Source organism: Halovivax ruber XH-70, from assembly GCF_000328525.1.
GTDB classification, from domain to species: Archaea; Halobacteriota; Halobacteria; order Halobacteriales; family Natrialbaceae; genus Halovivax; species Halovivax ruber.
Window position 1 is genome coordinate 910,634 of the sequence record NC_019964.1, and the last position, 55,084, is coordinate 965,717.

At 63.8% G+C, this 55,084-nt stretch carries 61 protein-coding genes, 1 tRNA gene and 3 pseudogenes (2 of these 65 cut by a window edge); 37 read left to right on the forward strand and 28 right to left on the reverse strand.

Annotated elements, in window-relative coordinates; genetic code table 11:
* Positions 1-228: the 3' portion of an ABC transporter substrate-binding protein gene (locus tag HALRU_RS04210; RefSeq protein WP_015300160.1), read on the forward strand. The gene continues 1,512 nt to the left of window position 1, outside the view; only the last 228 of its 1,740 coding nucleotides appear in the window; the start codon falls outside the window, past its left edge; its stop codon occupies positions 226-228.
* A 196-nt stretch (positions 229-424) separates the two neighbouring features.
* On the opposite strand, the gene HALRU_RS15855 is transcribed toward HALRU_RS04210, so the two are convergent.
* Together HALRU_RS15855 and HALRU_RS04220 are read right to left on the reverse strand one after the other, a co-directional pair.
* Positions 425-784, reverse strand: coding sequence for a hypothetical protein (locus tag HALRU_RS15855; RefSeq protein WP_015300161.1), 360 nt, complete (start codon positions 782-784; stop codon positions 425-427).
* Between the two features lie 73 nt (positions 785-857).
* Positions 858-1,622: a DUF2797 domain-containing protein gene (locus tag HALRU_RS04220; protein ID WP_015300162.1), complete on the reverse strand. Its 765-nt coding sequence runs from the start codon at positions 1,620-1,622 to the stop codon at positions 858-860.
* 237 nt (positions 1,623-1,859) lie between these two features.
* On the opposite strand from HALRU_RS04220, the gene HALRU_RS04225 reads away from it, so the two are divergent.
* From HALRU_RS04225 to HALRU_RS04255, 7 genes are all read left to right on the forward strand, one after another.
* Positions 1,860-2,192 carry a BsuPI-related putative proteinase inhibitor gene (locus HALRU_RS04225; RefSeq protein ID WP_015300163.1) on the forward strand — a complete coding sequence of 111 codons (333 nt, stop codon included), beginning with the start codon at positions 1,860-1,862 and terminating at the stop codon, positions 2,190-2,192.
* A gap of 102 nt (positions 2,193-2,294) precedes the next feature.
* Complete coding sequence (locus HALRU_RS04230; protein WP_148680431.1) at positions 2,295-2,495, forward strand: hypothetical protein; 201 nt, start codon at positions 2,295-2,297, stop codon at positions 2,493-2,495.
* Between the two features lie 172 nt (positions 2,496-2,667).
* Positions 2,668-3,003 (forward strand): hypothetical protein, encoded by a 336-nt coding sequence (locus tag HALRU_RS04235; protein ID WP_015300164.1) that lies wholly within the window; start codon positions 2,668-2,670, stop codon positions 3,001-3,003.
* On the forward strand, positions 3,000-4,469 hold the full coding sequence (locus tag HALRU_RS04240; RefSeq protein ID WP_015300165.1) for a sodium:solute symporter family protein: 1,470 nt from the start codon (positions 3,000-3,002) through the stop codon (positions 4,467-4,469). The genes HALRU_RS04235 and HALRU_RS04240 overlap by 4 nt, the downstream gene beginning before the upstream one ends.
* 203 nt (positions 4,470-4,672) lie before the next feature.
* Complete coding sequence (locus HALRU_RS04245; RefSeq protein ID WP_015300166.1) at positions 4,673-5,560, forward strand: sulfurtransferase; 888 nt, start codon at positions 4,673-4,675, stop codon at positions 5,558-5,560.
* Positions 5,561-5,694: 134 nt separating this feature from the next.
* The gene (locus tag HALRU_RS04250; protein WP_015300167.1) at positions 5,695-6,429 is read left to right on the forward strand and encodes a TetR/AcrR family transcriptional regulator; all 735 of its coding nucleotides are present in this window, start codon (positions 5,695-5,697) and stop codon (positions 6,427-6,429) included.
* A complete protein-coding gene (locus HALRU_RS04255; RefSeq protein ID WP_015300168.1) occupies positions 6,426-7,904 on the forward strand; it encodes an MATE family efflux transporter in 1,479 nt (492 codons plus the stop codon). The genes HALRU_RS04250 and HALRU_RS04255 overlap by 4 nt, the downstream gene beginning before the upstream one ends.
* 26 nt (positions 7,905-7,930) lie before the next feature.
* Here the strand turns inward: HALRU_RS04255 and HALRU_RS04260 are convergent, their stop codons facing one another.
* A complete protein-coding gene (locus HALRU_RS04260) occupies positions 7,931-9,208 on the reverse strand; it encodes an MFS transporter (protein WP_015300169.1) in 1,278 nt (425 codons plus the stop codon).
* 354 nt (positions 9,209-9,562) lie between these two features.
* Here HALRU_RS04260 and HALRU_RS15580 point away from each other — a divergent pair, with 354 nt between their 5' ends.
* Positions 9,563-9,712 (forward strand): hypothetical protein, encoded by a 150-nt coding sequence (locus HALRU_RS15580; protein WP_015300170.1) that lies wholly within the window; start codon positions 9,563-9,565, stop codon positions 9,710-9,712.
* Positions 9,713-9,725: 13 nt separating this feature from the next.
* Here the strand turns inward: HALRU_RS15580 and HALRU_RS15585 are convergent, their stop codons facing one another.
* The gene (locus HALRU_RS15585; RefSeq protein ID WP_015300171.1) at positions 9,726-11,090 is read right to left on the reverse strand and encodes a GNAT family N-acetyltransferase; all 1,365 of its coding nucleotides are present in this window, start codon (positions 11,088-11,090) and stop codon (positions 9,726-9,728) included.
* A gap of 258 nt (positions 11,091-11,348) precedes the next feature.
* On the opposite strand from HALRU_RS15585, the gene HALRU_RS04270 reads away from it, so the two are divergent.
* The gene (locus HALRU_RS04270) at positions 11,349-12,683 is read left to right on the forward strand and encodes an APC family permease (protein WP_015300172.1); all 1,335 of its coding nucleotides are present in this window, start codon (positions 11,349-11,351) and stop codon (positions 12,681-12,683) included.
* 92 nt (positions 12,684-12,775) lie between these two features.
* Entirely contained in the window at positions 12,776-13,840 is a 1,065-nt protein-coding gene (locus tag HALRU_RS04275) for a 3-hydroxyacyl-CoA dehydrogenase (protein ID WP_216086548.1), read from the forward strand.
* 84 nt (positions 13,841-13,924) lie between these two features.
* Here HALRU_RS04275 and HALRU_RS04280 read toward each other — a convergent pair whose 3' ends face one another.
* The 6 genes from HALRU_RS04280 to HALRU_RS04305 form a co-directional block, all read right to left on the reverse strand.
* A complete protein-coding gene (locus HALRU_RS04280) occupies positions 13,925-14,110 on the reverse strand; it encodes a hypothetical protein (RefSeq protein WP_015300174.1) in 186 nt (61 codons plus the stop codon).
* Positions 14,111-14,288: 178 nt separating this feature from the next.
* A complete protein-coding gene (locus HALRU_RS04285) occupies positions 14,289-15,959 on the reverse strand; it encodes a thiamine pyrophosphate-binding protein (RefSeq protein ID WP_015300175.1) in 1,671 nt (556 codons plus the stop codon).
* A 165-nt stretch (positions 15,960-16,124) separates the two neighbouring features.
* A complete protein-coding gene (locus HALRU_RS04290; protein ID WP_015300176.1) occupies positions 16,125-18,107 on the reverse strand; it encodes a S9 family peptidase in 1,983 nt (660 codons plus the stop codon).
* Between the two features lie 263 nt (positions 18,108-18,370).
* Complete coding sequence (locus HALRU_RS04295) at positions 18,371-19,093, reverse strand: ZIP family metal transporter (protein WP_015300177.1); 723 nt, start codon at positions 19,091-19,093, stop codon at positions 18,371-18,373.
* Positions 19,090-19,326: a cation-transporting P-type ATPase gene (locus tag HALRU_RS16235; protein WP_148680433.1), complete on the reverse strand. Its 237-nt coding sequence runs from the start codon at positions 19,324-19,326 to the stop codon at positions 19,090-19,092. The genes HALRU_RS04295 and HALRU_RS16235 overlap by 4 nt, the downstream gene beginning before the upstream one ends.
* A gap of 47 nt (positions 19,327-19,373) precedes the next feature.
* Positions 19,374-19,835 carry a DUF2267 domain-containing protein gene (locus HALRU_RS04305; protein ID WP_015300178.1) on the reverse strand — a complete coding sequence of 154 codons (462 nt, stop codon included), beginning with the start codon at positions 19,833-19,835 and terminating at the stop codon, positions 19,374-19,376.
* A gap of 497 nt (positions 19,836-20,332) precedes the next feature.
* On the opposite strand from HALRU_RS04305, the gene HALRU_RS04310 reads away from it, so the two are divergent.
* Positions 20,333-21,547 (forward strand): CBS domain-containing protein, encoded by a 1,215-nt coding sequence (locus HALRU_RS04310; protein ID WP_015300179.1) that lies wholly within the window; start codon positions 20,333-20,335, stop codon positions 21,545-21,547.
* Positions 21,548-21,565: 18 nt separating this feature from the next.
* Here the strand turns inward: HALRU_RS04310 and HALRU_RS15590 are convergent, their stop codons facing one another.
* Entirely contained in the window at positions 21,566-21,715 is a 150-nt protein-coding gene (locus HALRU_RS15590) for a DUF7557 family protein (protein WP_015300180.1), read from the reverse strand.
* A 143-nt stretch (positions 21,716-21,858) separates the two neighbouring features.
* Entirely contained in the window at positions 21,859-22,629 is a 771-nt protein-coding gene (locus HALRU_RS04315) for a flavodoxin domain-containing protein (protein WP_015300181.1), read from the reverse strand.
* Between the two features lie 120 nt (positions 22,630-22,749).
* Here HALRU_RS04315 and HALRU_RS04320 point away from each other — a divergent pair, with 120 nt between their 5' ends.
* Positions 22,750-23,238, forward strand: coding sequence for a universal stress protein (locus HALRU_RS04320; RefSeq protein ID WP_015300182.1), 489 nt, complete (start codon positions 22,750-22,752; stop codon positions 23,236-23,238).
* Between the two features lie 21 nt (positions 23,239-23,259).
* Here HALRU_RS04320 and HALRU_RS04325 read toward each other — a convergent pair whose 3' ends face one another.
* The 3 genes from HALRU_RS04325 to HALRU_RS15595 are packed head-to-tail and all read right to left on the reverse strand — an operon-like array spanning position 23,260 to position 25,665.
* Positions 23,260-24,963: a hypothetical protein gene (locus HALRU_RS04325; RefSeq protein ID WP_015300183.1), complete on the reverse strand. Its 1,704-nt coding sequence runs from the start codon at positions 24,961-24,963 to the stop codon at positions 23,260-23,262.
* A gap of 59 nt (positions 24,964-25,022) precedes the next feature.
* Entirely contained in the window at positions 25,023-25,520 is a 498-nt protein-coding gene (locus HALRU_RS04330; RefSeq protein ID WP_015300184.1) for a YbhB/YbcL family Raf kinase inhibitor-like protein, read from the reverse strand.
* 1 nt (position 25,521) lies between these two features.
* Entirely contained in the window at positions 25,522-25,665 is a 144-nt protein-coding gene (locus HALRU_RS15595) for a DUF7557 family protein (RefSeq protein WP_015300185.1), read from the reverse strand.
* Positions 25,666-25,696: 31 nt separating this feature from the next.
* Here HALRU_RS15595 and HALRU_RS16240 point away from each other — a divergent pair.
* Positions 25,697-25,852: pseudogene (locus HALRU_RS16240) on the forward strand (site-specific integrase); the annotation flags it as partial.
* A 270-nt stretch (positions 25,853-26,122) separates the two neighbouring features.
* On the opposite strand, the gene HALRU_RS04340 reads toward HALRU_RS16240, so the two are convergent.
* Entirely contained in the window at positions 26,123-26,365 is a 243-nt protein-coding gene (locus HALRU_RS04340) for a hypothetical protein (RefSeq protein ID WP_015300186.1), read from the reverse strand.
* A gap of 232 nt (positions 26,366-26,597) precedes the next feature.
* Between HALRU_RS04340 and HALRU_RS04345 the strand changes: the two are divergent.
* Positions 26,598-27,250 (forward strand): annotated as a pseudogene (locus HALRU_RS04345) (IS6 family transposase).
* A gap of 118 nt (positions 27,251-27,368) precedes the next feature.
* Here the strand turns inward: HALRU_RS04345 and HALRU_RS04350 are convergent.
* Positions 27,369-28,298, reverse strand: a complete 930-nt coding sequence (locus HALRU_RS04350) for a hypothetical protein (RefSeq protein ID WP_015300187.1) — start codon at positions 28,296-28,298, stop codon at positions 27,369-27,371.
* 276 nt (positions 28,299-28,574) lie between these two features.
* On the opposite strand from HALRU_RS04350, the pseudogene HALRU_RS15945 reads away from it, so the two are divergent.
* A pseudogene (locus HALRU_RS15945) lies at positions 28,575-29,005 on the forward strand (IS6 family transposase); the annotation flags it as partial.
* Between the two features lie 431 nt (positions 29,006-29,436).
* Positions 29,437-29,664 (forward strand): hypothetical protein, encoded by a 228-nt coding sequence (locus HALRU_RS04365; protein WP_015300189.1) that lies wholly within the window; start codon positions 29,437-29,439, stop codon positions 29,662-29,664.
* Between the two features lie 264 nt (positions 29,665-29,928).
* Here the strand turns inward: HALRU_RS04365 and HALRU_RS04370 are convergent, their stop codons facing one another.
* Positions 29,929-30,969: a PD-(D/E)XK nuclease domain-containing protein gene (locus HALRU_RS04370; protein WP_015300190.1), complete on the reverse strand. Its 1,041-nt coding sequence runs from the start codon at positions 30,967-30,969 to the stop codon at positions 29,929-29,931.
* A gap of 431 nt (positions 30,970-31,400) precedes the next feature.
* On the opposite strand from HALRU_RS04370, the gene HALRU_RS15950 reads away from it, so the two are divergent.
* The 4 genes from HALRU_RS15950 (at position 31,401) to HALRU_RS04390 (ending at position 34,701) form a co-directional block, all read left to right on the forward strand.
* The gene (locus HALRU_RS15950; RefSeq protein WP_015300191.1) at positions 31,401-32,171 is read left to right on the forward strand and encodes a hypothetical protein; all 771 of its coding nucleotides are present in this window, start codon (positions 31,401-31,403) and stop codon (positions 32,169-32,171) included.
* Positions 32,168-32,602, forward strand: coding sequence for a hypothetical protein (locus HALRU_RS04380; RefSeq protein ID WP_015300192.1), 435 nt, complete (start codon positions 32,168-32,170; stop codon positions 32,600-32,602). Before HALRU_RS15950 ends, HALRU_RS04380 begins: the two co-directional genes overlap by 4 nt.
* A gap of 157 nt (positions 32,603-32,759) precedes the next feature.
* The gene (locus tag HALRU_RS04385; protein WP_015300193.1) at positions 32,760-33,419 is read left to right on the forward strand and encodes a dienelactone hydrolase family protein; all 660 of its coding nucleotides are present in this window, start codon (positions 32,760-32,762) and stop codon (positions 33,417-33,419) included.
* A gap of 7 nt (positions 33,420-33,426) precedes the next feature.
* A complete protein-coding gene (locus HALRU_RS04390; protein ID WP_015300194.1) occupies positions 33,427-34,701 on the forward strand; it encodes a sulfite exporter TauE/SafE family protein in 1,275 nt (424 codons plus the stop codon).
* A gap of 56 nt (positions 34,702-34,757) precedes the next feature.
* Here the strand turns inward: HALRU_RS04390 and HALRU_RS04395 are convergent, their stop codons facing one another.
* On the reverse strand, positions 34,758-35,348 hold the full coding sequence (locus HALRU_RS04395) for an HdeD family acid-resistance protein (RefSeq protein ID WP_015300195.1): 591 nt from the start codon (positions 35,346-35,348) through the stop codon (positions 34,758-34,760).
* 137 nt (positions 35,349-35,485) lie between these two features.
* Positions 35,486-36,667 (reverse strand): thiolase family protein, encoded by a 1,182-nt coding sequence (locus tag HALRU_RS04400; protein ID WP_015300196.1) that lies wholly within the window; start codon positions 36,665-36,667, stop codon positions 35,486-35,488.
* A gap of 222 nt (positions 36,668-36,889) precedes the next feature.
* On the opposite strand from HALRU_RS04400, the gene HALRU_RS04405 reads away from it, so the two are divergent.
* From HALRU_RS04405 to HALRU_RS04420, 4 genes are all read left to right on the forward strand, one after another.
* Positions 36,890-37,252: a DUF7344 domain-containing protein gene (locus tag HALRU_RS04405; protein ID WP_015300197.1), complete on the forward strand. Its 363-nt coding sequence runs from the start codon at positions 36,890-36,892 to the stop codon at positions 37,250-37,252.
* 6 nt (positions 37,253-37,258) lie between these two features.
* On the forward strand, positions 37,259-37,987 hold the full coding sequence (locus HALRU_RS04410; protein ID WP_015300198.1) for a hypothetical protein: 729 nt from the start codon (positions 37,259-37,261) through the stop codon (positions 37,985-37,987).
* A gap of 176 nt (positions 37,988-38,163) precedes the next feature.
* Positions 38,164-38,829 (forward strand): SOUL family heme-binding protein, encoded by a 666-nt coding sequence (locus tag HALRU_RS04415; protein ID WP_015300199.1) that lies wholly within the window; start codon positions 38,164-38,166, stop codon positions 38,827-38,829.
* A gap of 263 nt (positions 38,830-39,092) precedes the next feature.
* Positions 39,093-39,536: a hypothetical protein gene (locus HALRU_RS04420; protein WP_015300200.1), complete on the forward strand. Its 444-nt coding sequence runs from the start codon at positions 39,093-39,095 to the stop codon at positions 39,534-39,536.
* A gap of 321 nt (positions 39,537-39,857) precedes the next feature.
* Here the strand turns inward: HALRU_RS04420 and HALRU_RS04425 are convergent, their stop codons facing one another.
* On the reverse strand, positions 39,858-40,031 hold the full coding sequence (locus HALRU_RS04425; protein ID WP_015300201.1) for a DUF1059 domain-containing protein: 174 nt from the start codon (positions 40,029-40,031) through the stop codon (positions 39,858-39,860).
* Positions 40,032-40,094: 63 nt separating this feature from the next.
* A complete protein-coding gene (locus HALRU_RS04430) occupies positions 40,095-40,505 on the reverse strand; it encodes a carboxymuconolactone decarboxylase family protein (protein WP_015300202.1) in 411 nt (136 codons plus the stop codon).
* Between the two features lie 390 nt (positions 40,506-40,895).
* On the opposite strand from HALRU_RS04430, the gene HALRU_RS04435 reads away from it, so the two are divergent.
* From HALRU_RS04435 to HALRU_RS04460, 6 genes are all read left to right on the forward strand, one after another.
* A complete protein-coding gene (locus HALRU_RS04435; protein WP_148680436.1) occupies positions 40,896-41,132 on the forward strand; it encodes a hypothetical protein in 237 nt (78 codons plus the stop codon).
* A gap of 264 nt (positions 41,133-41,396) precedes the next feature.
* Positions 41,397-41,864 (forward strand): SPW repeat domain-containing protein, encoded by a 468-nt coding sequence (locus tag HALRU_RS04440; protein WP_015300204.1) that lies wholly within the window; start codon positions 41,397-41,399, stop codon positions 41,862-41,864.
* A gap of 270 nt (positions 41,865-42,134) precedes the next feature.
* Complete coding sequence (locus HALRU_RS04445; RefSeq protein WP_015300205.1) at positions 42,135-43,076, forward strand: DUF7551 domain-containing protein; 942 nt, start codon at positions 42,135-42,137, stop codon at positions 43,074-43,076.
* A 184-nt stretch (positions 43,077-43,260) separates the two neighbouring features.
* Positions 43,261-44,376 carry a FecCD family ABC transporter permease gene (locus HALRU_RS04450; protein ID WP_015300206.1) on the forward strand — a complete coding sequence of 372 codons (1,116 nt, stop codon included), beginning with the start codon at positions 43,261-43,263 and terminating at the stop codon, positions 44,374-44,376.
* On the forward strand, positions 44,376-45,242 hold the full coding sequence (locus tag HALRU_RS04455) for an ABC transporter ATP-binding protein (protein ID WP_015300207.1): 867 nt from the start codon (positions 44,376-44,378) through the stop codon (positions 45,240-45,242). Before HALRU_RS04450 ends, HALRU_RS04455 begins: the two co-directional genes overlap by 1 nt.
* 102 nt (positions 45,243-45,344) lie before the next feature.
* Positions 45,345-46,475, forward strand: coding sequence for an ABC transporter substrate-binding protein (locus tag HALRU_RS04460; protein ID WP_015300208.1), 1,131 nt, complete (start codon positions 45,345-45,347; stop codon positions 46,473-46,475).
* Between the two features lie 124 nt (positions 46,476-46,599).
* On the opposite strand, the gene HALRU_RS04465 is transcribed toward HALRU_RS04460, so the two are convergent.
* Together HALRU_RS04465 and HALRU_RS04470 are read right to left on the reverse strand one after the other, a co-directional pair.
* Positions 46,600-47,256, reverse strand: a complete 657-nt coding sequence (locus tag HALRU_RS04465; RefSeq protein WP_015300209.1) for a hypothetical protein — start codon at positions 47,254-47,256, stop codon at positions 46,600-46,602.
* On the reverse strand, positions 47,253-47,828 hold the full coding sequence (locus HALRU_RS04470; RefSeq protein ID WP_245547788.1) for a hypothetical protein: 576 nt from the start codon (positions 47,826-47,828) through the stop codon (positions 47,253-47,255). Before HALRU_RS04470 ends, HALRU_RS04465 begins: the two co-directional genes overlap by 4 nt.
* Before the next feature lie 310 nt (positions 47,829-48,138).
* Here HALRU_RS04470 and HALRU_RS04475 point away from each other — a divergent pair, with 310 nt between their 5' ends.
* A complete protein-coding gene (locus tag HALRU_RS04475; protein WP_015300211.1) occupies positions 48,139-48,624 on the forward strand; it encodes an HNH endonuclease in 486 nt (161 codons plus the stop codon).
* 52 nt (positions 48,625-48,676) lie between these two features.
* Here the strand turns inward: HALRU_RS04475 and HALRU_RS04480 are convergent, their stop codons facing one another.
* The 3 genes from HALRU_RS04480 to HALRU_RS04490 all read right to left on the reverse strand — a co-directional run bounded on the left by HALRU_RS04480 (position 48,677) and on the right by HALRU_RS04490 (position 50,689).
* Complete coding sequence (locus HALRU_RS04480; protein ID WP_015300212.1) at positions 48,677-49,426, reverse strand: pirin family protein; 750 nt, start codon at positions 49,424-49,426, stop codon at positions 48,677-48,679.
* 111 nt (positions 49,427-49,537) lie between these two features.
* Positions 49,538-50,377 (reverse strand): hypothetical protein, encoded by an 840-nt coding sequence (locus HALRU_RS04485; protein WP_015300213.1) that lies wholly within the window; start codon positions 50,375-50,377, stop codon positions 49,538-49,540.
* A gap of 237 nt (positions 50,378-50,614) precedes the next feature.
* Positions 50,615-50,689 (reverse strand) — tRNA-Arg (locus HALRU_RS04490).
* Between the two features lie 218 nt (positions 50,690-50,907).
* Between HALRU_RS04490 and HALRU_RS04495 the strand changes: the two genes are divergently transcribed.
* The 5 genes from HALRU_RS04495 to HALRU_RS04515 all read left to right on the forward strand — a co-directional run bounded on the left by HALRU_RS04495 (position 50,908) and on the right by HALRU_RS04515 (position 54,601).
* Complete coding sequence (locus HALRU_RS04495) at positions 50,908-51,804, forward strand: universal stress protein (RefSeq protein WP_015300214.1); 897 nt, start codon at positions 50,908-50,910, stop codon at positions 51,802-51,804.
* A gap of 179 nt (positions 51,805-51,983) precedes the next feature.
* Positions 51,984-52,166 (forward strand): DUF7511 domain-containing protein, encoded by a 183-nt coding sequence (locus tag HALRU_RS04500; protein ID WP_007698141.1) that lies wholly within the window; start codon positions 51,984-51,986, stop codon positions 52,164-52,166.
* Between the two features lie 108 nt (positions 52,167-52,274).
* Positions 52,275-53,129 carry a geranylgeranylglycerol-phosphate geranylgeranyltransferase gene (locus HALRU_RS04505; protein WP_015300215.1) on the forward strand — a complete coding sequence of 285 codons (855 nt, stop codon included), beginning with the start codon at positions 52,275-52,277 and terminating at the stop codon, positions 53,127-53,129.
* 310 nt (positions 53,130-53,439) lie between these two features.
* Complete coding sequence (locus tag HALRU_RS04510) at positions 53,440-54,063, forward strand: RAD55 family ATPase (RefSeq protein WP_015300216.1); 624 nt, start codon at positions 53,440-53,442, stop codon at positions 54,061-54,063.
* A gap of 127 nt (positions 54,064-54,190) precedes the next feature.
* Positions 54,191-54,601, forward strand: a complete 411-nt coding sequence (locus tag HALRU_RS04515) for a CoA-binding protein (protein ID WP_015300217.1) — start codon at positions 54,191-54,193, stop codon at positions 54,599-54,601.
* A 30-nt stretch (positions 54,602-54,631) separates the two neighbouring features.
* On the opposite strand, the gene HALRU_RS04520 is transcribed toward HALRU_RS04515, so the two are convergent.
* Positions 54,632-55,084, reverse strand: the 3' portion of a protein-coding gene (locus tag HALRU_RS04520; RefSeq protein WP_015300218.1) for a hypothetical protein. Its footprint extends 231 nt past the window's final position; 453 of the gene's 684 nt are visible here — the last part of the coding sequence; its start codon lies beyond the right edge, outside the window; its stop codon occupies positions 54,632-54,634.

Consider the following 55,084-nt stretch of genomic DNA (forward strand, 5'->3'; position numbering starts at 1 on the left):
CTCGACAAGGCATCGATCGCCGAGTCGATTTTCGCCGGTGCGGCCACGCCGGTGGCCTCGCCGCTCGGCAATCCATGGCAACCTGCCTCGCTCGAGTGGGACGGGGCCGACCCGGTGACGCCGTTCCTCGGCGAAGACGGCGAACTCGATGTGGACGCCGTACGCAGCGAGTTCAGGTCGATCGGCCACCGGTACGACGACGACGGAAACCTGCTCGTCCGCTCGTAGCCATTGTGGCGGCTAGAATCCGTCAGTTACCGGTTTTCGATCGTCGCGAGAACGTGCTTGGAGCCGATCAGTACACGGCATCGGTCCCACACGTCGTTCGACGACGAGAGTACACAGCAGTCGCTCACTCGTCGTTCGACGGCGAGCACTGGCGATTCAGGATCGACTGGAAAATCTCGAAACGGCAGCGAGCGCGTCAGTCGTCTTCGAGGGCGTCAGCGATCCGCTGGAGCTGTCGCGTCGCGTCGCGAACCTCGTCGCGGAGCTGGCGGACTTCGCGGGTGAGTTCCTCGTTGCCGGCCTCGCCGCCTGGGCCACCGCCGCCCGGGCCGCCTCCCATCATGCCGCCCATCATCTGTGCGAAGGGATTGCCACCACCCATGCCACCGCCGCCCATTCCGCCACCGCCGCCGAACGGACTCTCGGGGGCGTCGTCGCCGCCTTCCTGTTCGCGCTTCTCTCGGATCTCCTCGACGCGCTCGCGGAACGACTTTTCTTCGCCGTCGTCCTCGCCCGTTCCCTCGTCCGTCGCATCCTCGGTAGGATCGTCCGACATGCCCGCGAATTCACCTGCGGGTCGGAAAAACGTTGTCATGGCTATGGAGTGGGTCGGTGGACGCGGGTCGAACTCAGTCACCGGCAAAGGCGCCGAGTGACGACTGTCGGTCGGCCGTCGCATCGTCCGCGTCGAGTTCGTGTCCGACCAGTTCCCGGAGGTCGACCGCGTAGGTCGTTCCACGCCGTTCGAGGACGAGCAGGCGCCCCTTCAGGCCGACGACGGTACCCGTTCCCACGAGTTCGGTGACCGGCCGTGTCGCAAGCGAGAGGCCGTAGTCGAACGAGAAGCGCTCGATCGGGTCGAACGTCGCGAGCACGGATTCCCAGGCGTCGTCGTCGACGTCGGCGGCGAGTCCTTCGATCTTGCGCTCGATCCGGACCCGGTCGGTGAGATCGGTCGCGATCTCGGCCTCGAGCTCCCGGGCGATCCGGCCGTTGGTGACCGTGTGGATGTGGGCTGCCCGATCTGCGCCCTGTTCTCTGAGACGGGTTTCGAGCCGTTCCAGCTGGGTGACGCCGACCTTGAACGTGGTCGGTGCGAACGCGGCGAGATAGACGGCGTGGTCCGTGTAACAGTCCATCTCGTCTTTGAGACAGGTCCCGGTGCAGCGCGCACAGACCCACGTCGACGTGTGCGCGTCGCAGTACGGCGCCGCGTCGCGATCGCACGGGACGTGTTCGCCGGTTTCGTAATCGATGGCCCCCGCGCAGTGGCGATCCCCGAGCCCGAACGCGATGGTCTCGTCGCGGCTGAGCGGTGTGAGAGAGAGGTCGCCGTCGTCACTCACCAACAGCGAAGATCCTCGTCCCGACCGCTCGTAGCCGACGATCTGCACACCATCGACTACGCGATGGCTTCCTATAGGCGTGACGTTACCTCGGACCCGTCGGTCGATACCCTGCCAGGCCGGTCGTAACTTCGGACCGCCGATCCGTACCCGGACCCGCCGATCACGTGACCCGCCTGTCCCGGCGCTCACCGTCGCCACCAACTACCGAGTCCGGTCCCGATCGCTGACGGTTCGGCCCCACTGTGGCAAAGATTTACGATCGCTCATCGGAAATCCACCGGTATGTCACTCGAAGGGACCCTCGACGCGACGTCGGCCGATGGGACCGTCCAGTTCACACTCTCCGTCGAAAACACGGGCGACGATCCCGTCACGGCACAGTTTAGTAACGGGTGCCGGGCAGATGTGGCCGTCGTGGACGACGGGACGGAGATCTGGCGCTACACCGACGGGCGAATGTTCACACAGGTGCTCGGCAGCGAGGAGTTCGACCCGGGCGAGACCCGAACGTTCGACGTCGAGTGGGACGATCCCACGCCAGGGTCGTACACCGCCGTCGGTGAACTCACGGCGGCAAACTGTTCGTGCGAGGCGGAGACGACGCTCTCGATCTGAGGGACGTCGGTCCTGTCCTGCCGAGAGCCTGCTGCGTGGCGCCTGCCCACCCGCGACTTCGAAGAGAAAGCATATGGGCCAGGCGTTCCTGGAACTGGTGAAATGGCGAATGGACGGACGGTTGGTGAGGTGCTAGAACGGGTTCGCGACCGACGACGGTCGCAGCGCTGCCCGACGTGTGATTCGACCGTGACGATTCGGGGCTATCACGGCGAGTACCGGTGGTCCTGTCTCGACTGTGACGCCGTGGGCTTCGGCTATCGGTCGCGATCGGAAGCCATCGACGGGGCTCGATCGCGATGATCGGCTAACGCTGGTCGGGATGACCAGCCGGGTCCGATCGCAGTGATCGTCGTGGTCCGCCGCAGTCCTCCCCAGGATACCCTTTCTGCCGGCCGAAGCACGGTCGAGCGGTCGCTTCGTGTATCGCCGCCGGTGGAAACACCTTTCTCGGCTGGCCCGCGAGACACGCTCGATGCGGGGCACATCTACGGACGTGGAATCGTCGGCCGATCGGTCGCGCAGGCGGCTGGTCGGGTGGGGACTGGGGATCGTCGTTTTCGTAGTGGGAATCGGCCACCTCTTCGTCGTGCAATCGGTGACGGGGCTGTACTGGGGGATTCCGGGCTGGTTGTGGGTCCAGCTCGCCGTCTTGGGTGGGTTGCTCGTCCTGGCCTGGCTCGCGATTTCCGCGGTCGCCGGTGGCGAGGCGTCCACGGCGTCGACGCCGATGGATGGTGACTCGTCCAGGTCGGTTGGTAACTCGCCCGAGTCGGAAGGTGGCTCGGCCACGACGGGTGGTGACTCGTGACGGCGTCGATCGCGCAGGTGACCTTCGCCGGCTACCTCGCGCTGATGCTGGTGATCGGCGTCTACGCCGGCCGGTTTACCGAGCGAACGCCCGCCGATTTCTACGTCGCGGGTCGGACGGTCGGCCCGCTCGCACTGGCGTTGACGCTCGTCGCGACCGTCCTGAGTGCGTTTACCGTCTTCGGCATCGGTGCGCAGACAGTCGGGACCGGGCTCGGCGCGTTCTCGTTTCTCGGCCTCGCGGCCGTCTTCTACACGTTCGTCTTCGCGTCGGTCGGCGTGACACTCTATCGCATCGGCCGGCAACGCGACGTGCTCACGCCCGCGGAGTACATCAGGGAGCGATACGAGAGTCCGACCCTGGGCATCGTCTACCTCGCCGTCACGGGCATCTTCATGATCGCGATGCTCGCCGGCCAGCTCATCGGCGGCGGCGTCGCGCTCGATACACTGGTCGACATTCCGTACACGGCCGCTATCCTGGTCATGGCCGCGTTCATGATCGTCTACGTCCACCTGGCCGGCTACCGCGGCGTCGTCTGGTCCGACGTCGTTCAGTCGACGGTCCTGTTCGTCGTCCTGGCCGGCGTCGTCGGCTACGTGATGATCGGTCTCGACAGCGCGTCCATCGCGGCCGAGGCGGCGACGGTCGAACCGTCGCTCTTCACTCTCCCTGGGCCGAAGGGGACCTGGACACCGCTCGCGATCGCGACCGCTGCCCTCGCCTTCACGGTCGGCGTCCCCGGCTACCCGCACACGATACAGCGGTACTTCTCGGCCGCCGACGAGACGACGCTTCGCCGGTCGGGCGTGCTGTTCGCGCTGGTCGCGATCCCGATCTATCTGTTCGGCACGCTACTCGGGGCGTGGGCGCTCGGCGTCGTCTCGGTCCCAGACCCGTCGGATCACGTTATCCCGGTGTTCATCGAGTCGATCTCGCACCCGGTCGTGTTCGGGATCGCGATGGCGGCGGCGACGGCGGCGATCATGTCGACGGCCGACTCCGTCGCGCTCACGATGAGTTCGATGCTAAGCCGGGACGTCTACCGGGTCGTCGTCGATCCGGCCGCGAGTGACGAGCGCGAGGTAGTGATGACGCAGGCCTTCCTGATCGCCACCGTGGTCCTGTCGGTCCTGCTCGCCCTCGCCCAACCGGCGGGGATCTTCGACCTGATCGCGTTCGCCGTCGTCGGCTTCGCGACGACGACCGCCCCCGTCTTCCTCGGTGCCTACTGGCGTGGTGCGACGGTCGCCGGTGGCGTCGCGTCGCTCGTGCTCGGGCCGGGCGTGACGATCCTGTTCTTCCTCGAGGTCATCCCACCGACGTACACCTTCGGGATGCACTACGGATTTGTCGGTGTCCTCGTCGCCTACGGTATCTTCGTCGGCGTGAGTCTGCTCACCTCGGCGCCGGATGCTCACTCGATTAGCGCGTACAGCCGATCGATCGTCCTCGATCGAGAGTGATCGCACGGTTGGCCGCACGACTGGTTGGCCGGACACGGCAACGCTTTCCGGAAGGCCGGACGTCTCCGAATCGGTGCTGACGGAGCGTGCAGTCCGGTCTGCACCTGTCCGTCCGGCATCTCGCTCTCGCCGGCGTCAGCGCCCGCGGTGAATCCGGACCCCACTGACAGCACTATTTGACTGGCTTCCGTAGGTCCGGCTGCATGACGGACCACGATACGACCGCACTCGTGACGGCGGACTGGGTCGAGAATCATCTCGATGACTTTCAGTCGGACGATCCCGCGTACCGACTGCTCGAAGTCAACAATCCGACGGTAACGGCGGATTCGGACTACACACCCTACGAGGAGGGCCACATTCCGGGGGCGACCTTCTTCGACTGGGACGAGGACCTGAGCGATCCGGTCCAGCGAGACCTCCTGGGGAAGGAGGCGTTCGAGGACCTGAACGCCCAGGCGGGGATCACCGAGGACTCGACGGTCGTCATCTACGGCGGCGGGCGTGTCCCCAACTGGTTCGCGCTCTTCGCCTACTGGGAGTACAAGTACTACGGCCACGACGACGTTCGCGTGATCGACGGGGGCAAGCCCTACTGGGTCGCGAACGACTACCCGCTGACCACGGACGTCCCCGAGTTCTCACCCCAGGCGTACACTGCGTCCGGCCCGTTCGAGGACATCCGCGCCTACCGGGACGACGTCGAGCAGGCGGTCGACACCGGCGTCCCGCTGGTCGACGTTCGCTCGCCCGAGGAGTTCACCGGTGAGGTCATCGCGCCTGAGGGCCTGCAGGAGACGGCCCAGCGCGGTGGGCACATTCCCGGCGCGCAGAACGTCCCAACGACCTCGGTGCTGAACGAGGACGGCACGTTCAAAGACCCCGACGAACTGCGCGAACTGTATCGTGACGTGGGGATCGAGGACGATCAGGAGGTCGTCACCTACTGCCGCGTCGGTGAGCGCTCGTCGATCGAGTGGTACGTCCTCGCCGAACTGCTCGGCTTCGACGACGTGCAGAACTACGACGGCTCCTGGACGGAGTGGGGGAACATCATCCGGGCACCGATCGAGACCGGCGAGGCCGAGTGACGCCCAGTCGGGTCCGGTGAGTGGCCAGCCTCGCCGATCGGGTGGCCCGCGTTCGATCGTGTGCCGTGGGCACACGACACGATGGTGTTTCGAGCCGAAAGGGGTATACCGCCCCCTGACCAACCAGTCAGTCAGTGACTGACGACGCACGCGACGCGATCATGCAGGCGACGTACGAGGCGCTCTGTGCGGACGGCTACAGTGACCTCACTGCCCAGCGCATCGCCGATCGAACCGAGATGAGCAAGGGGTCGCTGTTCTACCACTACGACTCCGTCGACGACTTGCTCGCATCGTTTATCGAGTATCTACTCGCCGGCTACGGGCACCGTGCCGAGGCACTCGATGGCTTCCCGCCGGAAGAGCGCCTCGCCGCGTACGTCGAGTGGTGGTTCGACATCTCGACGGCCGAGGGAACCGGCCACCACACGGCGATGCTGGAACTGCGCGCGCAGGCACCGTACAACGAACTGTTTCAGGAGAAGCTACGGGAGAGCGACGAGGCGCTGCGCGACACGCTGGTCGATATCCTGACGGCGGGCATCGAGACCGGGGCATTCGTCGATCACGACCCGGCGATCGCGGCCGATTTCCTCCTGGGCGCGTTCGTTGGGGCGCGAGTTCGTCACTTCACGCTTGGGCGAGCGACCTACAGTGAACACGCCTACGAGGCGACCAGGGAGTACATCGAGACCGAAATCCTGACACCTGAGACGACGTATCCCGACGAACCGGCCGTCACGTTTCCGCCGGACGAGCGGTTCGCGGATACTGGCGACGAACACGCTGTCCCCAGTGGCGCTGAACAGGACGATCGAACCGAGGCCGCGACGGCCGACGCGGCGAGCGAGCACGAGGACACCGAATGAGCTCGGAGACGGATCGGTCAGTCAACGTCACCGACGGTGACCTGTTCAAGCCCCTGATGGTGCTGTCGGCGCCCATCGTCGGTTCACAGGTCCTGAACGTCGGCTACAACATGGCCGACACGTTCTGGGTCGGCCGGCTCGGCGGCGACGCCATCGCGGCGCTGTCGTACTCCTGGGCGGTCGTCTTCCTGATGATCAGCGTCGGTGGCGGACTCACCGTCGCGGGGACGGTTCTCATCGCCCAGAACAAGGGTGCGGGCAAGACGGCTCGCGCGAGTCACATCGCCGGCCAGACGCTCGCGTTCGTGACGGTCGTCGCGCTGGCCCTCGCCACGGTGGGCTATCTCCTCACGCCGTGGCTCATGCGGATGGTCGGTGCCGATCCGGGCGGCGATGCCTACGCCTTCGCGGTCGGCTACACCCGGATCATGTTCGTCGGGATCGCCTTCATGTTCTGGTTCTTCATCTTCGACGCGCTCTCGCGCGGCTGGGGTGACACCCGAACGCCGCTGTACCTGATGGCGATCAGCGTCGGCCTGAACGTCGTGATCGATCCCGTTTTGATCCTCGGATTCGACGGCAATCCGCTGTTCGCCTGGCTCGGGCTGACCGATCTCGAGTCGTCGCTGTACGCCGCGACTGGCTTCACCGGCTGGGGCGTCGACGGGGCGGCGATCGCGACGATCTTCTCGCGGGCAGTCGCGGCGATAATCGGGCTCTTCTTGCTCTTTTCGGGGCGCGTCGGGCTCGAACCCTCGCTGTCCGATCTGTGGCTCGAACGCGAGACCGTCCGGAAGATACTCGATATCGGCGCGCCGATCGCCACCGAGCAGGGCTTTCGGGCGTTCGGCATCACTGTCCTGACGGCCATCATCGCGCTGGCCGGGACCGAGGCGGTCGCCGCGTACGGGATCGTCACGCGACTGTCGTCGCTGCTTTACATGCCTGCACTGGGGCTCGCGCGCGGCACCGAGACCGTCGTCGGGCAGAACCTCGGCGCCGATCAGGTCGACCGGGCGAAACGAGCCGTCAAGTTGAGTTCGATGGTCATCGTCGGCGTCTTCGTCGTGGTCATCGCGATCGCCTATCCCTACGCCGAGGCCATCGCAGGCGTCTTCATCACGCCCGACGCCGAGAACGCCGACGTGGTGATCGAGTACGCCGCCGCCTACGTCTTCATCGCCGGCCCGTCGTACGTCTTCCTCGGCGTCTTCCAGATCCTCCTGGGCGGACTCCGGGGGAGCGGGTCGACGAAAGCCGCGATGGTCCTCTCCGTACAGGAGCTGTGGGTCTGGCGGATCCCAATCGCCATCGTCGCCGTCGTCGCCTTCGAGATGGGCGTCGTCGGCGTTTGGTACGCCGTCGCCATCTCGTTCGTCGCCTCGGCGATCGTCACGGGACTGTGGTTCCTCCGCGGAACCTGGACGGACAACGTCGTCGAGGAGGACGTCGCGACGCCTGTCGCGGGAGACTGATTTCTTCGGCTGCTGATCCGTTCCCCCTACCACGCTGTCAGCGCCCGGGGCCCGTGGAGCCAGACGAGGACGGCGAGGAAGGCCCCTGCGCCGGTCAGTGCGAACGCGCCGCCGACGTAGAAGACCGAGGCCATACTCACTTCGTACATGAGCCAGCCACCGAGCAGCGGCGCGATCACGCTGCCGGGGCGCCAGACGAGTTCGCGAATCCCGAAACTGGAGGCGACGCCGCCGTCCTCGGTGCCTTCGTCGGCGAACAGCGCCATACTGGCGGGTTCGCGGAAACTGTCCGCGACGCCGAGGAGGGCAGAGAGGGTGACGAGTGGAACGAACGCCGGCGAGACGTCGCCGACGAGGGGTAACGCGGTCGGCAGGCCCACCGCGGAGCCGATCGCCGGCGCGAAGGGGACGACGAGTGCGACGAGTCCGTACGCCGCCCCGCCGGCGAAGACGAACAGCGCACGTCCGTGTATGTCCGAGAGCCGGCCGGTGAACGTCTGGCCCACCATATTGGTGAATTTCTCACTCGTGACGGCGACGGCCACCGCTAACCCGCCGTAGGCGAGGCCGCCGTCCGCCGCTTCGACGCCGGCGAAGATGGGCACCCACGTCCGAACGAGCGTCACGGCGAAGGCGTACTGGAAGCGAAAGGTCGAGAGCGTGATGATCCGTCGGTTCAGCGCGAGATCGCTGAAGGGAAATCCCTCGATTCGAGTCTCGTCGGGATCGAGATACCGATAGGTCACTGCCCAGGCGACGAGCATGGTCACAACGATGATCGCGAAAATCGGGCCGAAACCGACAGCGTCGTAGATCGCTCCGGCGCTGAGTCCACCGATGATCGACGCGGCGAAGCTTGCGGCGTTCGCCTTCCCGATGTGGGTGGCACGCGTCTCTTCGCGTGCGAGCTGGCCGACGAGCGAGAGCGTCATGAGTCCGGCACCGGTGACGATGACTCCATGGAGTGCCCTGACCGCGATGAACGATGCACTGGAGTCGACGAACGGGAACGCCGCGTAGACGAATACCCCGCAGCCGAAGACGACGAGCAGTACCGACCGCTTGTCGAACCGGTCGCCGGCCCAGGCCAGTGGGACCACGGCGACGGTCTGTGCAAACGTAAAGCCAGTCGTGTACAAACCGACAATCAGGCCAGCACTGATTGTCAACCCAAAGATGGACACACCGCTTGGGTCCAGGACGTTGATGTATTCCGGCAACAGCGTGATCAGCGTGATAAAGCCGAAGCCCTCGGCGAATCGGGCGAGATACAGTGCGCGGAACTGGGTGCTGGACTCGGCCACGCTGGGAGGTTCGACCGGTTCGGCGTATATGTTTCGAACCGTAACGAATTGACGATACCACACCGTCAGACATCCGTCTGCCGAACCTTTTTCAGGAATTACCACCGACTATAGTCTGGCCGCAACGCTCCAGGTTCGCATCCCATTCCCGTGTCCCCCCTGGGCGTCGGCCCTTTTGAGACGGCGAGCGACGAGCCGCGTATGCCGGCTTCGACACACCCGCTCGCCTTCGACACACCCATCGATTTTCTCTGACTCCCGTCTCTCGGCCAGCGGCAGCTGTCCGTCGGCGTCCGTCGTTCGAGCAGGCGACCGACGGCACGAGGCTTCCGTCACTGGGGACGTACGGGCCTCATGAACGATTCCGAAGCCGAAACCGTTCGCCAGTTGTACGCGTGTGAAACGTGTGGCCTGGTGTACGCCAGATTGGAAGAACCACAGACCTGCCGACTGTGTGAGACCGCGCTGTTCGTCGCTGTCTACCCGGCGCCGGTCGACCAGTGAGGAACGGCGATTATTAGCCGACGCGTTTCTCCATGACGATCTCGTCGTAGTCGCGTTCGTCTAACGGATACTCGTCGATTCGTTCGTACCCTCGATCGCGATAGAAGTCGGGAAGGAACGGATGTTCTGGCGGTGTCGTCAGCCAGATCGTGTCCGCGTTTCCGGCGTCGACGGCGGCCTCTGCCGCCGCCAGCAGTTTCGATCCAACGCCCTGCGCTTTCCAGTCGGCGTGAACACCGAGTCGACTCACTTTGACCCGATCCGGTGCGGTCGCCTCGAGTCGGACGCCCCCGACGACGGTGTCTTCGACCGTCGCGACGATGACGCCGTTCTCGTCGATCCACGCGCGGAGCATCGCCGGCGTCACCGACTCGGCTTTCGCCGGGAAGCCGAGTTCGCGGTTCTGCGCGTACGCACTCCGGTACACGGCCGCGAGCCGGTCCGCATCGTCCGGCCGCGCCTGCCGGATCCGGACACTCGCCTCACGAACGCCCGTCTCGCCTCGGTCGGTCGGTTCCGTGTCTTCGTTCCCACCTGTCTCGGCGGGTGGGTCAGTACGCGCTGGATCGTTGGGTGCCTCGTGCTCGTCGGCCGTCGGGTCGGCGGCCTGGTCGCTCGTCGTCTCCTCGGTGTCGGGACGATCTGTGACGTCTTCGGTGTCGTTCGACTCGTTGCTATCGCTGTCGTCGGACCCGCTCCCGCCGCGTCGACTCTCATCGCGTTCGGCGCCTGCATTCGGTGCCCCCTCGTCGTGACCAGTGGTCGCTTCGCCCGTTCCGCCCTGGGATGCCTGTCCGGCTGGGGCGGGCCCGTCGGCGATGGCCCTGTCTGTCGTGACTGACCCGTCTTCTTCGGCGTGCGTGGGAGACGGTGTGTGATCCGGCGCGGTGTCGGTGTCCTCGCCACCAGCACCAGACTCGGTATCGACGGTCGGCGACGATGGTGCTGCGCCGGGGTCTGCCGACGGGGATACGCTGTCAGTCCCGGTCGCCGACTCGGGCTCGTCGGCTTCCTGGGTGTCGTTTGACTCCTCATCTCGATCGCCAGCAGTTCTGTCGTCCCGGCTGTCGTCAGCCCGTTCGTCCTGCTTCTCGTCCGCCTCGTCGGTATGGCTGTCGTCGTCCGCAGCGTCCCGGCGGAACCGGTAGGTGAACCCGTCCAGGACCTCCCAGAGGTGTTCGTCGTCGACGATCTCCCAGCCGTGGTCGGCGAGGCGCTCGCCGTGTTCGGTGTCCACGGTAAATCGCCACGTCACAGCGCCGCTGGCGCGTTCACCCTCGTCCGGCGGTGTCTCCTCGCGCACGGCCCTCAGGACGAGGCCGTCCTCACGCCGGAGGGTGACCGCCTCGTCTCCCAGCTCCTCCAGATCCCAGTTCATTGGATGGTCATTCTTACTCACCATTGAAAACGGTCGCGGTGATCGGATTGTCCGTTCAAACGGAGTCGCGTCCGCGATCGTGGGGGAGATCTGCCTCGATCCCCGGCGAGGGTCCGGCTGGGGCTCCGTTCTACCCACTGGCAGTCTTCGTCCTCTTCGCTCCCAATGGAGTTGTCCCGTTTTCGAAACGAGTTCGACTGCTTGCGCCACTGGTCACCCGCACAAACGCTTTTAGTATTACACTTCGAGTGAGAGAATGTGTCGCACGAATCGGGACAGGAGACGGGTAACGTCGGACTCTTCGATGCGGTCGCCATCGAGGTCGGCCTCATCGTCGGGGGTGCGCTGTTCAGTTTGACCGGCGTCGCGGTGGCCCTCACGGGTCCGGGGGTGGTGATCGCCTTCGCTATCGCGTTCTCGATCGCCATCCTCGGACTCGTCCCGACAGCGATGCTCGGCTCCGCCTACCCGACGACGGGCGGCAACTACCGCTACCCCGCCCGGTTCGTCTCCCCGGCGCTGGCCTTCCTGGCCGCCTGGGGGCTGGCGATCAGCATGTTCGGCGGCGGTCTCCCGCTGTACGCCTTGACGGCCGGACAGTACGTCGACGCCATCGTCGCGGTCGAACCGACTCTGGTCGGCCTGGCGCTATTGACCGGCTTCTTCCTCGTGAACCTGCGTGGCATCCGACCCGCGGCCCAGGTCCAGTCGATCCTGTTCGTCGCGCTCGTCGCCGCGCTCGGGGCGTTCGTCGTCTTCGGCGTCCCCGCCGTCGAGGCGGCGAACCTGCGGCCCACGTTCACGGGTGGTCCCGTCGGCCTCGTGACGGCCGCCGGCGTGCTGTACTTCGTCTGTCTCGGGGCCAACTTCGTCGTCGACATCGGCGGCGAGGTCCGCGACGCGACGCTGACCATCCCGCGCTCGTTCGCCGTCAGCGTGCCGCTCGTCCTCGGGCTGTACGCGCTGCTCGGATTCGTCGCGGTGGGGTCGGTCGGGGCCGAGGCGATGGCCGGCGAGACGCTCGCGGTCGCGGCCGAGGCGTTCCTTCCGGCGTCGCTCCGGGCCGCGTTCGTCGTCGGCGGCGCCCTGTTCGCGATCGCCACGAGCGTGAACGCCGTCTTCATCATCGCGCCGAAGTACTTGGAGGTGCTCGCGGCCGACGGTCTGATTCCGTCCGTCTTCGCCCGTCGTAACGAGCGGTTCGGCACGAACCACTGGGGGCTGGCGCTGGTCTACGTGCTCTCGGCCGCAGCGCTGGTCTCGCCGATCCCCATCGACCAGTTGGGCTCCCTGCTCGGCTTCGGCGGGGCGTTCCTCGTCGTGCCGGTGATGCTCGCCGCGATTCACGTCGTCCGCCACCGCCCGCCGGACTTCGACTCGACCGCGTTCCCGCTCTCGCCGCGGCTCGTCGCGGGAATGGCCGTCCTCGCGATTCCGCTCAACCTCTGCTTGCTCGTCCTGCTGGCCACGACCGCGCCGCGTGTGTTCGCCGGATGGCTCGGTCTCCTCGTGATCGGCGGTGTTTACTACTTCGCCCGGTCACGGTATCGGCCTCAGCAGGAGTCGCCACCGACCCTTCGACCAGAACCATGACACCACACAGTACTCGTTCCGATACTCGGCCCGACAATCGTTCCGACACCGCGTTCGATATCGACCGCACCGGCGTCGTCGGTGCGGGCGTGATGGGCCGCGACATCGCGGCGTTGCTCGCGACGGCGGGCTATCGCGTCACGCTCGTCGACGTCGACGCCGACGCACTGACTGACGCACAATCCTACCACCGCAGCAACGTCGCTGACTCACTCGCCGACGCGGGATACGAACCACCGGACGACCTCGCCGCCCGGATCAGCTACGACACGGAACTCGACGCGCTCGCGGACGCAACGTTCGTCGTCGAGGCCGTCCCGGAGGACCTCGGGCTGAAACGCGACCTCGTCGGCTCCCTCGCCGACGTACTCGACGACGACGCGATCGTGGCGACCAACACCTCGTCGCTCACCCCGGGCGATATCGCAGCTGACGTCGTCGATCCCTCCCGCGTCGTCCTCTTTCACTTCGCGAACCCGGCGATTCCGCGCGACCTGGTCGAGATCGCCGGCGATGACGCCGCCGACCGGGCGCTAGAGACGGCCGCGGCGGTGGCGACCGCGATCGGCAAGCGTCCGATCCGCCTGGAACGAGAGTACCGGGCGAACGGCCTCTCGCGGCTGTCGGCGAGCATCAAGTGTGCGGCGACGTGGGAGCTGCGGGACGCGTCGCCGGCGGCCATCGACACCGCCGCGACGGCGGTCGGCTTCGCACAGGGTCCGCTGGAACTGATCGACCGAATCGGACTCGACGTCCACCTCGCGACGGTCGAGAACCTCGAGGACGCGTACGGTGATCGGTACGCCCCACCGCCAGCCGCCCGGGAGCGCATGGCGTCGATGATCGAGGACGGGCGACTCGGCAAGAAGACTGGCGAGGGCTTCTTCGAGTGGGTCGACGGCCAGGCGGTCGTTCCCGACCCCGAGGAGTCACACGACGTCGCGCCGATCCTCGCCGCCCTCGTCAACGAGGGACACCGGCTGGTCGACGACGGCGTCGCCGACGCCGACGCGATCGACGAGATCCTCAGGCGCGGCTCGGCCGGCGACGTCGGTCCGTTCGACGTGGAGTCGATGCTCGGTCGCGACTTCCTGCGTGACACCCTGTCCGAGCGCTACGCGGAGACAGGCGCGGGCGTCTACGAACCGGTATTCTGAGAGATAGGAGGGTTGCGAACCGCTGTTGAATCTCTCAGAAGGTGATAAATCCTGACCCTGATGTGTTCTATACAGGTTAGACACCTACTGTTCAACAGATGTCGGTTTGGGTTCGAAGTATTGGCTTATAACTCCAAAAATGACACCCATAACCACTCCAATCTGAATTCCCCTGTTCAGATCTCCTTCAGTGAGTAAACCCAAGAGAATTGGAACACTGAATGCGACAACGAAGAACACACCTGCTCTGGTAAACTTGTTTTCAAGCATAAGAGTATCCTCAACATCAGTTGACAAATTTCTTTTGAGATTCTATCTATTCCGTAGTGAGTACCATCCCGACCCGCTCAGTACGCAACTCTCATTGATCGGCTGTTTCACTCGAAAATATGTCTGATGAATAGGTGTTCAACAGAGCCGGTCGCGAACGCTTTGCTGCCCGTCTCGATCACACGAGCAGCGGTGGCGCGGCGTAGGGATCCACCTGCACGTCGAGCAGTGTGGGTTCGTCGCTCGCGATCGCCGATTCGATAGCGTCCGGCAGCGCGGCCGCGTCCTCGATCACCGTCCCGGCACAGCCGAAGCCGCGGGCGACCTGCGCGTAGTCGACGCCGGGTTCGAAGTCCGTCGACTGGTCGACGTTGTAACTCCCCATCTGACTCATCTTCGAGGAGCCCAGCGAGTCGTTGTTCGTCACGATCACGGTGAGCGGGAGGTCCTCGCGGGCGGCCGTCTCCAGGTCAGCGATGTGGTAGCCGATGCCGCCGTCGCCCGAGAGCGCGACCACCGACGCGTCGGGGCGGGCGAGTTGCACACCGATCGCCTGGGGCAGACAGGCGTTGATGCCGTCGCTGCCGCGGGCCTGCAGGTATCGGAGGCCGGGTTCGGCCGGTTCGTAGAATGCGCCGGAGAAGAAGCCGGGGAAGCTCGTCGCGCTCACCAGCACGCCGTCCGCCGGGATCGTCCGGTTCAGTTCCGCGATCACTCGCTGGGGTGTGATCGGGGACGCGTCGCTTTCGAACTCGTCGGCGTGGGACTCGCGCCACGCGTCGCGAGCGGCGGCCAGCTCGTCGATCCGGTCGGCGCGGTCGGCGACCGCCGCCTCGTCGGTGCGCCCTGCGTCGCCGGCGGCCCCGACCAGCGCGTCGAGCGTCGCCCGGAGGTCGGCCTCGATCGGGACGTCGGCCTCGTAGTTCCGGCCCAGCCACGCGGGGTCGCGGTCGACGTGGACGACGGCGGCGTCGTCGGGGACCAGCGACCAGCCGACGGTCGTGAGATCGCCGAAGCGGGTCCCGAGGCCGATCACGAGGTCGGCGTCCGCGACGGCGTCGTTCGCGACCTGACAGAACCCCCAGCGCCCGACCACGCCCAGGGCGTACGGGGCGGTCTCGGCGACGGCGCCTTTCCCGTTCATCGACGTGACGACCGGCGTGTTCGTCCGTTCGGCGAACGCGCTCAGTTCCGCGCACGCGTCGGCGCGGACGATCCCTTCGCCGGCGAGTATCACCGGCCGGTCGGCGTCGGAGAGCTTCTCGAGGACGGCGTCGACGTCGGCCGCCGACGGTCGCGGACGCGCCGAGGGAAACGTCGCGTCGAGGTCGTCGCGGGGTTCGCGATCGGTCGCCGCCCGGACGACGTCCTCCGGGAGGTTGACGTGGGCCGGCCCGGGAACGCCGCCCGTGGCCTCGCGCACGGCCGCTTCGACGGCCTCGACGGCGCGGCCCGGCGTCTCGGCGTCGGCCGTGGTCTTCGTGAACGGGTCGAGGATGGCCTCGTTGTCGGCGTCCTGGATGACGCCCTTGCCGCGCGTCTCGCGGTCGTTCCCGCCAGTGAGCGCCAGGACGGGACTCGAGGCGCCCGCCGCCTCGCAGAGCCCGGCGCCGAGGTAGGCAGCGCCGGGCCCGCTGACGCCGTCGACGATGCCGAGGGAGCCGCTCGCTCGTGCGTAGCCGTCGGCCATCAGTGCCGCGCTCGCCTCGCTTCGCGCGAGCACGTGTCGAAGGTCCGAGTCGGCCAGACTCGCGTAGTAGGGATCCAGCTGTTCGCAGGGAAAGCCGAACACGGTCTCCACGCCGGCGCGTTCGAAGAGGGAGACGATGCGGTCGGTGACGCGCGTCATTGCACCACCGCCCGTTGCAGCGACGCACTCGTCGTCGCGCCAGTCGACGGCCAGCCTATGGTATCGAGTAACACTCGTCGCATACGATGACACGTCGGTTATGGCGCAAAAAGCTTGCGCAGCCTGTCGGACGGCGTCGATTCGGTCAGAATCCGGATCCGTTGGTTACACGTGCTCGTCGAGGAAGTCGACGATGCGCTCGAACTGCTCGATGCGGTTCTCACGGGAGGTCGTGTGGTGGCCTTCGTCGTCGAAGATGCAGGTTTCGACGGGGATCCCCTGCGATTCGACGGCGTCGGCGATCTGGCGCGCCTCGTCGACCGGGACCCGCGGGTCGTTCTCGCCGTGCTGGACGAAGAGCGGACACTCGATCCGATCGACCGCGTGGATCGGTGAGATGGATTCGAGGAATTCGCGGTCCTCGGCGAGCGACCCGTACTCGGCTTCGCGGTGCGAGCGGCGGTAGTCCCCGGTGTTCTCGAGGAAGGTGACCCAGTTGGCGATGCCGACGAAGTCGACGGCGGCCGCCCAGTGGTCGGGGTACTCGGTGATACAGGACAGGACCATGAACCCGCCGTATGAGCGGCCGTAGCAGACGATCCGGTCGGAATCGATCGCGGGGTGATCGGCAAGCCACTCGACCGCAGCGTCGATATCCCGAACCGAGTCCATTCGCTTTTCGACGTCGTCGAGTGCTGCGTAGGTCGCGCCGTACCCCGTCGAGCCGCGGACGTTCGGCTCGAAGAGCGCGTAGCCGGCGTCGAGGAAGTACTGCCGGATCGGCCGGTTGCGCCAGGATGGGCGACGCTGGGCGCTCGGCCCGCCGTGGATGTCGACGATGACGGGCGTCTCGCCGGGTTCGTAGTCGTCCGGGAGCGTGACGAATGCGGGGATCTCCCGGCCAACGCGAGACTCCGTCTCGCGAGCAGACGCGCGTCGCCCGTCGACGTCGAACGTCTCGTACCGGATCAGTTCGGGTTCGTGGTACCGATCGAGCGTGACGCCGCCGGGCGAGGGCGTCGTCCACCGGGTGGCCTCGGGTCCGGCGACGCCGCCATCCGCGAGGTCGATCCCGAAGATCGAGTAGTTCAGGTTCGTCGCCGAGACCGTCATCGCGGCGCGTTCGCCGTCGGCGCCGATCGTTAGTTCGGAGACGACACCGGCGGGGTGGTCGACCGGGACGGCGGCCACGTCGGTCGCGCTGGCCAATCGGCCGGCGGCCGTCACGGAGTAGCCCTCGACGTTCCAAGTGTAGACGAGCCGGCCCGAGTCGGCGTCGAGGGCGAACCCGTCGATACTCCAGTCACGGTCGTGCGCGCTGGCCGTGACGGTATCGTCGTCCGGGAGTGCGGCATCTCCAGCTGCGGCGGCGTCGAGAATGTCGTCGTCGCTCCCAACGACGGTCGTGACGTCGCCGCCCGCTTCGTCGATGCGGACGAGTTCCATCGTGTCGGCGTTCGCATCGCTCAGGCAGTAGACGTCGTCGTTCGGGCCGAACGTCGCGTGCGTGTACCGAACGTCGCCATCGTGGGGCGTGACGTGCTCACGCTCGCCCGTCTCGACGTCGACGACGAAGAGGTCCGTGTCCGAACTGGCGTTGGCGGTACTCACGAGGAGTCGCTCCCCGTCCGGACTCCAGTCGTCGACGCTGTAGAACCCCTCGCCCTCGCAGACGAGTCGGGGTTCCGGGCCGTCGGCCGCGGTCTCCTCGTCGGCATCCGTTGCTCCCGGCTCGATGCCGTCGACAGCCATCACGTAGACGTCGAAGGCGGCGCTGTCTCGACGATTCGCGGTGAACGCGATCCGATCGCCCGCGGGACTCCAGCCGCCCCACAGGTGGATCGCGTCGGGTCTGTCGGTCAGTCGGGAGATCTCGTTCGTCTCGGGATCGAGCGCGAAGAGTTGATCGTGTTCGTCGGCGCCGCTGTCCTTCCCGAACGCGATCGCGCCGCCGTCCGGCGACCAGTCAGCGATTGAGATCCGGTCCTCGTAGAACGTTCGCTGTGTGGGCCAGGTATCCGGTTCCTCGCTCGTCCAGACCTGCATCGTCCCGGTCGTGTCGGCGAGGAAGGCGAGGCGGCCGTCGGGCGCGACGGTCGGGGCCTTCGTCTCCCGCGCGGAGAGGTAGTCTCGAAGCTCGCGTGGCATGGATCGAGTGGCGGACCGGGGCCTGTTTACCCTTTGGGTCTCGGCACCGTCTCACCTTGGCGCCTCTCCAGACACGTGAGGGAGTTCACCGGCGATACCTCGGGGGCAACAGGGAATCCAACAGAGCCGACGATGGACAACCGCGTCTCTGCACTGGTCGTGCGTGCGAAACGGATCGTTGGGGGCGGCGAACCGCTGTGGCCGTCGATGACACCGAACTACTGTCGCGGTCCGTCTCGTCGAGGAGTCCGTTCCGGCCGTCCTCAGTGAGCCATATCGAGGAGGAAGATGAGGAGAAACCCGACGAAAAACAGCGTCGTCGATGTCGGCGTTTCTGGCACCTTCTGGGCCTTCACGAGGAGTTCCTCCGTCACCAGATAGAGGAGGGCGGCAGACCCGAACGCGAGCACGAGTGCGATCGGCGTTCCCGACACGCCGCTGAGTGCGAACACGCCGACGAGCACGCCGAGGAGCAACAACACGCCGAAACTTCCTGGCACGGCGAGCTTCCTGAAGGTCCCCATCTCCTCGGGCAACGCGATGACGCCGGTGACGCCGAGGAACAGGACCTCGATGGCGAGTGCGACCGCGATGAGGACGCCGGTGGCCGGTTCCGTCAGGAACGCCACCCCGATAAGCACGCCGTCGATCACCATGTCGATGCCGACGGTGACGAGCAGGCTGGCCGCGCCCGCGATCTTCCCGCCGATACCTCGCCTCTCGACGTACGTTCCGAGACGGGGGACGCCGAGCATCGTCACGACGCCGATCGCGAAGCCGATAACGACCACGCTCGGGGCGCGAGTGTGGACGTCAGGCAGGAGTTCGGCGGCGACGGCGGCGAACACGACGCCGGCCGCGAAGTGCTGAACGTTGCTCTCCATCTGCGCCGACGGCTGCCGGTAGATCGCGATCACGCCACCGACGAGTGCGGCGACGACCGCCAGCATCGTGTACGAAACCGCCTGGACCAGTACTTCGGTCATCCTTCTCTCCTCCCTCGTCCAGCTAGTTGAGTGCTGTCAGTTTGGCGATCAGGTCGACGAAGGGGAATGCGTCCAGGGTGAGAACGTAGACGCCGACGGCGGGGAGCAGCAGGCGGCCGGGGCTGTGGCGGGAGGACGTTCGGCCCGTCGCGTTCACGTCGTCGTTCGACCTCGACAGTCGTGAGTCCCGCTCGGCGACGGACCGATCGTGCGTCGACGGCGTCTCCGGTCATTTGTGGGCCTCAGGGCACTACGGCGAAAACCCACCGTTCGCGTTCACTCACTGCCGCTCCGGCTGTGGCCCGCCGCCCGTCTGAGCCTCCTGTGCGTCGCTCCATCCGCCGGCGTCGACGACCTCGAACAGCTTTCGCCAGTTCTGCGTGTCCTCGCTCTCGGGAAGCTGGTTTCGAAGCTGTTCGAAGTCCGACCCGGGCACCTGCTCGCGGACCAGATCGATGATCACCCGGGTGTGGTAGGCGACGGTGGCCTTGTCGCGTCCCTCGATCTCGCTGGCCCGGTCCAGAAACTCCGCCCAGTCGAATCGCTGGCCGTGTTCGTCGACGGCACCGGTCAGGTACCACTTGATCTCCATCGGGAGCGACGCCGCCAGATCGGCTGCGTTCTCGGCGGGAATACGCTGACCGAGCGGGTACAGCGTCGCCCGGATCGCTCGCACGGTTTCTCCGGTTCCCGGGAGTTCGAGTCGGTGCTGTACCTCACCTGTGAACTCGTTGAAGTTCATACCCAAACCGCCCACGACCACCCTCATCACTGCTAGTGGTACGTGTTAGGCCGAACGAACGTCTCGCGATCGGGTCTTTGCACCGATTCCTGCTGACACCGGTCTGCTCACAACGGGTCGAAACCCGCGCTCGCATTCGGGGTTGCACCGCCCAGGCGGGACAGTCGGGGTCGTGTTATATACTCCTCGACACCGTTCGATCAGTCCGACGGCGGACGGGAGAACCCGCTTGCGCCGGGTATCGGACCGTCGATCGTTGTCGAAGCCCGCACACTGAGACAAACTCGCTCGCACGGTCTGCCCGATCGTCGGGAGCGACTGGCAGCTGGCGTGGGCGGCGCGATCGAACACGAACGGTACGGGCCGGCGCGACTCAACGCAACGGTCCGCTCGCGGCTGTCCGAGTACCCGTCCACGATGTGACCGTCGGCGCGTCGCACGTGGACCGACGGTGGACGAGCGGTGGACCGTCTTCCGAACGACCCGCTTACAGATCCATGGACATCGAAGATATCGTTTCGACCGAGTATGTCGAGTTCGACCCCAAGACACCCGTCTCGAAGCTCGCCGGGGCGTTCGCGGACTCCGAGGTCACCGGGGTCGTCGTGCACGGCGACGAGTTCGACGGCGTCGTCACCAGGCGCCAACTCGCTCGCTCGCACGTACAGCCCGGACAGACGATCGGATCGCTCGTCTGGCACGTCCCGCGACTCACACCGGACGAGGACGTCCGCCACGTGGCGCAGTTGATGATCGACAGCGACTCGCAGTTGCTCCCCGTGTTCGACGGTCAGCACCTGGCCGGCGTCGTCACCGCCGACGACATCCTGCGGGCGGTCCAGCCGTTTCTCGACGCGGCGACGGTCGCGGAGGCGCACACGGCGGACCTCGTGACGCTCGACCCGGACTCGACGCTGGGCGACGCGCTCTCCCTGTTTCGCGAGGAGCACATCACACACCTTCCAGTGGTCGAGGACGACGCCGCTGTCGGCGTGTTGAGCCTCTACGACGTGACCGACCTGACGGTCAGGGCCGAAGTACAGAGCCAGGGTGGCGACGCTGGTGGTGTCGACCCGTTCGGCGGCGAACTCGCGGACAGCACCGGTCGGACCCACGGTGGATTCGGCGCCCGTGAGGGAGAGAGCGATCGGATGCTCGATTTGCCCGTCCGAGACGTGATGGCGTCGCCGGTCCGGACGATTCACCCCGACGAGACGCTCGAGGTTGCCGTCGACGAGATGTTCGACGTCGGCGGCTCGTCGCTCGTCGTCACGACCGACGGGTCGCCTCACGGCATCGTCACGACGACGGACGTGCTCGACTCGTTGACGTGGGAAGCCGAGGGCAATCGGGCGGTCCAGGTCTACGGGACGGATCTGATCGACGACACGACTTACGAGGACATCGTTCAGATGGTCGATGGGTTCGACGATCGAGACCACGGCATGTCGATCCTGGACGCGAAGGTCCACCTGCACGAACACGACGAGCGCCGTCGCGGCGTGCCGCTCTTGCTCGCGCGGATCAGGCTGCACACCGACCGCGGACTCTACATCGCCTCCGGTGAGGGCTACGGGGCGACGCAGGCGCTGAACGAGGTGCGGGACGTCCTCGAACGACAGATCCGCGATCGGAAGACCCGCGGCCGATCGAAGAAGCCGCCGGACGAGGCGTTCTGGGAGAAGCGCTTCGGCTGGTTGCTAGAGGAGTGAGGCACGCCGAGAACACCATCACTCCGAGTATCCCTCCTGAAGAAAGGTTCCTTCCGTCTCGTAGATCGACACCAGCTCGGCGATGAACTCCTCGTAGGTCTCGTCCGTCTCGGTGTGCTCGTCGAGTCGTTCTCTGAGGTCGTCGCTGATCGTTATCGTGTGGGGCATGGATGGAGCGCTCTGGTGGTGGGAGTCATGCGGCCGACCGACAAAATACCCTGCCGCCGATGGGGGCCGATACGATCCTCGGCTCGCTCGCCGCAGGGTTGTTTCGGCCCGCGTCGGAACCTGCCCAAAACGACGGTACCTGGTTACGACTCGGGCCGTCGACGACGCCGGGCGAGCCAGTAGCCGATCCCCGCGAGTCCGATCGCTCCGGCTATCGTCGCGATCCGTCGAGCCCGTCCGGCCGCCGCCTCGCCGACCACGGGTTCGACGGGGGTGCCGTCGCGGGTCGGCGTTCCGATCGTGACGGTTCGCGACCCGCCGCCCGCCGCCGTCTCGACGACAACTGCGTCGCTCTCGGTCGCCTGGGTGTCTGCGCCGGATTCGACGAACGCGGCGAAGTCCGCCGTGAAGGCCTCGACCTCGTCCCAGTCTGTGTACTCGTAATTGCGCGAGGTGTCCGTGTCGCCGGTCGTCACGGCCGAGACGAGCCTGAAGGCCGCGCGGGTCGGCCAGTCGTACTCGGTGTAGGTGACGGCGCCGGGAAACAGCCCGATCCGGTCGGGGACCCAGTCCGTCGCCTCGGCGAGGGCGTCCACCCACTCGATCGCCCCGCTCTGGGCCCACTCCGAGGGGAGGATCGAGGCGAACGAGAGCTGGACGAACGCGGTCGGCTTCTCGCGGAGCGTCTTCGCGTGTTCACCGACGAAGGAGACGATCTCCGGGACGTGGGCGCGGTTGACGACCGGCGAGGCGACCACGATCCCGTCGTAGTCGATTTCCGGCAGGGTCGTCGCGTCCCGGACGTCGGTTCTGGTGACGCTGTGGCCCCGTTCTGCGAGGACGCGCTCGACGAACCGCGCGACCTTCGCGGTCTGTCCCGTTTCACTGCCGTAGACGATGAGGAACGACGCCATGGGAGATCGTCGGCGACTACGTCGGCCACCGTCCTAAAGCCGCCACCGGCGATGGGCCCGTTTGGCCGCGCCCCGACCGGTCAGAAACTATTCAACGGGCGGACCACTCGTTCGGCGTGCATGTCGCTCGTCGTTCCGTTCGACGGTTCGGACCTCGCCTCGGCCGCGCTCGCTCGGGCCGTCCAGTTCGATTCGATCCTGGACGAGGGCGTACTCGTGATCAGTATCGTTCCCGTCGGAAACGTCGACTACGCTGTCGCCCGGGGCTGGATCGACGAGTCGGACGCGTTCGACCGCGACCGGATCCTCGCAGCGCTTCGCGACCGCGCCACCCAGATAGCACCGGATGCGGCGTTTCACTACCGACTGACGGACCGCTACGCCCCGATCGGGACCATCGCCAACCAAATCCGTCAGTTCGCCCGGTCGAACGACGCGTCGATACTGTTCGTCGGGAGCGAGAACGCTGGCCGCATCGTCCGCGCCGTGTCGGTCGGTCAGAGCGTCTCTGCGGATCGAGCGTACGACACGATGATCGTGTCGCATCCGGAACCGGAACTGGTCGACCGATTGCGCGCCGGCCACGACCCGTCGCGGCCGTTCGAGTGACCGACCGTCGGCGATCGGTCACTAGCGATCCGACGGCGACCCGGCGCCGGCTCGATCGGTACCGATCCGACTGGCTTCTTCCGTTTTCGACTCCGTCACCGCCTCCTGTCGAAGCACTTCCGACAGCGTGCTCGGGAACAACCGCTCGAGGAAGCCGGCGCCGAACGCCAGGAGCAGGACGAGCGGATAGTCGGCTTCGGCCATCCCGGCCGGCACGACCAGCCCGCCGAGGAGCGCGACGTAGAACGTGAGGGCAGCGACGGCGCCGATCAGGAGCCTGCTGACGGCGAGTTGCACGAGGATGGTCTCCGGCGGGAGGAGTTGCGAGACGCCGCCACTGGCTTCCGATTCGGTCCGTTCCGAGACCGACCGCCAGTTCTGGAGGCTGCTCACGGCGGCGCCGAGCATCCCCGAGACGGCTACCGTCACCACGACGAGTGCGCTGGCCGGTTCGGTGCCCCCGGGCTGCTGGAACGGACCCAGTCCGACCGCAATCACGATCCCCAGTACGAGCGTCAGTCCCGCCACGAACCCGTTCCAGAGCGTCAGCTGTTGTTCGATACTGGTCTCGCGTTCTATCGACGCGAGTTCCTCGTTCTGTAGCTGGATGAACGCGCGTCTGACGTTCCGAAGGCTGGGCCGTGGCGGACCCGGCGTCGTGACGTCGAGGAGCGATTCCACGTTGGCCTGCGTCCCTCGCGGCAGCGATTGGGCCTCGAGTTCGAGCAACCGAACGAACCCCACGAGCTCCGAGTCGTCGGGAGAGACCTGATCGCCGGCCGTCTCTCCGAGGTGGGGCGAGTCGATCCCGTCGGTCGTCTCTGTTCCGGAGGCGGCGGAACTGTCTGGTGCTACCGCTGTCTCGTCGGAGGCTGCATCGGTCGCCTGGTCGTCGGCCGTTGCCTCCGTCTCGTCTCCGCCCGGTGAACCCGTCTCGGCACTCCCTGCCCGCTTCGGTCCGCCCTCGCCCGTCACCGCGACCCGATCGAGACAGTCGTAGATGTCGGCCATGTTCCGTCGCGCGTTGGCGTAATAGAGCAGGAATCCTCGTTCGTCGCCGGCTCGAATGCGGTCGTCAGCCCGCGTCAGAAACGCCATCGCCTCGTCGATCGCAGCCGACCCTCGTTCCGCAGCGTGCGAGCCGTCGTGGAACCACTTCCGCTGGTTTTCGAGCCAGATTCGGTAGGCGTCACTGGAGACGAGGTACGCCTCCCGTTCGCGCGTCGTGACCGTCGACCACCCGATCCCGGGCCGATCGACGATACTCGCGAGGAGGACGATCGCCCCGATCACGGCAGCGACGACGGCGACCGTCGGATCGGCGCCGCCAGCGTCGGGCCCGGCCAGTGGTCGGAGCGCCCACTGCGAGCCGACGGTCGTCCCCGCGACCAGGACGCCGAGTCCGACGATCTCTCGGATTCGAAGCCGCATAGGCTGGGGCGCCGACCGCCGGCCGGATCGGTCGTACAGCAACGTGCAGCCGACGGCCAGCGCGACGAGCGTCCCGCCGAGGGTGAGCCACCCGCCGATCGTCTCCGGGGCGAGCGTGGTTCCGAGTCGAGCGGCGAGACCGACGTAGAGCCCAGCCACGAGAAGCCCCGAGAACAGGGGCCGCCAGACACTGTTCAGGTCGGGCGCCGGTCGCGAGTCGGTGCCCGCAAGCGGTGGGCTGGGCTCGCCGCTCAGGTCGGCATCGTCGGCGTCCGCCGGTCTCTCGCGAGTCATCTCGATCCGATCGTGATGTCGGCGTCACTCTGTCGCCGGCCACTGCCAGTCCCGACGAGTTACGGCGCGTAGGTCCCCGTCACCTGGGTTTGCGCGACGACGTGGTCCTCGATCGCGTTCCCGAGGGCCTCGGCCGACGCGCCCGTGGGCAGGCCGAGGTCGGTGTCGAGTGCGTACAGCTTGAACCGGTAGGTGTGTTCGCCGTCCGGTGGCTTCGGGCCGCCGTAGCCAACCTCGCCGAAGTCGTTCTCGCCCTCGACGGCGTCGGTCGGATCCCACGCTCGCGGGACCCCATCCCGCTCGGGGTCGAGGTTCCAGACGAGCCAGTGGACCCAGATCTTGCCGGCGGGGTCGACGGCGTCGGGATCGTCGACGACGAGGGCGAGCGACGTGGCGTCCTCGGGGACGCCGGCGATCTCGAGCGGCGGGTTGACGTTCCCGCCCTCGTAGGCGTGGGCGTCCGGAATCGGGTCGCCGTCGTCGAAGGCGGGACTCGACACCCGCAGCTCGCCCCGCTGGTCGGCGACCGACAGCGCGTGATTGTACGCGTCGCTCACGTCACGCTCCCTCCTGAAGGAATCGCCCCTCCTGCTCGTAGATCGCCACCAGTTCTGTGAGGAACTCCTCGATCGTCTCGTCCTCCTCTAAGTGACCCTCGATCCGCGCGGTGAGGTCGTCGTCGAGTTCGATCGTCGTGGGCATCCGGAACCCGTACACCGACCAGATGAATAAAGGCGCGGCCGTCGCCGCACGATACCTCGACAAGAGTGAAGGGTTGAGTCGTGAACGATATTCACACATTGAAGCCGGTGAACTCGGTGATATCGCAACTGAAGCGCTTGAAGCGGTAGACGGTGAACTTGATCTACTGGTGAGTAGAGTCGCTTAGGTCCAAAAACGACCGGATAATGGCCAAGGTCGTGACTGCTTCTCCTGTGGGTATAGCAGCCCGTATGAGCCTGTGTGAAGGCCGGCGAAACCTCATCAGATCCTTCATGACGTTATTAAATTGTATGTTCTAAAACTATATTTCATTGCCTGTTGGCTGATTTAGAACGTCCGCTTCTTTGTCTTGTACTAATCAACGTAATTGTCCAAAGACACGGGTAAGCAAATGCGGCGATCAATTCAATCCCGTGCATAGTTGGTTAACTAACTACTACTGCCCACTTGTTTTGAATATATTTATTGGAATAAATCTTCCAAACATAAACTTGAATATCAAAAGCAACCACACAGCATAGAACACGCTAACGGCTAAGAACCTCTCTGGAGTTTTGGGGGTGTAATCACTATACGGGAGAATCACCGTCAGAAGACCGGTCAGGAGCATCGCTCCAGCTAATGCTCCAAGAATTTTTCCCATAACTATCGCAAAGTCTTTCGGGTCTCTCCAACGCATAGATTATCTCCAATCTCCATCCTCTTAGTGATTGTGGATGATTATTAAAACGGAGTTAGAGTTATTTTTCACCTTGAATTTAGCATTACCACTTGCCATTAGGGTTTTTCGTTGGGGAATTGATGGTAATCAAAATCAGTTGGTACCTGTCATCGCTACAGGTTCGCCCGTAATACCCGGCGCTGTTCAGATTAGAGAGTAAAGGAGCGAGGCGGTGGCAGTTTTAGTGGACTTGCCGAAAACCACTCGTCTCACAGGCTACAGCCAGACGTTCAGTTAGGTTTTGTGGAGCGCGAAGCGGCACCGGGCGAGCTGATACGCCTCCGTATTCACCTGCATCTGCGTTGGGTGCCGCTTGCAGATATTGTTCCCATCCTGGAGAAATCCGGTGTCAAACGCGCCCGGTCAACGATCAACAACTGTGTGCAAAAGGCCGACTTACAGCCCAAAAGCCGGAAATAGCCGAATCACGTCGCTCTCGACAAGACCGTGAGCCACCTCATTGATCAGCGTACTGGCTGTACGCCGCGGTCGATTCTGAGACGAACGAATTCTTGAACGTCAGGCTTCTTTCCGACGCGAAATACTGCTGTCACGGAGTTTTTCTCTACGAATTTAGCGAGAAACACGACATCGATGACGTCCTGAGAACTGCGGTGCAGCTCTTGTGGGCTCACAAGCCGCATGAGTCTTGCGAACACCGCGTTTTTCATTGACTCTGGACCCTGTCTTCTCGCCAAATTACACCGCCGAGGCTTCCGATTTCGACACGAACGACACGGTATTCGAAACGCTATCGAGCGTGACTTTCAGGAGATCAAACGCCGCACCTACCAGTTCAGCAATTGCTTCAGAAAGGCCGATCCGAAGACCGCCGGAAACTGACTCCAGAACTATGCATACCTATCGAATTACTCGAACTGAACAATACTGTATCTCTCTGGCACACTTTGTATGGGTTTAGTATATTGAAAATCACAGTCTCAAGTATGATCTTGTAATTTTAGATAGGTACTTGGTCAGCGAATTCATCAATTATGTCCGTTACAATATCTACAACCGCTTCCCCCGTACACTGGCCCACATTGAAACAGCCGATATCTGCCAAAATAGTTGCAACCGGTACGGCAGGAAATCCGAGGCACACTAGGAAGGCACAAGCGACAAAAACCGGTGGTGCACTTACAGTGAGGCCACAGGGTACGCATCCGACTGCTTCAACGATACAAAAGATAATGTCATCTTGATCACAAGATGATTGCACCCCCGTGCCGTTCGAACTACCTGAGAAGTGAGTAGTTTCACGGTCGGTTATCTCTAATCCAGATTTAGCGGCAGCCAATCCCTTCTGTTTCGTTGCAAGCTGTGCCTTAGCAGGTTCCGCTTGGACGCGGTCAAATCGACGATTTTCGGTGTCGATATGGCTAATCGAAACCTTTCCAGTCTCCGGTTGAACGGCTACAGTTGTGTTCCCTCGATCCAACGCTCTTGTATCAATGGAGTTGAGGAATACCTCAGTCTCTTCATCGGTTGCAGTCCGCGTCAGAACCGTTTTATCGTCCGTTACCCTCAACTGTGCTTGAGTTCCTTCAACCCAGTCATCGTCCACGCCGGGAACCCAGTTGTTGAAATAGAATCTTGCGGCATCTGTCTCTTCTGGTGGGCGGGTAAGAACTGTACCGTGATTTGCAGGAATAACGACAACGCTTCGATCTCCCCCAACCACACGGGCGCTCTCTGCACTTAATTTAAGACTCGGTACCTCTCTTTTGAGTCTTTTTATATGTTGTGATTGTAGCAACTGATCAATATCAACGGATGCCTCTTTTGGAGATGCACCGACTGCGGCAGTCATTCCAATGAGTGATGCCCCACCAGAGGCCGCAATATTCCTTAGAACTTTTCGTCGATGTGGGTTGTTGTTTCCTCCCATCGCGTCAGTATGTATTTCTTCCCTGTATATAAATTTTTAATTTCTAACGGCAGTGCTAGCCATTGAATAGCTAATCCATTTAATGGCCACGTGTACTCGAAGAACCGATTCGGCCAAGACCAACTTCCCAGTTATCTCGTAGATCTCCTGGGCGAGAGTGGTTAGGGTCGCGAGCAATTTGGCGAACACCGCCTTGCACTCTTGGACGTCACCAAGATCATCGTGAACACATTCTGTTTAGTCCGTCGTCAGTTGACATCGTCGACACGACTGGCTCACAACTGGGTGTATATGGTGGAAATACAGCCAAAACCGGGACAAAATCCGGATCACGTTGCGGTCAACTATACGGTGAGCGGTACTGGCTGTACGCCACAGTCGATACGGACATGAACGAATTGCACCATACATAGCTTGTACCAACCAGAAACAAGGCAATACCGAGCGCGTTCTTCGCTGAAGTGCGGGACAAACACGATGTCGACGATGCAAACTACCTTATCGATGGCGATCAGTCGCTGCAGCACGCCTGTCAGCGTCCAATTTTCAGATACGAGAGACGCGCCGAACGAAATAGCGTCGAACGAGTCTTTCGAGAAATCAAACGATGGATGTCTTCGTTTTCCAACCCGTTCAGTCAGGCGCGACGAGGAACCTCTGACCAGTGGATACGATCGCTAGCATTTGTATGGAATCAGCTTATCTGAAAATGACCCCCTATACTGACAGATGAATAAAGGCGCGGCCATCGCGTCCCGTGGTGTGTTGGGTGGCGATGGTGGGGTTCACGGAACAGTCACCTCACAGGACCGGCCGACGCCGAAAACACATCCTTTCCTACTAGTCGTCGATAATTATATTATGCTTCGCTTCGATGTGCTGAACGGAAGCCACGCTCTCCATCACCTGCGCGGGGACATGCGTCTCAGAAATGTCCCGGGTGCTACTACCACCCGAGACGTGGTTTCCGAAAACCCTGCGGGGTTTTCAGTCACCATGATACGAAACTCACCATCGAGACAAAAAGGTCTCGCACAGCAGTGGCATCGACAGCCGAAGCGCTACCCCGAATTCGTCTGGGATTCGAAACTCGGCGGGGATCTGCTTCTCAGCCTCGGCAATCTGAAGGTGAATTGAGATGGGTCGCTACGAGTACGACGAGCCGTTGCCGGATGAGCCGTGCGAGCGCTGTCGCACCGATCTGACGGAGACGCACTGGGCCAAACTCCGGGCTGTCCACGACGGGCCATCCGCCAGCGGGTATCGAGATTCGGAGAAGCGGGTTTGCGTGGATTGTCTCGCGGCGCTCGGGATGCTGGAGTTCGAGATGAACGGTGCAGCTGGGGGTGGACAGAGATCGGTGTGAGGTGACCGCCGACGGTTAGGTTGGGGGACTTACCTAGTACCGTTCCATCGATGGTCGTGAACACGACCGGTTGAGTTGGGTTTTCTGTTGTTGCCGGTTGGTCTGTTACTTTTGAGCCGTCTCTATGATTAGAGGGGTTACGCGATTTTATCTCGGGAAGTCGCGTGTTCTGCTATCTTCCGTGAACACGATGAATTTGGTTGCGTGTGCATAATTGGGACCCGGATTTTCTTAGCGTGTGACCCTTGGGTGACTATTGAGAAGCTACTGGACTATTGTTACTCTGGTCTCCAAATTAGAATCCTCTTCGCTAAGACTCATTTTGAATTCCGGGGCATTTTCGATCCTCCTTTCTGGATCGTATATGAATATTAATAGCTTCTCACAGCTGGAGTCCTTTCGATACAACTCTTTATCTTCAGCCAAGGCTATCCGTATCGACTCCATTGTCCTATTTTCAGAGGGCCGCTTAACCTCAATTCCAATACCGTACTCCTCTAGGAGGAAATCAATACGGGGATTCTTTCCCGCATGCCGTTTGAAGTACTCTTCGGCCCTAACATCATCGAAGTATAGCTTCAGAAGGCCATGTAGTAAGTATTGAACATCGTATTCATCCTGCATTGAGACTGGATCCCTTTCTCGACTCCGGTTTTGTAGTGGTGTTGCAATTTGGTCAAATCTCTCAAAAAGAAATTCCACTTTATCCACTGCTGAGCGCTGAATTGCTGTAGGATCATCTTGGTCTGCCCAATCGACTTCTTGGGAATATTCAGTTTTAAGGAAATCTACAAAGGTGTAGTATAGTTCAATGAGATTGTTGTGATTCTCCATTTGGCCTTCCGAAATTTTGTCAGATGGTGGAATTCTAAATTTCCAATCCCTACCTTCTGACGGCCAAAAATCAAAATAAAATTCTCCAATGGTCATTCCAAGAGATTCAAAACCATAATTCGAGGATTGTTCTCTTTCTGATTGAAATGATGTGCTCACTTTCTCCTTCTCAGAGAAGGTTCCGTCGAAGGAAGTAAGTTCCTTTGAAAAAATCGGCTTTGATTTAGATTCAAGGAACTCAAATAGTACCTCCACAAGCCCCTCAAAATCATCATAGTTTATATTGTCCATTTCGAGGGTTTTAGAAGATATTTCCTTTGGTTCTTGGCTACTTCCTTTCAAAACAGCTACTGTCTTTTTGAAGCGCAAGTAAACCCCGTCACCTATATCTTCTATTGCGACCTCCACGACTATTGACTGATTAGGGTCAGGATTAGACGTATAATCGATTGAAGAAATGTACTGGCGCATTACACCACAGTTGGGGAGCAGGAATATCAATGTTTTTTGAAGGTGCAGAGCTATCCCACTGGAAATAATCATAGTATTCGATAATTTCGCGCCCCTTTCGAACCTGCGGGGACGTGGTGCGACCCCTTTTTCTGCTGGGGCGGCCAGCGGCGCGGCGGTTAGTTTGGGACCTTGGCCGTAGCCACACGCTGTGCTGTAGGTTCACGGCCCATTCCAGTCCTTTCCAAAAGTCCACCGTCTCTCCTGAGCTTTCCCTGCTGTCTACTATAGATCCGCAACAACATCCAGACACCCGCGCCACCTCCAACATTCATCCCTCAAACCTGTAGCGAAAACAATTATAATGGGCTAAATTAAATATGTGGGCATCGATGGCTTTTAGGAACTCTCCCCTTCCCAAAATCCGCACTGTCCCCGCGGAGGGCAGATAGATGGGCCGGAAGAAGCGCCGGAAGCGCGCCGACCGGGAGCGCTCAACCGAGCGCGACAGCGCCGGCGACGAGGAGCGCGACGCAGCGTCGGCCCTCGGTACCCCGCTGGGCATGCCGGATGCGCCAATCCCGGATTCCCCGATGCCCGACGCGCCCATTCCGGACGCGGGCGTTCCCGACATGGGGATGCCAGGAGCGTCGATGGCAGACTGCAATGGAGCGACGGGTGACGCGTCGCTGGCACAGAATCAAGCAGGGCCGGACCTGCGAATTCAGCGGACTCCACGTGATACAGAGCCTGATGGCTTCGAGCCATCGATCTCTGACTACCAGGGGCAGCACGTCGACATCGGTGACAAGGTTCGCCGGATCGCCCACGAGAAGGATGACTGGGATCACAACCAGCTTGGGGAATCAGTCGGAGACGTCCGCGAAACGCTCCAGAAAGTCATCACAGACCCTGATGAAGTGTACGGTGGAACCAGAGCGAGCGATGACGCGACAGTTCGGGTCTACGTCTCCGAAGTGGCCGGTGGCGATGGTCCCGTCGTCGTATTCGCGCTCGTCGTCGACGGTCGACTCATCACGTCGTTCGTCCCGGCAGGTGAAGCACATCCCGGAGCGCCGTACGAAGACGTGTACGATCGCGACAAGGCAACCACGTACATTATCAGGGAAGTGCTACAGAAGGCAAGTGGTCACTCGCCGATGACGAAAGTAGACGAATTCGACCAACTGATTACCCAGATCGAGGAGGGCGAATCCATATGATCGAGTTCACGCTTCGGGAACTGTCCCCGAGTACAGACTGGTACGAGGTGTCCGGCGGGATGGCTCCCGACGAGATCCAGTACACCATCAGGACCGACGAGCAGAAGATCCAGCAACAGGACTCACTGACGGCACTGCTCGGTCTCTATCTCGCTGCAGAAGACGGGTCCGACGCTGACGTTGGGGAACTCGCGGCGTACGAGTTGCAGGAATCGGACGACACCGTCCAGCTCGGTGGTCGCGTCTTCTCCGACGTCATCACAATCGTTGGTGACACCGAAACCCTACACCGGGCGATGCGGCCGTTCCTTTCGACGCTCTTCGAACGGCTAGACGAACAGAGTACGTCTTCGCAACGGAACGAGGCCTTCGCGTACCTCTCGTCGACCTTCGGCGTCGATATGGACACGATCTATACCGACCTGGTTTGAGGCAACCGGGAGGTGTCGGTTGTCTCTCCACACCGAGGCTGAAACCGTGACCTGACACTGACCCGGAATCCGGAAGCACAGATTCGCAGCTACGGCCCTCCTCTGGCCGGCGCGTTCACCCCGCTCGTTTAATCCGGCAGACGGTGTAAGACGGGCGATGGACGACTCGAATCCGTCGACGACCGGTTCGGACTCGTTCCGGACGATCGACGTCGGCGACGTCGAACTGGAGGGCGACCTCCGTGTGCCCGAGGGGGCGAGCGGCCTCGTGCTGTTCGCCCACGGCAGCGGCAGCAGTCGGCACAGCCCGCGGAACAACTTCGTCGCCGAGCGCCTGCGCGATCGCGGCGTCGGCACGCTCCTGTTCGACCTGCTGACGGAGGCGGAGGATCGCGACCCCGACGCGCGGTTCGACATCGACCTCCTCACGGAACGGCTGGTCGGCGCGACCGAGTGGGTTCGCGAGCGCTCGGACGTCGGCGACCTCGCCGTCGGCTACTTCGGGTCGAGCACCGGGGCGGCGGCCGCTCTCCGTGCGGCGGCCCGGCCGGAGACGGACGTCGGCGCCGTCGTCTCGCGCGGCGGTCGCGTCGACATGGCCGAGGCCGTCCTCGGGGACGTCACGGCGGCGACGCTGTTCGTTGTCGGCGGGGCCGACCACCCCGTCCGCGAGTGGAACGAGGCGGCCTTCGAGCAACTCGGCGGCGACCGCTCACTCGAGGTCGTCCCCGGCGCGGGACACCTCTTCGAGGGGGAAGGGCAACTCGAGACGGTCGCAGACCACGCCGCCGACTGGTTCGCCGAGCACCTCGCCTGAGGCGACCGTGACCCGAGACGACGGCGGCCCGGCGGACGAAGACGACGGGAGGGAGGCGGGAGACGATTCCGCGACGGACAGGGACGAACCCGACCCGGATACCGACGACTATCTCCTCGACGAGTCCGGTGCGAGCACCGACGAGCGCGACGTGGACGACGGCTCTGCGAACGGCGTGACCGGCGGGTTCGGCGAACGGGCGGCCGAACTGGGCGTCTCGCGGGAGCAACTGGGTGAGCGAGCGACCGAGTTGGGCGTCACCCCCGAGGAGCTCGGCGTCGAGACGTACGAACCGGACACGGGGCCCCGCGCCGAAGAGCTTCCCTCGGACGAACCGCCTCGGCGGATCGGCGTGGAGGCCGAGGCGCTGGACCGGACCCGAACGCCGGCGGAGCGGCTCCGCCTGCCGCGGGCCACTCTGGTTCGCCTCACGGTCCTCGTCACCGTCTACGTGGCCGTTCTCGCCGTCCTCGTTGCGCCCGGCGGCCCGTTCGCCTTTCCGATCGTGCCGGTCGTCGTGGTCGTCGCCTTCGTCTTCGAGACGACCGATTCCGCGGCGGGGATGGGATTCGGGACGGGCCTGGCGCCGTTGTTGTTCGTCCTCGGGTACGACCCGTTGCAGATCGTGCCTGTGCTACTGGTTTCCGAGACGGTCACGGGCCTCGTCGCCGGTCTCGTTCACAACGACCTCGAAAACGTGACCCTCTCCGTGCGTCCGCTCTCCGAGGAGACGAAGCTGCTCGGGCTGCTCGTCGTTACCGGGTCGGCCGCCGTCGTGGCGTCGGTCGTCCTGGCCCACGACGCGATCGGGCTCTCGAGGGACACGATTCGGACCTACGTCTCGATCCTCGTTTTGGTCATGGGTGCGACCGGCCTGGCCAGAGCGAAATTGCGGACGCGCATCGAGTACCGCCCTGCCAGGCTCGCGGCGTTCGCGCTACTCGCCGGGACGAACAAGGGCATTGGTGGGGGCGGTTACGGTCCCGTCGTCACGCTCGGCCAGATCCTCTCCGGTGTATACGAGAAGAGCGCCGTCGCCATCACCACGCTCGCGGAGGGTATCGTTTCGTTCGTCGGCGTCGTCGCGTTCTTCGTTCTGCTGTACCGTGGCACCGACGTCGATCTGATCCTGCTGCCGTCGATCTTTGCCGGTGGATTCCTTGCGGCGATCGTCGGTCCCTACCTCGTCCGCGTCGTTCCGAACACCGTCTGGCGCTACGTGATCCCGTTGTACGCGTTCGGAATCGGGATCCTGGGGCTGGCGTTCGGTCTGGGGGTTTGAGGGACGACGAGCGTAGGGGGGCCACTGGACGTCTGCCGTCACGAAAGAACAGGGTTTCACACGCCGCGAGATTTCTCTCCCGGCTCTGGGACGTGTCTCTCCATCCTGCGGGTACCGTACGCGACGGCGATCATCGAGACCCCGGTCACGAACAGGCTCGCGCCCACAAGCACGCCGACGACCCAGACAGCGTCGACGGGGAACCCTGCCCACAGGAGTCCGGCCAGGACGAGCGAGAGTACGCCGCTGGCCGCGACCCAGCCACGGCCCGAGCCGCTTCCCATGCGGAGGCTCGCCACGACCTCGGTCAGTCCGTCGACCAGTAGGTAGGCGATAGCCAGCAGCGTCAAGCTCGCGAGACCGATCAGCGGGTTGGCCAGGATGAGGAGGCCGGCGACGATCGTGACCCCGGCGAGTGCCGCTTGCCAGAGCGACCCTGCCCACCCGTCGGTCGTGAACGCGTGTCCGGCGTGAACGACGCCGCCGACGAGGAGCGCGGCGCCAAGGACGTACGCGAGCGCGATGCCGGTACCGAACGGGAGCGCGGCCGCGATCAGTCCCAGTACGGCGATCAGTCCGCCCGCAATCGCGAGCGGGCGCCAGTTCGTCTCGATCGATTCTTCGGTGCCTGGTGTGATGGTGCTCATGACTCTCAGTAGTGAGCACGCGTCGGAGGGACGTAATACCCTATACAATCTTACAATATTTGTGAGTTGACAACAACCGGTTGGATCGGACCGACGATCGGTATCTGGCCCGACGGTGGCAGCCGGCCCGACGGCGGCTACACCCGTTCGATCAGCGTCGCGATGCCCTGTCCGAAGCCGATGCACATCGTCGAGAGTCCGTACCGACCGTCGCAGGCCTCGAGCTGGTAGGGAAGCTTGCCGACCAGCGCCGCCCCGGTCGCGCCGAGCGGGTGGCCGTGGGCGATGGCGCCGCCCCAGACGTTCGTCCGCTCCCAGTCGGCGCCCGTCTCGTCGAGCCACGCGGCGACGACGGAGGCGAAGGCCTCGTTGACCTCGAAGCGGTCGATGTCGTCGACGGTGAGATCGTTGCGTTCGAGGAGTTCTGCCGTCGCCGGGATCGGCCCCGTGAGCATGGTGATCGGATCGACGCCGACGACCTGCGTGTCGACGATGCGCGCGAGGGGGTCCCAGCCGTAGCGCTCGCAGGCCTCACCGGAGGCGATCAGCGTAGCCGCAGCGCCGTCGACGATCCCGGAGGCGTTGCCGGCGTGGACGACGCCTTCGCCCTCCTCGCGGAAGGCCAGTGGGAGCTCGCCCAGCGTCTCGCGGTCGGTCTCCGGGCGCGGGTGTTCGTCGCGTTCGACGATGCGCTCCTCGCCGTCGACCGTGACCTCGACTGCAATCAGCTGCTCGTCGTAGTGGCCCGCCTCGTCCGCCTGGCCCCATCGGCGCTGGGAGTCGACGGCGAGCCCGTCGAGTTCGTCGCGTGTACAGTCCCACTGCTCGGCGATGCGTTCGGCTCCCTCGCCCTGCGTCGTTAGTTCGTCGACGTGCTCGAAGTACGTCTCCGTCACGCCCGTCTCGGCGGCGTAGGTGTCCGCGTCGGCCGCCGAATCGGCCCCCATCGGAACGCGAGTCATGTGTTCGACGCCGCCGGCGACGAGGACGTCGGCCAATCCGCCGCGAATCTGGCCCGCGGCGAAGTTGATCGCCTGCTGGCCGGAGCCACACATCCGATTCAGCTGGACGCCGGGGATCTCCTCGCCCCACCCGGCAACGAGTGGGGCTAGCCGACCAACGTTCATCCCCTGCTCGCCGATCGGCGTCACGCAGCCGTAGACGACGTCCTCGGGGTACCCGCTCTGGGAGAAGTCGTTTCGATCCTCGAGGGCTTCGAGCGGCGTCGCCGCGAGATCCTGGGCGTGGAAGTCTCGAAACGATCCGCCCCGCTTACCGAAGGGGGTGCGAACGGCGTCGACGATGTAGGCGTCTTGCATGGTCGAGCGTAGGCGTGACCCGAGTTTACGCTTTGGGTCGCGGTGGTGGTGGTGTCTTCCGACCGTTCAGTGTGAAAACCGGAGGCGGTGCCGTACTGGCGATCCTCGGTCAGGCAGCTGGAATCGCCGAACGCAGGTCGAACACGGTCCGATCAGTCGAGGATGGTGATATTCGTGCGCGCAGGGAATACGCCTTTGCGCCTCGATACCGTGGGGCGTGACATGGAATGGCACCGGTTCGAAACGACGCTCGCGAGGCAACAATTCGCCGGAGACGAGTCGATTCCGAGTGACGTGTTCGACATTCTCTCCAGCGAAGATGCCCGGTACACCGTTTACGCGCTCGCACACGACCCGGACCAGACACTCTCACAGCTCGCGGACTTCGTCGTCGGGTTCACCGCGATGCGTTCAGGAACGATCACGACACCCGCGGATCACGAAAACGTCCGCATTCGCCTTCACCACGCCGTGTTACCCAAACTTGACGCGGCCGGGTACGTCACCTACGATCGGTCGAGCCGGACGATCGAGGCTGCACCCCGTCACGATACGGTGAACGCGGCGCTTGGACTCGCGAGGTGAGCTAGCGTGGACTCGCTCAGTGACGCCGTGGCATCCGTCGAAGCCCGCCGGCGCACGCTCTGGGTCTACGCGGCATCAGAATCGACCGCGACGGCGCTGTCGGCGCAGTTTTCGACCCGGAACGTCCAGGTCAGACACCGGCCGATTCCGGCGAGCGACGAACCGGGATTCCTGCTCGTGCGGGACGCGGCCGGCGACTTCCGTGGCGCGATCGGACTCGACCGGCTGGATGCGCTCCTCTCGCCCGAACTCCACCCGCCGTGGGAACTCGACGAATCCGTCGACACCGCGGCTATCTTCTCGTTTCTCGACAACACGCTCTTTACGTCTGCAAGTCGACGACAGCTCCTCGCGGTGACCCGCGAGATCGAGGAGCGGGCGTGGCGGACTGCCACTGGTCGGCTCGTCGCCGGCTTCCAGACGGCAGCGGCGTTCGCCGACCAACTGGCCATCTACGATCGGTTCGCGACCGAGACGGACCTGACCGTGCGCGTCCTCGTCGCCGACGAGTGGGACGACGACTTGCCGCCGGGTATCGACGTCGTCGACGAGGTCGGTGGCGAGGTCGACGCGTTCTGGTTCGTCTGTTTCGACGGCGACGAGACCGGTCGAAACGCCTCCGCGATCGTCGCCGAGGAGCGCGATCCCGGCCGGTACCGGGGGTTCTGGACGGACGACCCGGATCGTATCACTGAATTCGCGGCGTACCTCGAGGCGACGTACGGTCGGCGGTGAGGCTGACTCGAGGTGCAGTCGATCACGGTTTCGCCTGCGACCGAACCCGGTCTGACGGCTCGGTTAGTGCAAATCCAGTATGTGGTCAGCAAGCCGATACCGCCCCGAGCTGGCGAGCCCGACGAATCGTCCTGCCCGTCCCCGCCCTTCATCGGGCTGGGTCGCGAACGAACACTATGCGATCGCTTTCGAAAGCCGCTCTCGTTGGTGCCGCCGCGCTCACCGGCTGGATCGCCTGGGGCGTCTACACCACCCGGTCGACCGAGGCGATCCCGTACGCACGCCGGCGATCCGTGGACGGACTGGAGATCCGAACTTATCCGCAAACGGTTCGTGTCGAGACGACGGCGTCGAACCAGCGGGAGGCGTTCCGTCGACTCTACCGGTACATAACTGGGGCGAACGAGGGTTCCTCGACGCTTTCGATGACCCGCCCCGTCGAATCCCGGCGCGGCGATTCGATTGCGATGACTGCGCCCGTTCGAACGGAGACGAGGGAGGGCGCCGAGATGCAGACGCACGGACCGTCCCCGCCTGGCGACGACAAGGTGCGACTGTCGTTTTACCTTCCCCCGTCGATCGACCCGGAGTCGGCGCCGAAACCAACCGATCTTGCCGTCTCGCTCGCGATCGACCAGCCGAGGACGGTTGCCGTGAAACGGTTCTCCTGGTACACACCGGCCTGGCGTGTCGATAGTCTGGGACGAACGCTGTTGCGAGCGGTCGAACGAGCAGGTTACGAACCCGTCGACGCCCCGTTCCTGTTGCGCTACGACGATCCGTGGACCCCGCCGTTCATGCGTCGTAACGAAGTCGCGGTCGAGGTCGACGCGAGTCCGTGAGCAACGGGGGCGTGTACTCCGCTTGTCTGGGTGGCCCGGGCCGAGACCGCGCCCCTGACCGGCCGGTTGAGCCACCGCGTCGTCCATCGCCCTCGATCGGACTATTTGTTTCTTTAACTCAATGAATCTTCTCGGCCGGCTATTTTAACTTGGCTGCCTTAGGTCGCCTTCCCGTTGAAATATCTCTGCTATCTGAATTAAAAACTAAAAAAATGAGAAAGTCAGGTAATTTTTTACGTTCCCTTGCGCTATCTCATCACGCAATGTCCGATGACAATAACGTCCTCCGGAGAACGGTCTTGAAATCGACTGGTGCAGTGGTCGCTGGCGGCGGCCTCGTCGGAGCCTCCCAGGCCGCTGCTGCCTCGCCCGACTCGAAAGCATCCGATGACGAGGCCCACGTCGTGGAGGTAGGGCCGGCCCGAACGGAGTGTGAGTCGATTCCGCTCCTCCCTATTTCGGTCGAGGTCTGTGTGACGTTCGAGGACGACAATATCGAGGTCTGCGGCATCCTCAACGACGGGACGGTCAAAGAGTGTGTGTCGCTGACCGACGGTAACTTGTGTCGGAACTGGAAACTCAGTCTCTTCGGTAACTCCGTCAGTATGGAGGCGTGCGCCGCCACCGATCTGTCGGAAGTGACGGTTACCGTCGAAGGGTGCACGTGGAGCGGGTGCGAGTCGCACACCGTCACGTTCAAGCGATAACAACCCACCTTCGCACCATCGGGTATTTTTTTGCAACTCTCGTCGACACGTATCGATCCGGGTCACCTATCTCTCGACGAGTGGCGGCTCTCTCGGTGAATCTTGCATTCTCACTAATGGTTGATTCGCGCTTTCCGTTCTCGTCTCACGGCTACCGTACTTGCCGCCGGTCCGTGATTTCGTCTCCGTCAAATATCGGAACGCCCTCGCCCTCGCGCGGCGATCGGTCCCGTCGAATCGGATCGGAAGGTCCGCGGATCTATTCGGAGCGACGGTCGCGTCACGGATCTCAGAGTGGCGCGGTTGTCGCTCCGGTTCCGCTCAGGCCGTCTGTAAGTACTCCGAGCGAAGTTCGTCGTCCGAGTACTCCGATCCGTGGACCGTTTTCATGTGGTTTCGTGCCAGTTCCAGCGCCTCGTCCTCGTCTTCCGATTGGACGACGAAGTGGCAGTCGTTGACCGCTGATTCGCAGTCGAGTTTGTGTACTTGTGCCATGATCTTATTCTCTCTCTCTCTCTCTCGTTTCCGTTCTCTTCACGCTCTATCTCTGCTTCTCCCTTAGTCACCCGCGGCCGCGCCGGCCTGGACGTGGGTCGCGATCTGTTCGGCCTCCTCGTAGAACGTGTCGACGTCGTAATCTTGCGCCTGGATCATCGCGCTGTATCGCGGCGTGTAGCTCGCGAGGAACGCGAGTTCCGATAGTTCCGCCTCGGAGGCGCCGTGGAGCTGTGCGACGCCCTTGTGGAAGTGTCTGCAGTACTCGCAGCCGATCGCGGCGGCGACCGCGAGCCCGACGAACTCGCGGACCTTCGGGTCGATCGCACTCTCGCCGAAGAGGAATCGCTTCATCGTCGGCCACTCGTTTACGAGCGCCTGCTCCGGAAGTCCGTCGAGGAAGCCGGGAACGAATCCCAACGATTCCTCGATATCCGCTCTCGTCTCGCCGTACGGTGTCGTGTTGGTCGCCATCGTCTTCTCCCCCAGTGGTGACCGGTTCACATGCATGTCATATGGTACCGTCCACCACTGACCCTACACGAATAGTCTACTTAGAACTAACCGACAACGAGAACGAGTAACGTCGCTGTCCAGTTCTGGGGGCGTCGCCAATTCGTGTGATCACTGGAGGCGCGTTCGGGTCTCTTCGACGCCGCAATACGACGCACTCAGCTCGAAGCCATCTTTCCTACTCAAATCAGGATGACCGTCTCGCGGGTGGTCGGTGCCCGTCAATCGCGGAGTCGGTTGAGCGTCGTAGCCGCCTGCGGAAACACGGACTATTCAGGCGTCAGGACAGTCGCGTCGAAGCCGAAAAACGTTCTTCACCCGGACGCGCCAACGCTCGGTTACGATCCAGTAATGTTGGACGACCGCTCCACGCTCGAGGCGATGTTTCGAACTCACCCGATCGAAAGCACACTGTACACCGTGTTACCGGCGGCCCTTGCAGTCGTCCAACTGTTAAGCAGTGTCGTGACGGAACTGTCCCACACGGTTGCGCTCGCGTTCGCCGTCGTGCTGGTCGGCTACGCCTGGCTGGTCACGAGCTACAGTGTGGCGCGGTTTCGACGGCGGCGGCTCGATGGACTGGTCTGACGCGGCGAGTACAGTCGATCCGGTTTGCAGAACGCCCGGCCCGTGCCGGTTTACAGAACGTCCGACTCGTGGCGCTTATTCAGAACGACCGAGTCGGGCTTGCCTGCACCGATCAGATTTTCGGACGTGCTCTGTCTGCCAGTATCTCTTCCCGCCCCAGCACCATCAGGGTCTGCTTGCCAGGACCCAGGACGTCGTAAGGCGACGTTTCAGGATGACGCAAGCAACGCGACTTTCGCCAGCCGACGGGTTTGGACATCTGTTATGGGAGACACTGACACGCTACGGGCGGACGGCGGCGCGGAGCGAGCGGGTGGCGACACGGGATACGGTGGCGACGCGGAACGCAACGTCCTCAACACGGACGTACTGCAGTGGGTGAGCGCGCTCGCCGCGATCGTGGGCCTGTGGCTCGTCGCCTCGCCCTTCCTGTACGAGGCGACGGATGCGGCGTACTGGAACAACACCCTCGTCGGAACCGGTATCTTCGCGCTCGCGGGGTACAACTTCTACCGCCTCTCGAAAGACCACCTGGCGAGCGTCGGCGTGGCATCGCTGGCCATCCTGCTCGGCCTGTGGGCGGTCGTCTCGCCGTACCTGATCGACATGGGTAGCTCGGTACTCTCGACGAGTACGATCGTCTCCGGTCTCGCTGTCGCGGCGCTTTCGGCCTACAGCGCCTACGCGAACAGCCGGGCCGACGTGCCCGACAGAGCGGGCGCGCGGGTCTGACGGTCGATCGGTGGACGGACCGGCCGGGGGAGCGGTCTCCCCCGATCGAATCGGTCGCGACTGTCTGGGGGAGTTACAGCCCGATTGAGCTGTTGGTTGGTGTGGACAGTTTCGTTTTTACGTGGAGTGGTACTGGTACACCGAGTCGTCGCGCCAGCAGTGTCTGCTGGAGTTTAGGCTAACCTAAATTATATGGTCGGGCCGTGCGAACGACCGCTCGATGAGGCCAGAGACCGATTGTCCGGACGGCTCTAGTCGGGGGCGGTAGTCGTGGTTGGAACGACGCTCGTCGAGTTGCGGCAGTACATCGAGTCGCTCGCGAGCGAGGCTGGTGACTTTTCACTCGTCTGTTGCCGAACTGGCGACCGACCGGTCCCGGCGGTCGGTCATCGGTTCGACAGTCGAGCGATCGCCCGACGGGCGGCGCGTGCAACCGACTGCTACCGATCGGCGCTTCGACGGTACGATCCGCGGCTTCCGTACTACGATATTATCGTCTGTCAGGGTCCGTTGGTCGACTCGCCACAGCCGGCACAGTCGGACGCCATCGTCGCTGAAGCGGACTCGGACACCGGGGCGTGGTCGCTTTCGGAACCGGTGATCAATCGCACCCACTCGGGGATCGACCACCGGGCCCTCGCGGAGTTCTGTCATCGGGTTGCAGGGACCGTGTTCGAGGCGCTCAGCGACAGCGGGTTCGATTCCGTCGAGACGGCCGTCATGGATGAGTACGTTCGACTCGCCGAGACCGTCGTCGATCCGGACGAGCTGTGCCTCCGCTTGCTCGAGAGTATGGCGACCGAACTCGACGAGCGGCTGTCGGCCGAGGAAACGCGGACCGTACTCGCGTGCGCTGCGACTCGATTACCGGAACCCGAGACGACCGGTGATCCACTGCGGTGTACGTTCGACTCGTTGCGCGAGTGCGGGCTGTTCGGTCGGTACGTTCGGTCACTCGGGACAGCCGATGCCGGTACCCGGACGCGATCGGTCGTCGTCCGAATCGCCGAGTACGCCCTCTCACCACGGCGTGGTGTCCTTCCAACGCTTCCGATCGCCCTCGAACTGTATCGCCACGGTGGAGAGTCGGTCCCTTCGTCGATCCGTGTACAGCCAGTCGACGACGACTGGGAGTTCACGTTCGAGTTGCGGACGGCTGGAGTGGACGTGGACGATTCGGGTGGTCTTCTCAGTGCGCCGATCTCTCGCTGAGGGCTCTCTGTGCTCGCATGCGGTCGACTGGGTGCCTGGGATCCGTCGTGCAATCGGCTTATCCAAGGGGTCCGGGCCGGGAAATGTGTCCGGATCGTGTTATTGCGGACGTATACGTTGCATAGCGGTGTCGACAGGCCCGAATCGGAACGCCTTTAGGGATTTTAGGCTATCCTAAATGATAATGGCAGCGGCACGGTCGGTCGGGGAACGCGACACGATGCCTGACCGCGACGGCTGGCTGACGCGCACACTCGTCACGTTCTGTCTGGCGAGTGCGGCAGTCACGCTGGTAGCCGGATACGTCCAGACGACGTACGGCGACTATCCGATGACTCGCCTCGAAGTGTTGTCGGCGGTGTTCGATCCGGCCATCTGGTTCGACGTCGACGTCTGGCAGGCGTTTCTGTTGGGATCCGAGCTTCCAGCTCACATGGACGACGTCGGCACCCTGGTCGTCTGGGATCAGCGGGTACCGCGCGTCCTCGTCGGGATCATCACCGGTGCGACGCTCGCAGTTTCCGGGGCGATCTTCCAGGCGGTGACGCGCAACGAACTGGCGAGTCCGTTCGTCCTGGGTGTGAGCTCGGGTGCCGGGTTCGCCGTCCTCGCGACGCTGATCGTCTTCAGCGGGCTGGCGACCTTGCTCCCACTGTTCGCGACGATCGGCGGGGCCGTCGCCTTCCTGACGGTCTACGCGATCGCCTGGAAGGGCGGTACCAGTCCCGTCCGGCTCGTCCTGGCCGGCGTGATCGTCAACATGGTCTTTCAGTCGCTTCAGCAGGGGCTGTTCTTCTTCGCCGACGACCTTGGCGTCGTCCAGACGGCGGTCTCGTGGCTGACTGGCTCGCTCACGGCGACCGGCTGGGAGGAAGTCAGGATCGCGTTGATTCCTGGGATCGTGGCGATCGCACTCGCCCTCGCGGGTGCGCGCCAGCTCAACGTGCTGGTGCTCGGCGAGCGAACTGCGCAGTCGCTTGGCATGAACGTCGAACGGACGCGATTTCTGCTGTCGGTGGTCGCGATCGTGGCGGCGAGTGTCGCCATCGCCGTCGCAGGTATCGTCAGCTTCTTCGGCCTCGTCGTTCCCCACATCGTCCGAAACACGGTCGGGGGCGACTACCGCCGCGTGATCCTCGGATGTGTCTTCGCGGGCCCAGCGCTGATGGTCGTCGCCGACGTCGGCGCGCGACTCGCCCTGTCCGGCACGCAACTCCCGGTCGGCGTCGTCACGGGCGTCGTCGGCGGGCCGTACTTCCTCTACCTGATGCGCCGGAACCAGTCGATGGGTGAACTCTGATGACAGGAACTGACTCCGACGTGGTCGACCCGGACGAGGCATCGATCGGGCTCACCGACGAGGACGGCGTCGCCGTCCAGAGCGCACTCGTCGGCGACGATCTCGACCTTCGATACCCGACGAGCGACGAATCGGTCGTCGAGTGTGCCCGTCTCGACGTACCCGAGGGGGCGATCACCGCGCTGGTCGGCCCGAACGGGAGCGGCAAGTCGACGCTGCTGAAGGCGCTCTCCGCCCATCTCGAACCGGTGGCCGGGTCTGTCAGGATCCACGGCGAGGACCTCGACTCGTTCGGTGGCAAGGAACTGGCCCGCGAACTCGGTGTCCTCTCCCAGGAGAATGACTCGGTCGGCTCCATCTCGGTCGAGGACCTCGTCTACCACGGTCGGTATCCGTACCGCGGGTTCTTCGAGGGTGTGAGTGCGGCCGACCACGAGGCGGTCGACCGGGCGTTCGAACTCGCTGGGATCGACCACCTCCGGGAGACGGAACTGGGCCAACTGAGCGGCGGCCAGAAACAACTGGCCTGGATCGCGATGGTCCTCGCCCAGGAGACCGACGTCCTCCTGCTCGACGAGCCGACCACGTTCCTGGACGTCCACCACCAGTTTCGCGTCCTCGAAACGATTCGCCAGCTGAACGAACAGCAGGGCGTCACCGTCGCCGTCATCCTCCACGACATCTCGCAGGCGGCCCGCTTCGCCGACTACCTGATCGCGATGTGCGACGGCGAACTGTACGACTGGGGCCCGCCAGAAGAGGTCGTCACCGAGTCGCTACTCGCCGACGTCTTCGGCGTCGAAGCGACGGTCAGAACGGAGCCCGACCTGCAGGTGTTGCCGAGACGGGCGCTGCCAGAGCGGTAAGTTGTGTTCGGATATCGTTTCGTATCCAGGTGATCGGCACGAATCTGCCCCGAACCGGCCACTTTCGGAACGCTTTTGTAAATTTAGGCCAACCTAAAATCGATGACCGACGATTCGCGGATGACCAGACGAACCGTCCTTCGAACGGGAGTGGCCGCGGCAGGGGTAAGCGCATTGGCCGGGTGTCTCTCCGAGTTTGGTGACGAGGGTGACGAGGGTGACGGGAGTAACGGCGACGAGACGTACACCGTCTCGATGCCGCCGGTGGGTGCGGTCGAGTTCGACACCGTCCCCGAGTCGTGGGCGGCGAACAACGGGAGCTGGGCGGACATGGGGATCGCGCTGGGGCAGTCGCCACCCGAAGCACTGTATCTCGCCTCGCGCTATCACACCCAGTACTACGACGAGATTCCCGGTGTGAGCGTCGACAAGGGCGACATGACGTCTCTCTGGGAGGGCGAACTGACACCGGAGAAGTTCATGGGGCTCGCCGAGGACGTCGACGTGTTCGTCAACGATCCGAACTTCATTCTCGGCCGGACCTCGGGCTGGGAGCAGAGCGATATCGACCTGATCGAGCAGACGGGCACACCCTTCTTCGCCAACAGTATCTTCTCGAGAGGCTACGACTGGCACGACTACGAGTACCTCTCGCTGTACGAGGCGTTCGAGAATCTCGCCGAACTGTTTCAGGAGACCGAACGCTACGAGGCGTTCGCGGCCCTTCACGACGAGTTCCAGGAGACGCTCTCGGAGATCGTTCCACCCGAGGGAGAGCGCCCGAGCGTCGCGATCATGTGGGCGACCGAGGCGAGTCTGGGCGAGTTCTCGCCGTACCTCATCGACGAGGGGACGAGTTTCAAGCAGTGGCGAGAGCTGGGTGTCGTCGACGCATTCGCCGAGACGGACGTTCGGGACTTCCACAACTCACGCGGTGCGGTCGGCTACGAGACGCTCCTCGACATCGATCCCGACGTGATTCTCTTCCGTGGGCAAGAGGCGAAGACGGCCGCCGAGTTCCAGGACACGATCGTCTCCGCCCTGGAATCTGACAACACGGCGCGGAAGCTCTCTGCGGTCGAAAGCGGCGACGTCTACCGCGGCGGGCCGCTCTATCAGGGGCCGATCACGAACCTCGTGGTGACCGAGCGCGCGGCGAGACAACTCTACGACGTCGAGGAGGACCTGTTCGATCGGCAGCGAGTTGCCGAGATCGTCGACGGAGAGTTATAGCGCCCCTGCAAGAATCGAGCGAATCGGATCCAACCCGACCGGCCTGCCGGGTTCTGGCGCTGCGTTCTGTCCGGTACGGGACGGGTGTGGAGCGATCCTCGCGTAACGGCTGAATGTGACGGCCTCAGGACGTATCGTCACCTTCTTCGATGCGACGATCGAGGAGTCCTGCCACGCCGTCGAAGTACCCGGTGGCCCACAAAGCGACGAGTACCGCCCCGACGGCGTTGTAAATCAGATCGAAGACGATGTCGTCGGTCCCGTATTGCGCCAGGACGGGTTCGCCGCCGAGCATGCTCGCGAAGCCGGCCGAGGCAAATTCTGCGATCTCCCAGAGGACGCCGAACGCCAGGACGAAGACGAGGATGAACACGAACCGGAACTCGCCGGGGAGGTCGACTGCTTCGCTCGAGCGATCGATCGCGTCGACGATGGCGTACCCCGCTCCGGCGACGAGTGTCGCCGAAACCGTGTGCGTGACCGAATCGTACCAGCCGAACATCGTGTACGGACCGAGTGCACCCACCGCGTGGAGGACGGCGGCGATCGAAATCCACGCAGCCAATCCGACGTCCATCTGGTGATCGTAGAGACGACCGAGCACCCACGGCAGAGTCGTGATGGCCAGCGGAATGCCGGCGTTGATGAGGAGCGTGAGGTTTACCGTCACGACCGCGTAGCCGACGATCAATCCGAGCAGGAGCTGTATCCCGTGGACGAACTGCCACCCTCGTCGGGACGAAACTGGTCCCTCGCTCGTACCCTCGTCTGCGACCGTCACGCGCTCTCACCCGACCCGTCGAGCGCGACGTCGTCCCGTCGAACGACGTACGTCACGAAGAAGACGCCGCCGAGCCCGCCGAACGCCGTCGCGAGAATCAGGTCCCACATGACTTCCCCCGTCGACGTGAGGAAGGTGGTTCCGACGAGCGTATCCGAGAGCCACTGGCCGATCACCCAGACGGCGGCGACGGCCATCGTCGCGATCACGACGAACGCCGCCGCGAACCGCGGCGTCATCTCGACGGGCGTGTACGCGTCGAGCTCGACGGTGACCAGCAGGGCGATCGCGGCGACGGTGAGAAATCCCGCGGCCGGGAACGCGCCGACGAGGCGAACCCAGATCGGAACGGCAGCGACGAGCAACACGACCCACGGCGCCACCACGAGCGGGGTCCCCCTCGCGACAGCTGGGAGGACGGCGAGTGCGACGATCGTCCCCGAGAGCCCGGCCCAGAGATACGCACCCTGCACGAGCGTGGCGATCGTGGCCGCGATCAGACCGACCACGACTGCCCAGCTGCGGAGGGCGGTCCCGCGCTCGGTCGTCAGCAACTCGTTTCCGTCGGTCATTCGGCTCCGCGTGTCTTCCGAAATGCCGTTGGACGGCCGTGTCTTCGACGGGACGGCGTTCGACGGGCACGGATCGGCCACCATCGCCGCGTCGGTCGTCGGTGGACGCCGGGTCGCCGGTACATGAATAGGTACCTGCCTACCGCCCGACGGAAATCACTCCGGCTTTCACGGGCCGTGTCTGCAAGGCAAACGTGACTCGCAACCCGGAATATGCGGGCCTCCGGTGTGGAGACGCGCGTTTCGATTTCGTGTTACCTCACCGGCCATTCACGCCACGTTTATTGTTGTTACGGCCAGAATTCCGTGCATGATTGACGGATCTTCCATCGCGGACACCGCCACTCCGATCGCACTGGCCGTTCTTGCGGGCGGTCTGCTCGTCGGAGGGTACGGCCTCGTCGCTGGCCCGGGTGGGACCGGACTGTCGTTCGTCTGGGGCGGGCTGGTGGTACTCTCCGCACTCGGTATCGGCGCTCTCGGCTGGCGATCCCTTCGCGAACGTGATACTGACGAACCCGAACAGCCGATTCCCACGCCGCCACTGCCAGACCCACTCCGCCGCGAAGTCCGGGACGAGCGTGCGGACGGCAACTGTGAGTTCTGCCGGACCGAGTCCGACTCGCTGTCGGTCGAACACGTCACGCCGCGGGCCGACGGGGGTGCGAACGTTCGAACGAATCTCGTCGCACTCTGCCCCACGTGTGTCGAAAAAGTCGACGACGGAGTGTACGCCCGCTCCGAACTCCGGGATTCGGTTCGACGCCAGGAACACCCCGAGAAGACGATGCTGTAGTCGAAATTCCGCTGTCTCGCCGAACGAGACTGCTGTTGGGTCGATCCCCGAGCTATCGGACGACCGGCCCGCGCAGTCGGATCGGCTCGTCGTGCGGTCGGCCCGAGACGGCGACGGCCCGGAGCGTCTCGTCGCTCGTCACCTCCACCTGGCGGCCGTTCGTGATCGGGAGGACGTCGCCCTCGCCGAACGAGTGGCCGTCGACGGCGCCCGTCCCGTCGGTGCCGAACAGGAAGCCGGCCCACTCCTCGTCGGGCGTCCAGGTCCAGGCGTCGGTGACGTGGACGTCTACGTACTCCATCGGGGTGTGCAGGTCGAACGGCGAACCGTCGCCGACGACGGTCGTCACGGTCGCTCCGGGTTTCACGTCTGTCGGTAACTCGGCTGCGGTCGCGTCCGCGTACCCCGGCTCGGCGTCTTTCGCCTCGGGTGGGAGGTTGATCCAGAGCTGGAGGCCGGAACAGGCCGCGTCGTCGGCCGGAAACTCCGAGTGACTGATTCCCCGCCCGGCGGTGATGTACATTGCCTCGTTCTCGCTGGCCGTGTGTTCGACGCCGAGGGAATCTTCGTGCTCCATCCCACCCTCGAGCATGTACGAGACGATCTCGAATCCCTCGTGGCGATGCATCGGAAAGCCACGATCTGGGTCGATGAAAAAGCGTTCGAAGAGGACGAACGGGTCCAGACTCGACTGATAGGCGTTCGTCGGGAAGGCGCGAGTGGCGGTGACGCCGGGCCCGTGCTGGACGCGCTGGCCAGCGATCGGGCTCGGTCGGTCGCCCGCAGCTGTCGGTGGTGTCATACCCGGACAGACGTGGCTAACGGGGAAAAGCACGCGCCTCGGGTGAGCGATTGCTGGTTCCGCTCGATGCTGGCCCGCCACCTCGACCAATCTAACTGGAGCGCAGGCGGCTCAGGTTTCCGGATCGTACTGCTCGCGGTGGATAACAACCTGCCCGTCCGCTTCGAGGAGCAGTGTGACGACGATCTCGTCCCCGTCGGGATCGAACGGGGTCGTCGCTTCGGTGACCGGCGGGAGGGTATCGCCGTCTTGTTGCCAGTAGCTGCTGTCGTCCCCGACGCTTTCGGCATAGACCCGGAGTTCCTCGGCAGCGACCTCGCCAGCGCCGTCCAGGGAAACCGTTGCTCGCTCGCGCTCCTCGTCGAACGTGACGTCGGTGACGATGTCGTAGGCTTCGTCCTCGACGGGTTCGGCGTCGATTTCCATCGACTGGCCGTACGGGAAGAAGACGGTCCACTCGCCGTCTTCCGTGAGGAGGACTATCTCTTCCGTCCGTTCGACCGGGAGGCCATCTTCGGTGGTTTCGACCGTCGAACTGGCGAGCACCGCCGACTCTCCCTCGATAGCCGCCTCGAGCGAGGTGTCCTCACCCTCGAACCAGAACGCGACCGACTGCCGGTCGCTCAGGGTTTCCGGATCGAACGACTCGTCGACGATCTCGTGTTCGGCGTCAGCCTCCGGCGCCGGTTCGTAGCTAAATCCACTCTCGTCGCTCTCGACGCGGTTGTACGGGTGTGCCGAGTGCAGGTACTCGCGGATCGCGTCCGGATCGTCCGACTGCGCTGCCTCGTAGTACGATTCGAGGACGGAGAGTGCCGGGTGGTCGTCGGACGAACTCGTCTCGCTCGTAGGCGAGTCATCGTCGTCCGGTGCCGTGAACTGCTCGAGACAGCCACTCAGGGAGAGGCTTCCAACTGTCGCCACCGAGAGGAGAACGCGTCGTCGATCCATACCGATTCTATATATGTTCCGAAGGTAAAAATTACGATAGTGAGCGTCTTTTGAACCTGTTCACTTCGAGCTGCACGCGATCCTGTCCCAATCCGTCATTGTGCCTGTTGGACCTGGAAAGATTTTGCCGACAGCGCTCTTGCGAGTCACTCCGAAATCGCTACTCGCTGGCGCTGCAAGCGATCGGTTGAAACACGACACTCACGTCTGTTGTATTCGAATCAACCGGAAAACGAATGGGCGCTGCAGGATTTGAACCCGCGACAGCTTGGTCCGAAGCCAAGTACTCTGTCCAGACTGAGCTAAGCGCCCTCGGTCTGTTTTGGGTCGCAAACGTACGTTTTCGCCGCACCTTTAAGACGGTTTCTCTTTCGAGCCTCTGATTCGGTTGTGAGTGCCCGTCCAGACGGTTTCGCTGCGACCTCTCGTCCGTCGGGTCGCTCACTCTCCAGTCACGCTGATGACGGCCGAAGTGGGCCCCTTCGGAGGCAAACGATCATGGTGCTCTGCGACCAATTCTCGCCTATATCATGTTCGATCGAATTCTTCTCGCCGTCGACGGCAGTGACGAGGCGCGCCACGCCGCGGCACGTGGGCTGGATCTCGCCGAGGCGTTCGAGGCGACAGTCGACGCGCTGTTTGTCGTGGACGACTCGGCGCTTCGTCTCACGCGCTCGTCGGGTGAACGGGAACGGCTTCGAGAACGGGGCGACGAAGTTCTCGCGGACGTCGAGTCACTCGCTGCCGAGCGCGATCGCTCGATCACCACCACGGTGGTCGAGGGCGCTCCCGCGACGGCGATCGGCGAGTACGCGACCGAGAACGCGGCGGATGCGATCGTCGTCGGGCGCCAGGGGATGACGGGGCTGGGGAAACGACTGCTGGGCGGCGTGACCGAACGACTGCTTCGCGGGTGCAACGTCCCGGTGTTCGTCGTCCCGGCGGACGACGATCTGACGACGGGCGAGGAGGACTACGAAACCGTTCTCGTGCCGACCGACGGCAGCGACCCGGCCGCAGCGGCGGCCGACTACGGCAGTGCGATCGCAGGGCGAACAGGCGCCGCGTTACACGTGCTCAACGTCGTCGACGTCCAGGCGGCCGGCGGTCTGTTCAGTGCAGGTGGCCTCGAGTCGGAATTCCTCGAACGGCTCGAAGCGCGTGGCCACGAAATCGTCGACGACGCGGTCGCGGATCTCGACGCCGAGCAGTCGACCCTCGACGTCACGACGGCCGTCGAACGGATCTCGTCTCACCAGGGCGTCGCTCCGGGAATCCGCGAGTACGCCGAGGAAAACGCGGTCGATCTCGTCGTCATGGGTTCTCGGGGTCGCTCCACCGTCGGTCGGCAGTTATTGGGCAGTGTCGCTTCGACGGTGTTGCGCACGGTTTCTGTCCCGGTACTCGTCGTCTCTCGGGCGCCCTAGTTTCCATCGACTGTTTACGGTTCCAGCGCATCCGCGTCCGACCCGATTGGTGTAATCCGAATCGATCGACCGATCCCAGACGGCCGATCCAGCCCTGGTACTTGAGGGTGTGGTGGGTTCCGGTAACTGTGGGAAAGGCCGTGACCCTTACGTACTCCCGTCGTCTGGTACTAGGTACCATGTCCGCGAAGGACGCAGCAGTCGATCCGTCGATGGCTGCACCGGGCGACGACCTCGAACTCCTCTCCGACGAGGACGGTCGGTGGACCATCGTCCCGGTAGCGGCCGAGGGAGACGAGCGGCTCACCCAGTGGCTCACCGTCGACGCGGACACACTTTTCGAACTCGACGACTGGCGGTAACGGGACCGCCTCTGCGGTCGGGGCCAACCCCCGAATTTGTCGTCCACCCGTCGGTTCGACCGCCACGGCATCGGACCCTTTTTAGCGGTTCGCTCGCCAGACTGACCCATGACGGCGGTCGAGACCGGACGGGGACTGTGGGAGCTGTTACGTCCAGTGAACGCTATCGCCGCTGCCGTCCTCACGGCGATCGGCGCGTTTGTCGCGGGTGGACTCGTCGAGGCACCACTGGCCGTCGGCGCGGCCGCGGCGGCGACGTTCTTCGGGACGGGCGCGGGGAACGCGATCAACGACTACTTCGATCGGGAGATCGACGCCCACAACAAGCCAGACCGCCCCATTCCACGGGGTGCCGTCTCGCCACGTCAGGCACTCTGGTACGCGATGGCGTGCTTCGCCGCGGCCGTCGTACTCGCGTTGACGCTCCCGGTACTCGCGATCGGAATCGCCCTGTTCAATCTGCTCGCCCTGATCAGTTACACGCAGGTGTTCAAGGGCCTGCCCGGAGCGGGCAACGTCGTCGTCGCCTACCTGGGCGGCAGTACGTTCCTCTTCGGTGCGGCAGCCGCGGGACGGATCGGGCCAGCGGTGGTCCTCTTCGCGCTCGCGGCGCTCTCGACACTCAGCCGAGAAATCGTCAAGGACGTTGAAGACATCGCGGGCGACCGTGCCGAGGGGCTCAACACGCTCCCGATCGCGATCGGCGAGCGACGTGCCCTCTGGATCGCCGTCGGCGTGCTCGCGATTGCGATTCTCGCGAGCCCGATCCCGTACCTGACCGAGGCGTTCGGGCTGGCCTACCTGCTCGTGCTCGTCCCGGCGATCGCGTACATGGCCTACGCAGCGTGGACGAGCCTCACGGACCCGGCTCGCGGCCAGCACCACCTGAAGTACGGCATGTTCCTGGCGGCGCTCGCGTTCGTGATCGGGCGACTGAGTGTGTCGGTTCCGGCACTGGCATGATGACTGCCGGCTGGACACTGCTCGATGGCCGATCGTAACTGGTAGTCCAGTCGTTGGAGGTCGCCAGCGCGATCTCTGGGCGGGAATCGCCCGGCCCTCACCATCAGACGTCGACCGGCCTGCGATACGATGTCTCACGAGGCAGTGGAGCTGCCGCTGGCGCCCTCTCACGGTGATTAACGATAGAAACCATCTTCCGTGCCTCTGTGTTATCAAAAGGAATATAACCTGTTCACTGTATCACTCTGGATAGGTACCAGTGGAATCACGCGCTCGCTGTGGTGGACGCCGAGAGGAAGTGTAATCTGCCATGTATGACCTCCCTGACGTCCCGTCGGCCGACGATCTCGACGCTGGAACGAACGTTCTCGTCGCGGGGCCGCCGCTGACCGGCAAACGCGATCTCGCGATCGAGGCGTTGGCGAGCGGCGCGAACCGTGGAGATGGGTCGATCATCGTCACGACGAAAGACAGTGCGGACAAGGTGCTCGACGATTTCACCGAGGCCGTGGGTGTCACAGACCCCGACGTCGGCATCGTCGATTGCGTGACGAAACAGCGCGGGATCGGGACCGTCGACGACGATCCGCGCATCAAGTACGCCTCGTCGCCGGTCGACATGACCGGCATCGGGATCAAACTCTCCGAGTTCCTCCAGGAGTTCTACGAGAACCGCTCGCTCACGGAGAATCGCATCCTCTTGCACTCGATCTCCACGCTGCTCATGTACTCGGATCTCCAGACCGTCTTCCGATTCCTCCACGTCTTCACCGGCCGCATCCAGAGTGCCGACGCCCTCGGGCTCTGTGTGATCGACTCGACCGCCCACGACGACCAGACGATGAACACGCTCAAACAGCTCTTCGACGTCGTCGTCGAGATCGAAGACGGCGAGGGCGACCAGCCGAAGATTCGAACGGCAGGTCTCTCCTGATCGCCGACCGGCGCAGTGGCCCGCCGTATCGCGTATCGTTCTCTCTCTCTCTCTCTCGTACTCACACTCTCTCGCACGTCGCGCTCTGTCCCCGAACGTTTTCACGCTCCCGCGCGAGCCTCTGGGTATGCCTGTCGAGACTGACGCGGCCCTCAGGGAGATTCTCGGCCACAAGCGCGTCGGGGTGGTCGGCTGTTCGACCACGCCCGGGAAAGCAGCCCACGACGTGCCCGCCTACTTGCAGCGACACGGGTACGAGATCGTTCCGATCAATCCGACCGCGCAGGAAGTTCTCGGACGCGACGCCGCCGACTCGCTCACGGCGGTCGACACCGAACTTCCGCTCGTCTGCATCTTTCGGCCGAGCGACGAGGTCGCGGGAATCGTCGACGAGGCGATCGATCGCGGCGACGTTCGCGTGGTGTGGACCCAGCTGGGCATACGCGATCCAGAGGCTGCCAAACGGGCCGAAGACGCGGGGCTCTCCGTCGTCCAGGATCGGTGCATGAAAGTCGAGCACGGCCGCCTCTGTGGGTGACTGAATGCAAAATCCCGTTGTGTCGGTTCCTTACAGCGGGAGGGCGGCCCGGAGGATTGAGGCGTACAGCGTCGGACTTCGTCGTCGCGACCCCGTCAGCGCCGTTTCGAGCGCGTCCCCGGCGTCCGTCTCGATCCCGGCGCCGTGGCCGACGAGGACCCGCTGTGGATCGAACCCGGACAGCCGCTTCCGTGGCGGCCAGAGTCGCCGTGCCGGGTGGACGCCGAGCCGTTCCCCGTCCGTTCGAAAGTACGACACGGTCCCGACGCTCTCCGGGACGACCAGCGTCTCCGTCGCCGGATCGAAGAGCGCGACCTCCTGCCAGAACCGGCTGCGCGTGACCACCTGACTCCGAATCCCGGTGTCGGCCAGTTCCGCGCCGAAGCGTCTGACCGGGGCATCGAGTTCCGACTCGACGCCGTCGAACCAGTCGGGCAGCCAGACCGCGACGTCGTGGCGCGTCGCGATCGCCGCGGCGTCGCG

Coding starts and splice junctions, on each gene's coding strand:
- HALRU_RS15855 (WP_015300161.1), bottom strand. CDS start 784: ATGTCGGACGATCCTACCGAGGATGCGACGGACGAGGGAACGGGCGAG.
- HALRU_RS04225 (WP_015300163.1), top strand. CDS start 1,860: ATGTCACTCGAAGGGACCCTCGACGCGACGTCGGCCGATGGGACCGTC.
- HALRU_RS04230 (WP_148680431.1), top strand. CDS start 2,295: ATGGCGAATGGACGGACGGTTGGTGAGGTGCTAGAACGGGTTCGCGAC.
- HALRU_RS04235 (WP_015300164.1), top strand. CDS start 2,668: ATGCGGGGCACATCTACGGACGTGGAATCGTCGGCCGATCGGTCGCGC.
- HALRU_RS04245 (WP_015300166.1), top strand. CDS start 4,673: ATGACGGACCACGATACGACCGCACTCGTGACGGCGGACTGGGTCGAG.
- HALRU_RS04255 (WP_015300168.1), top strand. CDS start 6,426: ATGAGCTCGGAGACGGATCGGTCAGTCAACGTCACCGACGGTGACCTG.
- HALRU_RS15580 (WP_015300170.1), top strand. CDS start 9,563: ATGAACGATTCCGAAGCCGAAACCGTTCGCCAGTTGTACGCGTGTGAA.
- HALRU_RS15585 (WP_015300171.1), bottom strand. CDS start 11,090: ATGAACTGGGATCTGGAGGAGCTGGGAGACGAGGCGGTCACCCTCCGG.
- HALRU_RS04275 (WP_216086548.1), top strand. CDS start 12,776: ATGGGCCGCGACATCGCGGCGTTGCTCGCGACGGCGGGCTATCGCGTC.
- HALRU_RS04280 (WP_015300174.1), bottom strand. CDS start 14,110: ATGCTTGAAAACAAGTTTACCAGAGCAGGTGTGTTCTTCGTTGTCGCA.
- HALRU_RS04285 (WP_015300175.1), bottom strand. CDS start 15,959: ATGACGCGCGTCACCGACCGCATCGTCTCCCTCTTCGAACGCGCCGGC.
- HALRU_RS04290 (WP_015300176.1), bottom strand. CDS start 18,107: ATGCCACGCGAGCTTCGAGACTACCTCTCCGCGCGGGAGACGAAGGCC.
- HALRU_RS04295 (WP_015300177.1), bottom strand. CDS start 19,093: ATGACCGAAGTACTGGTCCAGGCGGTTTCGTACACGATGCTGGCGGTC.
- HALRU_RS16235 (WP_148680433.1), bottom strand. CDS start 19,326: ATGACCGGAGACGCCGTCGACGCACGATCGGTCCGTCGCCGAGCGGGA.
- HALRU_RS04305 (WP_015300178.1), bottom strand. CDS start 19,835: ATGAACTTCAACGAGTTCACAGGTGAGGTACAGCACCGACTCGAACTC.
- HALRU_RS04310 (WP_015300179.1), top strand. CDS start 20,333: ATGGACATCGAAGATATCGTTTCGACCGAGTATGTCGAGTTCGACCCC.
- HALRU_RS15590 (WP_015300180.1), bottom strand. CDS start 21,715: ATGCCCCACACGATAACGATCAGCGACGACCTCAGAGAACGACTCGAC.
- HALRU_RS04315 (WP_015300181.1), bottom strand. CDS start 22,629: ATGGCGTCGTTCCTCATCGTCTACGGCAGTGAAACGGGACAGACCGCG.
- HALRU_RS04320 (WP_015300182.1), top strand. CDS start 22,750: ATGTCGCTCGTCGTTCCGTTCGACGGTTCGGACCTCGCCTCGGCCGCG.
- HALRU_RS04325 (WP_015300183.1), bottom strand. CDS start 24,963: ATGACTCGCGAGAGACCGGCGGACGCCGACGATGCCGACCTGAGCGGC.
- HALRU_RS15595 (WP_015300185.1), bottom strand. CDS start 25,665: ATGCCCACGACGATCGAACTCGACGACGACCTCACCGCGCGGATCGAG.
- HALRU_RS04340 (WP_015300186.1), bottom strand. CDS start 26,365: ATGCGTTGGAGAGACCCGAAAGACTTTGCGATAGTTATGGGAAAAATT.
- HALRU_RS04350 (WP_015300187.1), bottom strand. CDS start 28,298: ATGGGAGGAAACAACAACCCACATCGACGAAAAGTTCTAAGGAATATT.
- HALRU_RS04365 (WP_015300189.1), top strand. CDS start 29,437: ATGGGTCGCTACGAGTACGACGAGCCGTTGCCGGATGAGCCGTGCGAG.
- HALRU_RS04370 (WP_015300190.1), bottom strand. CDS start 30,969: ATGCGCCAGTACATTTCTTCAATCGATTATACGTCTAATCCTGACCCT.
- HALRU_RS15950 (WP_015300191.1), top strand. CDS start 31,401: ATGGGCCGGAAGAAGCGCCGGAAGCGCGCCGACCGGGAGCGCTCAACC.
- HALRU_RS04380 (WP_015300192.1), top strand. CDS start 32,168: ATGATCGAGTTCACGCTTCGGGAACTGTCCCCGAGTACAGACTGGTAC.
- HALRU_RS04385 (WP_015300193.1), top strand. CDS start 32,760: ATGGACGACTCGAATCCGTCGACGACCGGTTCGGACTCGTTCCGGACG.
- HALRU_RS04395 (WP_015300195.1), bottom strand. CDS start 35,348: ATGAGCACCATCACACCAGGCACCGAAGAATCGATCGAGACGAACTGG.
- HALRU_RS04400 (WP_015300196.1), bottom strand. CDS start 36,667: ATGCAAGACGCCTACATCGTCGACGCCGTTCGCACCCCCTTCGGTAAG.
- HALRU_RS04405 (WP_015300197.1), top strand. CDS start 36,890: ATGGAATGGCACCGGTTCGAAACGACGCTCGCGAGGCAACAATTCGCC.
- HALRU_RS04415 (WP_015300199.1), top strand. CDS start 38,164: ATGCGATCGCTTTCGAAAGCCGCTCTCGTTGGTGCCGCCGCGCTCACC.
- HALRU_RS04420 (WP_015300200.1), top strand. CDS start 39,093: ATGTCCGATGACAATAACGTCCTCCGGAGAACGGTCTTGAAATCGACT.
- HALRU_RS04425 (WP_015300201.1), bottom strand. CDS start 40,031: ATGGCACAAGTACACAAACTCGACTGCGAATCAGCGGTCAACGACTGC.
- HALRU_RS04430 (WP_015300202.1), bottom strand. CDS start 40,505: ATGGCGACCAACACGACACCGTACGGCGAGACGAGAGCGGATATCGAG.
- HALRU_RS04435 (WP_148680436.1), top strand. CDS start 40,896: ATGTTGGACGACCGCTCCACGCTCGAGGCGATGTTTCGAACTCACCCG.
- HALRU_RS04440 (WP_015300204.1), top strand. CDS start 41,397: ATGGGAGACACTGACACGCTACGGGCGGACGGCGGCGCGGAGCGAGCG.
- HALRU_RS04450 (WP_015300206.1), top strand. CDS start 43,261: ATGGCAGCGGCACGGTCGGTCGGGGAACGCGACACGATGCCTGACCGC.
- HALRU_RS04455 (WP_015300207.1), top strand. CDS start 44,376: ATGACAGGAACTGACTCCGACGTGGTCGACCCGGACGAGGCATCGATC.
- HALRU_RS04460 (WP_015300208.1), top strand. CDS start 45,345: ATGACCGACGATTCGCGGATGACCAGACGAACCGTCCTTCGAACGGGA.
- HALRU_RS04470 (WP_245547788.1), bottom strand. CDS start 47,828: ATGACCGACGGAAACGAGTTGCTGACGACCGAGCGCGGGACCGCCCTC.
- HALRU_RS04475 (WP_015300211.1), top strand. CDS start 48,139: ATGATTGACGGATCTTCCATCGCGGACACCGCCACTCCGATCGCACTG.
- HALRU_RS04480 (WP_015300212.1), bottom strand. CDS start 49,426: ATGACACCACCGACAGCTGCGGGCGACCGACCGAGCCCGATCGCTGGC.
- HALRU_RS04485 (WP_015300213.1), bottom strand. CDS start 50,377: ATGGATCGACGACGCGTTCTCCTCTCGGTGGCGACAGTTGGAAGCCTC.
- HALRU_RS04495 (WP_015300214.1), top strand. CDS start 50,908: ATGTTCGATCGAATTCTTCTCGCCGTCGACGGCAGTGACGAGGCGCGC.
- HALRU_RS04500 (WP_007698141.1), top strand. CDS start 51,984: ATGTCCGCGAAGGACGCAGCAGTCGATCCGTCGATGGCTGCACCGGGC.
- HALRU_RS04505 (WP_015300215.1), top strand. CDS start 52,275: ATGACGGCGGTCGAGACCGGACGGGGACTGTGGGAGCTGTTACGTCCA.
- HALRU_RS04510 (WP_015300216.1), top strand. CDS start 53,440: ATGTATGACCTCCCTGACGTCCCGTCGGCCGACGATCTCGACGCTGGA.
- HALRU_RS04515 (WP_015300217.1), top strand. CDS start 54,191: ATGCCTGTCGAGACTGACGCGGCCCTCAGGGAGATTCTCGGCCACAAG.